52 protein-coding genes, 2 tRNA genes and 2 rRNA genes (1 of these 56 cut by a window edge) are annotated in these 51,979 nt (G+C 56.6%); 36 read left to right on the top strand and 20 right to left on the bottom strand.

The annotated features are described in order from the left end of the window. The 3 genes from F3I44_RS16090 to F3I44_RS16080 form a co-directional block, all read left to right on the top strand. Positions 1-350: ribosomal RNA gene (locus F3I44_RS16090) — 23S ribosomal RNA — on the top strand; the annotation flags it as partial. 99 nt (positions 351-449) lie between these two features. After that, positions 450-565: ribosomal RNA gene (rrf, locus tag F3I44_RS16085) — 5S ribosomal RNA — on the top strand. An 87-nt stretch (positions 566-652) separates the two neighbouring features. Further along, positions 653-729 (top strand) — tRNA-Asp (locus F3I44_RS16080). A 144-nt stretch (positions 730-873) separates the two neighbouring features. Here the strand turns inward: F3I44_RS16080 and yafC are convergent. Continuing rightward, positions 874-1,776, bottom strand: a complete 903-nt coding sequence (gene yafC, locus F3I44_RS16075; protein ID WP_150012948.1) for a DNA-binding transcriptional regulator YafC — start codon at positions 1,774-1,776, stop codon at positions 874-876. Between the two features lie 261 nt (positions 1,777-2,037). Between yafC and F3I44_RS16070 the strand changes: the two genes are divergently transcribed. Further along, a complete protein-coding gene (locus F3I44_RS16070; protein WP_033732016.1) occupies positions 2,038-2,829 on the top strand; it encodes an endonuclease/exonuclease/phosphatase family protein in 792 nt (263 codons plus the stop codon). Between the two features lie 96 nt (positions 2,830-2,925). Here F3I44_RS16070 and mltD read toward each other — a convergent pair whose 3' ends face one another. Together mltD and gloB are read right to left on the bottom strand one after the other, a co-directional pair. Next, positions 2,926-4,302 (bottom strand): murein transglycosylase D, encoded by a 1,377-nt coding sequence (mltD, locus tag F3I44_RS16065; protein WP_013356866.1) that lies wholly within the window; start codon positions 4,300-4,302, stop codon positions 2,926-2,928. Between the two features lie 71 nt (positions 4,303-4,373). Continuing rightward, entirely contained in the window at positions 4,374-5,129 is a 756-nt protein-coding gene (gene gloB / locus F3I44_RS16060; protein WP_150013179.1) for a hydroxyacylglutathione hydrolase, read from the bottom strand. A gap of 42 nt (positions 5,130-5,171) precedes the next feature. Here gloB and F3I44_RS16055 point away from each other — a divergent pair, with 42 nt between their 5' ends. Beyond that, a complete protein-coding gene (locus F3I44_RS16055) occupies positions 5,172-5,909 on the top strand; it encodes a class I SAM-dependent methyltransferase (RefSeq protein WP_150012952.1) in 738 nt (245 codons plus the stop codon). On the opposite strand, the gene rnhA is transcribed toward F3I44_RS16055, so the two are convergent. After that, complete coding sequence (gene rnhA, locus F3I44_RS16050) at positions 5,891-6,358, bottom strand: ribonuclease HI (RefSeq protein ID WP_150012954.1); 468 nt, start codon at positions 6,356-6,358, stop codon at positions 5,891-5,893. The genes F3I44_RS16055 and rnhA overlap by 19 nt on opposite strands. A gap of 51 nt (positions 6,359-6,409) precedes the next feature. Between rnhA and dnaQ the strand changes: the two genes are divergently transcribed. Together dnaQ and F3I44_RS16040 are read left to right on the top strand one after the other, a co-directional pair. Next, positions 6,410-7,141 (top strand): DNA polymerase III subunit epsilon, encoded by a 732-nt coding sequence (gene dnaQ, locus F3I44_RS16045; RefSeq protein WP_150012956.1) that lies wholly within the window; start codon positions 6,410-6,412, stop codon positions 7,139-7,141. 134 nt (positions 7,142-7,275) lie between these two features. After that, positions 7,276-7,352 (top strand) — tRNA-Asp (locus tag F3I44_RS16040). Positions 7,353-7,401: 49 nt separating this feature from the next. Here the strand turns inward: F3I44_RS16040 and F3I44_RS16035 are convergent. After that, positions 7,402-8,910, bottom strand: coding sequence for an NCS1 family nucleobase:cation symporter-1 (locus F3I44_RS16035; protein ID WP_150019484.1), 1,509 nt, complete (start codon positions 8,908-8,910; stop codon positions 7,402-7,404). 144 nt (positions 8,911-9,054) lie between these two features. On the opposite strand from F3I44_RS16035, the gene F3I44_RS16030 reads away from it, so the two are divergent. The 3 genes from F3I44_RS16030 to puuE are packed head-to-tail and all read left to right on the top strand — an operon-like array spanning position 9,055 to position 11,493. Further along, positions 9,055-9,777, top strand: a complete 723-nt coding sequence (locus tag F3I44_RS16030) for a GntR family transcriptional regulator (RefSeq protein ID WP_150019483.1) — start codon at positions 9,055-9,057, stop codon at positions 9,775-9,777. Then, the gene (hpxA, locus tag F3I44_RS16025) at positions 9,774-10,505 is read left to right on the top strand and encodes an allantoin racemase (RefSeq protein ID WP_150012962.1); all 732 of its coding nucleotides are present in this window, start codon (positions 9,774-9,776) and stop codon (positions 10,503-10,505) included. The genes F3I44_RS16030 and hpxA overlap by 4 nt, the downstream gene beginning before the upstream one ends. A gap of 34 nt (positions 10,506-10,539) precedes the next feature. After that, positions 10,540-11,493: an allantoinase PuuE gene (gene puuE, locus F3I44_RS16020; RefSeq protein WP_150012964.1), complete on the top strand. Its 954-nt coding sequence runs from the start codon at positions 10,540-10,542 to the stop codon at positions 11,491-11,493. A gap of 51 nt (positions 11,494-11,544) precedes the next feature. Here puuE and hpxZ read toward each other — a convergent pair whose 3' ends face one another. The 4 genes from hpxZ to F3I44_RS16000 are packed head-to-tail and all read right to left on the bottom strand — an operon-like array spanning position 11,545 to position 15,100. Then, positions 11,545-11,925, bottom strand: coding sequence for an oxalurate catabolism protein HpxZ (hpxZ, locus tag F3I44_RS16015; RefSeq protein ID WP_150012966.1), 381 nt, complete (start codon positions 11,923-11,925; stop codon positions 11,545-11,547). Continuing rightward, entirely contained in the window at positions 11,925-13,322 is a 1,398-nt protein-coding gene (locus F3I44_RS16010) for an AtzE family amidohydrolase (protein ID WP_150012968.1), read from the bottom strand. The genes hpxZ and F3I44_RS16010 overlap by 1 nt, the downstream gene beginning before the upstream one ends. Then, a complete protein-coding gene (gene hpxX, locus F3I44_RS16005; protein WP_150012970.1) occupies positions 13,319-13,501 on the bottom strand; it encodes an oxalurate catabolism protein HpxX in 183 nt (60 codons plus the stop codon). The genes F3I44_RS16010 and hpxX overlap by 4 nt, the downstream gene beginning before the upstream one ends. A 12-nt stretch (positions 13,502-13,513) precedes the next feature. Next, positions 13,514-15,100: a gamma-glutamyltransferase family protein gene (locus tag F3I44_RS16000; RefSeq protein WP_150012972.1), complete on the bottom strand. Its 1,587-nt coding sequence runs from the start codon at positions 15,098-15,100 to the stop codon at positions 13,514-13,516. Positions 15,101-15,238: 138 nt separating this feature from the next. On the opposite strand from F3I44_RS16000, the gene hpxU reads away from it, so the two are divergent. The 9 genes from hpxU to uraH all read left to right on the top strand — a co-directional run bounded on the left by hpxU (position 15,239) and on the right by uraH (position 22,438). Then, positions 15,239-16,078 carry a MurR/RpiR family transcriptional regulator HpxU gene (gene hpxU, locus F3I44_RS15995; RefSeq protein WP_150012974.1) on the top strand — a complete coding sequence of 280 codons (840 nt, stop codon included), beginning with the start codon at positions 15,239-15,241 and terminating at the stop codon, positions 16,076-16,078. A 191-nt stretch (positions 16,079-16,269) separates the two neighbouring features. Then, entirely contained in the window at positions 16,270-17,055 is a 786-nt protein-coding gene (locus F3I44_RS15990) for a transporter substrate-binding domain-containing protein (protein WP_150012976.1), read from the top strand. A 10-nt stretch (positions 17,056-17,065) separates the two neighbouring features. Next, on the top strand, positions 17,066-17,734 hold the full coding sequence (locus tag F3I44_RS15985; RefSeq protein ID WP_150012978.1) for an amino acid ABC transporter permease: 669 nt from the start codon (positions 17,066-17,068) through the stop codon (positions 17,732-17,734). Further along, complete coding sequence (locus F3I44_RS15980) at positions 17,734-18,390, top strand: amino acid ABC transporter permease (protein ID WP_190285956.1); 657 nt, start codon at positions 17,734-17,736, stop codon at positions 18,388-18,390. Before F3I44_RS15985 ends, F3I44_RS15980 begins: the two co-directional genes overlap by 1 nt. Then, complete coding sequence (locus F3I44_RS15975; RefSeq protein WP_061061686.1) at positions 18,371-19,102, top strand: amino acid ABC transporter ATP-binding protein; 732 nt, start codon at positions 18,371-18,373, stop codon at positions 19,100-19,102. Before F3I44_RS15980 ends, F3I44_RS15975 begins: the two co-directional genes overlap by 20 nt. A gap of 21 nt (positions 19,103-19,123) precedes the next feature. Next, positions 19,124-20,359 carry an alanine--glyoxylate aminotransferase family protein gene (locus F3I44_RS15970; protein WP_150012980.1) on the top strand — a complete coding sequence of 412 codons (1,236 nt, stop codon included), beginning with the start codon at positions 19,124-19,126 and terminating at the stop codon, positions 20,357-20,359. After that, positions 20,356-21,609 carry an allantoate amidohydrolase gene (hpxK, locus tag F3I44_RS15965; RefSeq protein ID WP_150012982.1) on the top strand — a complete coding sequence of 418 codons (1,254 nt, stop codon included), beginning with the start codon at positions 20,356-20,358 and terminating at the stop codon, positions 21,607-21,609. The genes F3I44_RS15970 and hpxK overlap by 4 nt, the downstream gene beginning before the upstream one ends. Positions 21,610-21,611: 2 nt before the next feature. Beyond that, positions 21,612-22,106: a 2-oxo-4-hydroxy-4-carboxy-5-ureidoimidazoline decarboxylase gene (uraD, locus tag F3I44_RS15960; RefSeq protein ID WP_150012984.1), complete on the top strand. Its 495-nt coding sequence runs from the start codon at positions 21,612-21,614 to the stop codon at positions 22,104-22,106. Beyond that, positions 22,103-22,438: a hydroxyisourate hydrolase gene (gene uraH, locus F3I44_RS15955; protein ID WP_010671151.1), complete on the top strand. Its 336-nt coding sequence runs from the start codon at positions 22,103-22,105 to the stop codon at positions 22,436-22,438. Before uraD ends, uraH begins: the two co-directional genes overlap by 4 nt. A gap of 9 nt (positions 22,439-22,447) precedes the next feature. Here the strand turns inward: uraH and F3I44_RS15950 are convergent, their stop codons facing one another. Continuing rightward, positions 22,448-23,215, bottom strand: a complete 768-nt coding sequence (locus tag F3I44_RS15950) for an amidohydrolase (RefSeq protein ID WP_150012986.1) — start codon at positions 23,213-23,215, stop codon at positions 22,448-22,450. After that, positions 23,203-24,363, bottom strand: coding sequence for a pyridoxal phosphate-dependent aminotransferase (locus F3I44_RS15945; RefSeq protein ID WP_150012988.1), 1,161 nt, complete (start codon positions 24,361-24,363; stop codon positions 23,203-23,205). Before F3I44_RS15945 ends, F3I44_RS15950 begins: the two co-directional genes overlap by 13 nt. Before the next feature lie 296 nt (positions 24,364-24,659). Here F3I44_RS15945 and F3I44_RS15940 point away from each other — a divergent pair, with 296 nt between their 5' ends. The 3 genes from F3I44_RS15940 to F3I44_RS15930 are packed head-to-tail and all read left to right on the top strand — an operon-like array spanning position 24,660 to position 26,498. Further along, complete coding sequence (locus F3I44_RS15940; RefSeq protein ID WP_150012990.1) at positions 24,660-25,274, top strand: methylthioribulose 1-phosphate dehydratase; 615 nt, start codon at positions 24,660-24,662, stop codon at positions 25,272-25,274. After that, positions 25,271-25,954: an acireductone synthase gene (mtnC, locus tag F3I44_RS15935; RefSeq protein WP_150012992.1), complete on the top strand. Its 684-nt coding sequence runs from the start codon at positions 25,271-25,273 to the stop codon at positions 25,952-25,954. The genes F3I44_RS15940 and mtnC overlap by 4 nt, the downstream gene beginning before the upstream one ends. Before the next feature lies 1 nt (position 25,955). Further along, positions 25,956-26,498: an acireductone dioxygenase gene (locus F3I44_RS15930; RefSeq protein WP_150012994.1), complete on the top strand. Its 543-nt coding sequence runs from the start codon at positions 25,956-25,958 to the stop codon at positions 26,496-26,498. A 54-nt stretch (positions 26,499-26,552) separates the two neighbouring features. On the opposite strand, the gene mtnA is transcribed toward F3I44_RS15930, so the two are convergent. Next, positions 26,553-27,575: an S-methyl-5-thioribose-1-phosphate isomerase gene (mtnA, locus tag F3I44_RS15925; protein ID WP_150012996.1), complete on the bottom strand. Its 1,023-nt coding sequence runs from the start codon at positions 27,573-27,575 to the stop codon at positions 26,553-26,555. Positions 27,576-27,696: 121 nt separating this feature from the next. Here mtnA and mtnK point away from each other — a divergent pair, with 121 nt between their 5' ends. Continuing rightward, entirely contained in the window at positions 27,697-28,896 is a 1,200-nt protein-coding gene (mtnK, locus tag F3I44_RS15920; protein ID WP_150012998.1) for an S-methyl-5-thioribose kinase, read from the top strand. Positions 28,897-29,292: 396 nt separating this feature from the next. Here mtnK and fadE read toward each other — a convergent pair whose 3' ends face one another. Next, on the bottom strand, positions 29,293-31,743 hold the full coding sequence (gene fadE / locus F3I44_RS15915; RefSeq protein WP_150013000.1) for an acyl-CoA dehydrogenase FadE: 2,451 nt from the start codon (positions 31,741-31,743) through the stop codon (positions 29,293-29,295). A 253-nt stretch (positions 31,744-31,996) separates the two neighbouring features. Between fadE and lpcA the strand changes: the two genes are divergently transcribed. Together lpcA and F3I44_RS15905 are read left to right on the top strand one after the other, a co-directional pair. After that, positions 31,997-32,575, top strand: coding sequence for a D-sedoheptulose 7-phosphate isomerase (gene lpcA, locus F3I44_RS15910; protein WP_013356896.1), 579 nt, complete (start codon positions 31,997-31,999; stop codon positions 32,573-32,575). 51 nt (positions 32,576-32,626) lie between these two features. After that, positions 32,627-33,394, top strand: coding sequence for a class II glutamine amidotransferase (locus tag F3I44_RS15905; RefSeq protein WP_013356897.1), 768 nt, complete (start codon positions 32,627-32,629; stop codon positions 33,392-33,394). Here F3I44_RS15905 and dpaA read toward each other — a convergent pair. Next, the gene (gene dpaA / locus F3I44_RS15900) at positions 33,365-34,111 is read right to left on the bottom strand and encodes a peptidoglycan meso-diaminopimelic acid protein amidase (RefSeq protein WP_150013002.1); all 747 of its coding nucleotides are present in this window, start codon (positions 34,109-34,111) and stop codon (positions 33,365-33,367) included. The two genes, F3I44_RS15905 and dpaA, sit on opposite strands and share 30 nt — an antisense overlap. 244 nt (positions 34,112-34,355) lie before the next feature. Between dpaA and dinB the strand changes: the two genes are divergently transcribed. After that, positions 34,356-35,411, top strand: a complete 1,056-nt coding sequence (gene dinB / locus F3I44_RS15895; RefSeq protein ID WP_150013004.1) for a DNA polymerase IV — start codon at positions 34,356-34,358, stop codon at positions 35,409-35,411. A 34-nt stretch (positions 35,412-35,445) separates the two neighbouring features. On the opposite strand, the gene F3I44_RS15890 is transcribed toward dinB, so the two are convergent. From F3I44_RS15890 to pepD, 4 genes are all read right to left on the bottom strand, one after another. Then, entirely contained in the window at positions 35,446-36,513 is a 1,068-nt protein-coding gene (locus F3I44_RS15890; protein ID WP_150019482.1) for a sugar ABC transporter substrate-binding protein, read from the bottom strand. Positions 36,514-36,538: 25 nt separating this feature from the next. After that, positions 36,539-37,540 (bottom strand): ABC transporter permease, encoded by a 1,002-nt coding sequence (locus tag F3I44_RS15885; RefSeq protein WP_150013008.1) that lies wholly within the window; start codon positions 37,538-37,540, stop codon positions 36,539-36,541. Continuing rightward, positions 37,537-39,042 carry a sugar ABC transporter ATP-binding protein gene (locus F3I44_RS15880; protein ID WP_150013010.1) on the bottom strand — a complete coding sequence of 502 codons (1,506 nt, stop codon included), beginning with the start codon at positions 39,040-39,042 and terminating at the stop codon, positions 37,537-37,539. The genes F3I44_RS15885 and F3I44_RS15880 overlap by 4 nt, the downstream gene beginning before the upstream one ends. A gap of 261 nt (positions 39,043-39,303) precedes the next feature. Next, on the bottom strand, positions 39,304-40,761 hold the full coding sequence (pepD, locus tag F3I44_RS15875) for a beta-Ala-His dipeptidase (protein ID WP_150013012.1): 1,458 nt from the start codon (positions 40,759-40,761) through the stop codon (positions 39,304-39,306). A 254-nt stretch (positions 40,762-41,015) separates the two neighbouring features. Between pepD and gpt the strand changes: the two genes are divergently transcribed. From gpt to F3I44_RS15850, 5 genes are all read left to right on the top strand, one after another. Continuing rightward, entirely contained in the window at positions 41,016-41,474 is a 459-nt protein-coding gene (gpt, locus tag F3I44_RS15870) for a xanthine phosphoribosyltransferase (protein WP_150013014.1), read from the top strand. A gap of 115 nt (positions 41,475-41,589) precedes the next feature. Continuing rightward, a complete protein-coding gene (gene frsA, locus F3I44_RS15865) occupies positions 41,590-42,837 on the top strand; it encodes an esterase FrsA (protein WP_150013016.1) in 1,248 nt (415 codons plus the stop codon). A 131-nt stretch (positions 42,838-42,968) separates the two neighbouring features. Then, the gene (gene crl, locus F3I44_RS15860) at positions 42,969-43,370 is read left to right on the top strand and encodes a sigma factor-binding protein Crl (protein ID WP_150013018.1); all 402 of its coding nucleotides are present in this window, start codon (positions 42,969-42,971) and stop codon (positions 43,368-43,370) included. Between the two features lie 707 nt (positions 43,371-44,077). Continuing rightward, complete coding sequence (locus tag F3I44_RS15855) at positions 44,078-44,791, top strand: zeta toxin family protein (protein WP_223811683.1); 714 nt, start codon at positions 44,078-44,080, stop codon at positions 44,789-44,791. A 26-nt stretch (positions 44,792-44,817) separates the two neighbouring features. Beyond that, entirely contained in the window at positions 44,818-45,603 is a 786-nt protein-coding gene (locus F3I44_RS15850; RefSeq protein ID WP_150019481.1) for a hypothetical protein, read from the top strand. A gap of 246 nt (positions 45,604-45,849) precedes the next feature. Here the strand turns inward: F3I44_RS15850 and F3I44_RS15845 are convergent, their stop codons facing one another. Both F3I44_RS15845 and ompC read right to left on the bottom strand, forming a co-directional pair. Continuing rightward, a complete protein-coding gene (locus tag F3I44_RS15845; RefSeq protein ID WP_150019480.1) occupies positions 45,850-46,083 on the bottom strand; it encodes a hypothetical protein in 234 nt (77 codons plus the stop codon). 164 nt (positions 46,084-46,247) lie between these two features. Then, positions 46,248-47,360, bottom strand: a complete 1,113-nt coding sequence (gene ompC, locus F3I44_RS15840) for a porin OmpC (protein WP_150013021.1) — start codon at positions 47,358-47,360, stop codon at positions 46,248-46,250. Between the two features lie 238 nt (positions 47,361-47,598). Between ompC and proB the strand changes: the two genes are divergently transcribed. The 5 genes from proB to F3I44_RS15815 form a co-directional block, all read left to right on the top strand. Further along, a complete protein-coding gene (proB, locus tag F3I44_RS15835) occupies positions 47,599-48,702 on the top strand; it encodes a glutamate 5-kinase (protein WP_150013023.1) in 1,104 nt (367 codons plus the stop codon). Between the two features lie 10 nt (positions 48,703-48,712). After that, positions 48,713-49,966: a glutamate-5-semialdehyde dehydrogenase gene (proA, locus tag F3I44_RS15830; RefSeq protein WP_150013025.1), complete on the top strand. Its 1,254-nt coding sequence runs from the start codon at positions 48,713-48,715 to the stop codon at positions 49,964-49,966. A gap of 360 nt (positions 49,967-50,326) precedes the next feature. Further along, a complete protein-coding gene (locus F3I44_RS15825; protein ID WP_150013027.1) occupies positions 50,327-51,058 on the top strand; it encodes a S24 family peptidase in 732 nt (243 codons plus the stop codon). A 423-nt stretch (positions 51,059-51,481) separates the two neighbouring features. Further along, the gene (locus F3I44_RS24280; RefSeq protein ID WP_150013029.1) at positions 51,482-51,760 is read left to right on the top strand and encodes a hypothetical protein; all 279 of its coding nucleotides are present in this window, start codon (positions 51,482-51,484) and stop codon (positions 51,758-51,760) included. Positions 51,761-51,964: 204 nt separating this feature from the next. Beyond that, positions 51,965-51,979, top strand: the beginning of a protein-coding gene (locus F3I44_RS15815; protein WP_013356911.1) for a glycoside hydrolase family protein. The gene runs 453 nt beyond the window's last position; 15 of the gene's 468 nt are visible here — the first part of the coding sequence; its start codon is at positions 51,965-51,967; the stop codon falls past the right edge of the window.

The following is a 51,979-nucleotide window of genomic DNA, read 5'->3' as shown; positions in this document are numbered from 1 at the left end:
TCGCCGTTTAAAGTGGTACGCGAGCTGGGTTTAGAACGTCGTGAGACAGTTCGGTCCCTATCTGCCGTGGGCGCTGGAGAATTGAGGGGGGTTGCTCCTAGTACGAGAGGACCGGAGTGAACGCACCACTGGTGTTCGGGTTGTCATGCCAATGGCACTGCCCGGTAGCTAAGTGCGGAAAAGATAAGTGCTGAAAGCATCTAAGCACGAAACTTGCCCCGAGATGAGTTCTCCCTGACCCCTTGAGGGTCCTGAAGGGACGTTGAAGACGACGACGTTGATAGGCCGGGTGTGTAAGCGCAGCGATGCGTTGAGCTAACCGGTACTAATGACCCGTGAGGCTTAACCTTACAACGCCAGAGGCGTTTTTGAGAGACAGATTTTCAGCTTATTCCGGATAAAGCATCTGCGGGAGCGAAGATTTTTTTCGTTCCGTGCACCAAGATTTGCCTGGCGGCTTTAGCGCGGTGGTCCCACCTGACCCCATGCCGAACTCAGAAGTGAAACGCCGTAGCGCCGATGGTAGTGTGGGGCCTCCCCATGCGAGAGTAGGGAACTGCCAGGCATCAAATTTGTTCCTTTTCCTCTGACAGGGAAAATAACGGGAACAGACGGTTATCAGCCGGTTGCTGATAAGCGTGAAAGAATCGGTGGAGCGGTAGTTCAGTTGGTTAGAATACCTGCCTGTCACGCAGGGGGTCGCGGGTTCGAGCCCCGTCCGTTCCGCCACTTAATTGGAAAGCCCTGACTTAACGGTCAGGGCTTTTTCCATTTCAGCAAATTCATGGCGGATAAAATATCCGCGCTGATTATCTTCGATCTCCAGGATCAGACGGTAGCAACAGACCCCGAGAAGGCCTGCTCTTATAGACCTCACGTACGCCACGGCTGCTCAGCTGTCCACTCACTGAGAAAATCGATAAAAGCCCGCACACGCTGGCTTACGCCGATATCGCTGTAGTAGACCGCATTGAAGGGCATCTCGACCGGCAGACGCTGATCGGCCAGTACTTCCACCAGTGATCCTTCCGCGACCTCACGATCAATCATATAGTCCGACAGACACGCAATCCCATTGCCGGTAAGACAGAGCTGCTTAATTGTCTCTCCGCTATTCGAAGAGATAGCCCAGTCAATGTCATAGAGTTCGCCGCTTTCACGTGCAATGGGCCAGCGATTGAGCCTCGGGGATTCTTCGAAGCCAAGACAATGATGGTTATCCAGATCGGTCACCTTTTGTGGTACCCCATGCTCACGGAGATAGGCAGGAGAGGCGACAACCTTGCGAAAACTGTTGAACAGCAATCTGGCGCGTAGTGTTGAGTCCGTGAGATTGCCGGCACGAATCGCAATATCCACTTTCCGTTCAATCAGATTGATAAAACTCTCTGAGGAGATCAACGAAAGAGTCACCCCGGGATAGCGCTGGCGAAAGGGCTTAACCATTGGCATCAGCAAATGCAGAATAACCGGTGTCGCGGCATCAACGCGCAGTAACCCTTTAGGCTCCTGTAGGCTTTCCATTAAATCGCTTTCTGCGGTAGTCATCTCCTGCAAAAAACGCTGAACATGGCGGAAATAGCGTTCGCCTTCCTGCGTCAGTGCCAGCTGTCGCGTGGTTCGGGTTAGCAGAGCAATGCCCAGCTTGTTTTCCAGTTTTTTTATGGTTCTGCTAACGGCAGAATTCGCCATCTGCAACTGCTCAGCAGCGCGGCTGAAACTTCCACTCTCTACTACACTGACAAACACTTTGAGTTCGTCAGAAGATGCCTTCATTCTTCCTCCCTGTCATGTCGTAGATATTTAGCTATTTTATGAACGATTATACTGGCCTAACCCGTACAGGCGTCCTCAATGATGACACCGTTGATGTGGTTAGGTTCTGCCTCGTTTAGCTTAGCGAGCTTAAAGTAACTCCTTTATTCTGGAAAAGCGTGATGAATTCTGACATTCACCTGCATCCATTGAAACGCCGGTCTAGAATCCCTATAACAGACAGGTGTTAACTGTATTTTGAATTATCAGCCAGGCGGGAAAGTGCGCAAAAAAACTTATGCAATGCGATATGTAGCAGGACAACCAGTGGAGCAGATCTTTCCACCTGGCGCGATGCTCCATCTCGGCCAGGCACTGCCACCCGGCGCACCGTTGCCCGCGCATCCAAATCTTAAAGTTCTGGTATGGAATATCTTCAAGCAACAGCGTGCAGACTGGATGTCAGTGCTGGAAGGATTTGGTAAGGATGCGCATCTGGTGTTACTGCAGGAAGCGCAGACCACACCTGAACTGGTGCAGTTTGCCACCAGTAATTATCTGGCTGCCGATCAGGTGCCTGCCTTTGTGCTGCCTCAGCATCCCTCTGGCGTGATGACCCTCGCCTCTGCCCATCCTGTCTATTGTTGCCCCTTACGCGAGCGTGAGCCTCTGCTGAGGCTGTCAAAATCAGCGCTGGTTACGGCCTATCCTCTGCCAGCGGGAGAAATGCTGATGGTGGTTAACATCCATGCGGTTAACTTCAGTCTGGGTGTGGACGTCTACAGTAAACAGCTGGGGCCTATCGGCGAGCAGATCATGCATCATCAGGGACCGGTAATCATGGCAGGGGATTTCAATGCCTGGAGCCGTCAGCGCATCAATGCGCTCTACCGGTTTGCACAGCGGATGAAGCTGGAAGAGGTGATGTTTACGGCCGATCACCGCCGCAAAGCATTTGGTCGCCCGCTGGATTTCGTCTTCTATCGCGATCTCAGAGTGAGCGAGGCATCCGTACTGGTGACGCGCGCTTCCGATCATAACCCCTTACTGGTGGAGTTCAGTTCAGGCGGCTAATCCTGCGCCGGGCCGGGGAGGTATGTTGGTGTGAGGCCTGAATAGCGGCAGATGAATAAATGAAAAAGGCTGACAAATGTCAGCCTTTTCAACGTATCAGGTATCCGGTGTTGCGTTATTATTCACAAACAGCGTTAAGTTATCGCCGGGTTGAATATCTTTCGCACTGTCCAGCACACTGTTCCAGCGCATCACGTCTTTGATATTGACGCCGTGATGACGGGCAATACTGTCAAGAGAATCACCCTTACGAACACGGTAGGTGATGCTGTTGCCGTTATCAGCCAGTCGGGTACCGTTCGAACCGATGGTCAGTGTCTGACCCGGTCGGATATCAGCACCGCGCAGGTTGTTTTCCTGCTTCAGTGTCGAGACGCTAACGCCAAGTTTAGCGGCGATACCAGAAAGCGTATCACCCCGTCGCACTTTGTACCCGCCACTCGCGCTGGCTTTCGCAAGCTGCACAGGCTGTACCGCTGCGATGTCACCTGAGGCCAGTGAGTTACGCAATTTCGCGACGTTCGACTTTGGCACCATAATATAGTGCGGGCCGTTTGGCGCTGTTGCACCGCCTTTGTAGCCGGTATTGAAGCTCTTCAGTTTCGTGAGCGACATACCTGCCATTTCGGCAGCCTGCGTCAGCTGTATCTGCTGACCCACTTCCACTCGTGCCAGAGCACGACTTTCATTGGGTGTCGGCAGTTTGATACCGTAACGCTTGTTATTTTTAAGCAGTTCACTCAGCGCTAACATTTTAGGCACATACACGGTCGTTTCGCGTGGCAGCGATAAATGCCAGAAGTCAGTCGGCTTACCGCGCGCCTTATTCTGTTTAATCGCTTTGAGCACCCGTCCTTCACCACTGTTGTAGGCAGCGATGGTCAGTAACCAGTCACCGTCAAACATGGTATTAAGACGCTGCATCATATCCAGCGCAACTTTCGTGGATGCGACAACATCACGTCGCCCATCGTAATACTGGTTTTGTTTTAAACCATAGTTTCGACCTGTAGCTGCAACAATCTGCCAGATACCAGCGGCATTGGCGGATGAGGTTGCGCGAGGGTCAAAAGCGCTCTCCACTATGGGTAGCAGTACCAGTTCCATCGGCATTTTACGTTTCTGTATCTGCTCGACTATCCAGTACATGTACGGCTCTGCCCGTAATGTTACATCGTGGAGATAGCTCTTATTTTTTAAAAATTTACTTTTTTGTTCGCGGATTGCCGGGTTTTCCGGAATCCCCATCTTCAACTCGTCACTAATGAAACTCCAGAGATCTGCGTCTGCTGCGAGGCCAGTTCCATCTTCCTGCCATCGCGGCGACAAAAACTCGTCTCCGTACTTTCCATTTTCACCTTGACCAGCTGAAGACAGACTCTGTGCATGCTGTTCGGGGATATTGGCATCGTTCCTGGACGCCTGACATCCTACCAGCAAGACTGAGGCGAGTAAGATCGCTTTAGCCTTCATGTGTGTGTCAATAGTTCGCTTAAAAGACGAGCAACTATACGTGACGACTTTTCACAACACAACCCGAAAAATCAAAAAACGTCTTTCTTCTCGCGTAGAACGGCAAATGTCCGCCATACTGGTTCATCAGTAATATTAACGTTTAATGCCCTTTTCAAATCAATGTCTTGCGTACGAAGAAATAAATTTATTGACCGTTCGTGCGCCAGTTTTGTTGGCAAAGTAATGCCATTTTCGGCGCGTAAGTCCTTAATTTTCTGGTATTCGGCTGTTATTTGCGGGTCATGGGGCAGAATAGCCGCAGCAAACTTCAGATTGGATAAAGTATATTCATGTGCGCAACAGACTAACGTCTCACCCGGGAGCTGGTTAAGCTTTTGAAAGGAATCATACATCTGCTCTGGGGTGCCTTCGAAAAGGCGTCCGCAGCCGCCTGAAAAGAGAGTGTCGCCACAGAAAAGATAAGGTGAGCTGTAATATGAGATATGTCCTAAAGTGTGACCAGGTGTATGGATCACTTCAAAGGTCAGGCCCAGTACGGTGACTTTATCCCCTTCGCTGACTATCGTTCTGGCCCCTTTCGCTTCGGTTTCCTGAGGACCGTAAACCTCCAGGTGAGGAAAATGTTCACATAATGTTTTCACGCCGCCCGTATGGTCGTTATGGTGGTGAGTCAACAGAATGGCGACTGGCTGCCAGCCGTTTGACGCCATTTTTTCTAACACTGGCTGAGCTTCGCCGGGGTCGACGATCAGGCAGTTACCCTCATCATCATTCAGCGTCCAGATGTAATTGTCCTGCAACGCAGGAATACTGGTAAGATTCATCATCACCTCTCGCAGGTCGTAGGAAAAGGAAGAGCGTAAAGCATGAAGCCCGCTAAATCACGCCAGGTTCTGAACGCACCGCTGTCCTGGCGCAATATGCCGTGGGGAGATTATTTCCGCGACGCGCTAACGCAGCAGCTTCAGCCCTACCTCGGAAAGCTTTATGGCTTTCATATGCTTAAGCTTGGCAACCTCAGCGCAGAAATCAACACTGAAAACTGTGCTATTTCACATCAGGTCAATGTGGGCAGTGAAGGCGAGCTGTTACAGGTGCGGGCTGATCCGATGCAGTTGCCGTTTGAGTCGAAGTCGATTGATGCCTGTCTGCTGGCCCATACGCTCGCCTGGAGTCAGGATCCTCACCGGGTTTTACGCGAAGTGGACAGGGTGTTAATCGATGATGGCTGGATGATCATCAGCGGCTTCAATCCTTTCAGCCTGCTTGGTGTGAGTAAAATGGTACCGGGATTAACCCGTAAAGCCCCCTGGAGCGGGCGGATGTTCAGCCAGATGCGATTGCTCGACTGGCTGGGACTACTGAATTATGAGGTGGTCTACCGCACCCGATTTCAGGTGCTGCCATGGCATCAGCAGGGCGGGAAATTGATCAGCGCCCACTTACCGGCGCTGGGATGTCTGAATATTGTAGTGGCGCGCAAGCGAACCTTCCCGCTGCTGCCGACCCGGGCAAAGAAGAGCCTGAGCACCAGCAAGATCCGCCAGACGGTCAATGCCACGCGTCAGTTTCGCAAGGCAGAGGATCAGGACTCGGCTTTATAACCGATATCCTCAAAGGCAGGATTTTCCGCCGCGCTGCGGGCCAGCACGTCGCAGCGCTCGTTTTCCGGGTGTCCGGCATGCCCTTTAACCCACTCCCACTGAATCTTATGGGTGCTGAGGGCTAAGTCGAGACGCTGCCAGAGATCGACATTCTTCACCGGCTTTTTATCGGCGGTTTTCCAGCCACGCTTTTTCCAGTTGTGGATCCAGCTGGTAATGCCCTGACGCACATACTGACTGTCGGTGCTGAGCACCACATCGCACGGCTGGGTCAGCGCTTCAAGCGAGACAATCGCCGCCATCAGCTCCATCCGGTTGTTAGTGGTAAGGCGATAGCCCGCGCTGAAGGTTTTCTCATGCTGACCGTAGCGTAAAATCGCCCCGTAACCGCCGGGACCGGGATTTCCAAGACAGGATCCATCGGTGAATATCTCTACCTGTTTGCGCATCTCTGGTAGACTTCCTCTCAAAAGCGCCAAGTCTGACATAAAACGGGTCTTATGAGCACTGTAAATAACCGCCAGATCGTTCTCGATACTGAAACCACCGGCATGAATGTGATCGGGGTACATTATGAGGGGCACCGCATCATTGAGATTGGTGCGGTGGAGGTGATTAACCGTCGCCTGACCGGTAACAATTTCCATATGTATCTCAAGCCCGATCGGCTGGTCGATCCCGAAGCCTTTGGCGTACACGGTATTGCCGATGAGTTCCTGGCCGACAAGCCCGCCTTCAGCGAAATAGCCGATGAGTTTCTCGACTACATTCGCGGTGCCGAATTAGTCATTCATAACGCGCCGTTTGATATCGGCTTTATGGACTATGAATTTTCAAAGCTGAACCGTGGCATTGAGAAAACTGAAACCTTCTGCAAAATTACCGACAGCCTGGCACTGGCGCGTCGTATGTTCCCCGGCAAGCGTAACAGCCTGGATGCGCTCTGCTCACGTTACGAAATAGACAACACCAAACGAACCCTGCACGGCGCACTGCTCGATGCCGAAATTCTGGCAGACGTGTTCCTGACTATGACCGGCGGGCAGACCTCACTCTCCTTTTTATCGGAGAGTGAAAGCGCCCGTCAGGCGCAGGGAGAGAGCATTCAGCGCATCGTGCGTCCCGCTTCTGCACTACGTGTGGTGACGGCCAGCGAAGAAGAGGTTGTTGCTCATGAGTCCCGTCTGGATCTGGTGATGAAAAAAGGCGGCAGCTGCCTGTGGCGCGGCTGAAGGGCCTGTTTTTGTGGATAAAATCAGCGCCAAGCTGAAAAAAACAGCAAACGATTCATTCACCTGGAAAAAGCGTTGACGCCGTAACGGCCTGCCATTACTATGCGCCTCGTTCCCGACGGGGAACAAAGCGCGGAGCGGTAGTTCAGTTGGTTAGAATACCTGCCTGTCACGCAGGGGGTCGCGGGTTCGAGCCCCGTCCGTTCCGCCAATCTCTTTAAAAAAGCCGATTCAGAAATGAATCGGCTTTTTGCTGTCTGCTATTCAGCGGCGGCTTGCTTCTTCTGCGCCATTCCCTCGCTATGCCAGCAGGTCACATCCTCCGCCTCACGATCTTCACGGGCGATAAAGCGATAGCAGCCTGCCGCCAGACCGGCACCAATAAACCAGCTGAAGTTCGCCACCTGATGCAGGGAAGGGATAAAGCTAATCACCAGGCAAATTGCCACCGACGGCAGCAGCGCGCCAATCGCTTTGGGGTTAAAGCCACCGCGATACCAGTAACGGCCTGCTGGCGTATCGTTAAACAGATCGTCGACCGAGATGCGTCCACGTTTGATCAGATAGAAATCGGTCAGCAGAATCCCGAACAGCGGCCCGATAAAGGAGCCCAGCACATCCAGCGTGTAATGAATCAGCTCAGGCGACTGGAACAGGTTCCACGGCGTTAACAGCACGGAACCCACGGCGGCGATCATGCCACCGGTGCGGAAGCTGATTTTCTGCGGTGAACAGTTGGAGAAGTCAAAAGCAGGTGAAACGAAGTTCGCCACGATATTGATGCCGATGGTGGCAGTAATCATGGTCAGCAGGCCAATCGCCACGGCCAGATCGTTGCCGACCATGCTCACGGTTTCGATGGGATCGGTAATCATTTTGCCAAACAGCGACTGCGTACCTGACACAATTACCACCGTCACCACAGAGAACAGCAGGAAGTTGAACGGCAGGCCCCAGCGGTTGCCACGACGGATCTCTGACATGCTTTTGCCGTAGCGAGAGAAATCACCAAAATTCAGTAGCGGCCCGGAGAAGTAGGAGACCACCAGCGCCGTGGCCGTAATCATCTGCCACGTCTGCTCGCCTGCGGTCAGTGATTTGCTGGCAAGGGTAAAGGAGATCCCATCGAAGCCGGTCTTGTATACAATCCAGCCCGCCAGAGCCACCATCACCACATAGACCGCCGGACCTGCAACGTCGATAAAACGTTTAATCGCGTTCATGCCGTGCCAGAACACCATCGCCTGCAGTAACCACATCACCCCGAAGCAGCACCAGCCCAGCAGCGACAGGCCCAGCCAGTGCGGCACGGTCATTGACGTCAGCGACGGCGCGAACTTCAGCAGCACCAGCATCAGGGCATTCGCCGCCAGATAAGTCTGGATGCCATACCACGCGAACGCGATCAGCCCGCGGATTACTGCCGGAATATTGGCACCAAACACGCCAAACGCCTGACGGCAAATCACCGCATAAGGTACGCCTGCCATCTGGCTCGGTTTCGCCACCAGATTCGCACAGAGCTGCACGATGCAGATCCCGGCCAGCAGGCAGAGCAGCACCTGCCAGCTGGCTAATCCCAGCGTGAAGAAGCTGGCGGCCACCACATAGCCGCCCATGCTGTGAACATCGGACATCCAGAAAGAGAAAATGTTGTACCACGACCAGTTCTGATCGCGTGTCGGTACCAGGTCGTCGTTACAGAGCCGTGGGCTGTAACGGGCACTGGCTTCAGAGGCCGTGCTGACCACCGTTGATTGATTTGGCATGAAACCTGCTCCTTTACCCGAGAGTGAAATGAATAATCTGGTAAAACGGTATTGCAGGATTCAGGCCAGAACTCTTTTCTTGTATACAATTTTTAATTTTCACGTATACGATATGTGGCACACAGTGAGTGACCGGAGCAGGTAATGACGAGTAAAACAGGCCAGCGAGACGCCACCAGGCTGCAGGATAAGGATGAAGGGATCTACCAGGCGTTGATGAATGCCATTGTTGAGCACCAGCTGCCGCCGGGCAGCAAATTACCGGAAGAGGCCCTTTCCGGAGTCTTTGGCGTGAGCCGCACCGGCATCCGCAAAGTGCTGCAGCGCCTCGCGGCGGTGCAGATGGTGACGCTGACGCCCAAACGTGGTGCGCAGGTGGCGACACCCGGAGTTGAAGAGGCGCGGGACATCTTTTCTACCCGCAGTTTAATGGAGTGCGCCAATCTGCCCGCGGTAGTGGCGCATCTGCAGCCGCCTCATCTGGTGGCGCTGGAGCAGCTCATCGCGCAGGAGAACCAGGCGCTTGCGGATCAGGATGGTCCGGCAGCGATCCGGCTCTCTGCGGCATTTCATATCCAGCTGCAGGCGATCTCTGGCAATCAGGTGCTTACCGGCATGGTGACCAGCCTGACGCAGCGCTCGTCGCTGGTGATTGCCGCTTATGGCGCGCCGTGGCAGCGCGGCTGCCGCTGTGACGATCACGCGAATCTGCTGAAGTTACTGCGCGCACGTGCGCTGGAGCCGCTGACCCACGCGCTACAGCATCACTTTGAGCACGTTGTCTCCAGCCTGCACTTTGAGCGCAGCGGGGAAACGCTGCCCGATTTCTCCCGACTGTTTGCCACAGGCTCTGGAGCTGCCTTATGAGCCTGATTCAGGTGATTAACCCTAACACCAGCCTGGCGATGACCGAAACCATCGGTCAGGCCGCCCGTGCGGTCGCTGCACCGGGCACCGAAATTCTGGCCGTTTCGCCATCGCAGGGCGTGCCTTCCATTGAAGGACACTTTGATGAAGCAATCGCCGCCATCGGCGTGCTGGAGCAGATCAGGCTCGGCAGGGAGCAGGGCGTCAGCGGCCACGTCATTGCCTGCTTTGGCGATCCGGGTCTGCTGGCGGCACGCGAGCTGGCCAGCGGACCCGTGATCGGCATTGCGGAAGCGGCGATGCATACCGCCACGCTGCTGGCGACGCGTTTCTCCATTGTCACCACGCTGCCGCGCACGCTGGTGATTGCGCGTCATCTGCTGCAGCAGTATGGCTTTACGCATCACTGTGCAGCATTGCACGCCATCGATCTGCCGGTTCTGGCGCTGGAAGATGGCAGCGGCCTGGCGCAGGAGAAAGTGCGGGAACGCTGTATTCAGGCGAAACGGGAAGATGGCAGCGGGGCAATTGTGCTGGGCTGTGGCGGAATGGCGACGCTGGCCGCCTCGCTGACCCAGGAGCTGGGCCTGCCGGTGATCGATGGTGTCAGTGCGGCGGTAAAAATGGTGGAGTCGCTGGTGGCGCTTGGCTTTGGCACCAGTAAACATGGCGATCTGGCCTGGCCTTTGCAGAAACCGCTCTCAGGTGCGTTTCAGCATCTAAACTAACGGAACTTTCCAGACAGAAGACAGGAAGCGAGTAATGACTGACGCTGCAGAGAAGAAAGAGTACAGCTTTAACAAAAACTATCCGCGCGATTTGATCGGTTATGGCGCTCATCCGCCGCACGCCGCCTGGCCCAATAACGCCCGTGTGGCGGTGCAGTTTGTTCTGAACTATGAAGAGGGCGCAGAAAACAGCGTGCTGCACGGCGATGCCGGCTCCGAGCAGTTCCTCTCCGACATCATCGGTGCCGCCAGCTATGCCGACCGTCATATGTCGATGGAGTCACTCTATGAGTACGGATCACGCGCCGGTTTCTGGCGCATTCACAATGAGTTTCAAAAGCGCGGTCTGCCGCTAACCGTGTTTGGTGTGGCGATGGCGCTGGCGCGTCACCCGGAAGTCGTCGAGGCGATTAAACAGGCAGACTATGATGTGGTCAGTCACGGCTGGCGCTGGATCCACTATCAGGGCGTGGATGCGAAAACTGAACGTCAGCATATGCAGCAGGCGGTGGATGTGCTGACTGATCTGTTTGGGAAAGCCCCAACCGGCTGGTATACCGGACGTGACAGTCCGAACACGCGCCGGCTGGTGGTGGAGCAGGGCGGCTTCAGCTACGACAGCGACTACTACGGCGACGACCTGCCGTTCTGGACCCAGGTTACCTGTCAGGATGGCACGGTTAAGCCGCACCTGATTATTCCCTACACCCTGGAGTGCAATGACATGCGCTTTGCCTCGCCGCAGGGATTTAACACCGCCGAGCAGTTCTTCACCTACCTGCGCGACAGTTTCGATGTGCTGTATGAAGAGGGAGAGACCGCGCCGAAGATGATGTCGATCGGGATGCACTGTCGTCTGCTGGGGCGTCCGGGCAAATTCCGTGCGCTACAGAACTTTCTCGACCACATTCAGCAGCATAACGACGTCTGGATCTGTACCCGCCAGCAGATCGCCGATCACTGGATCACGACGCATCCGGCACCGTAAGCCGGTTACGGTGCGTCGCCTCGCTCAGGCCAGGCGACGCACCTGAGATAATCAGCTCATCAGACTGACCTGCGCCGCCACGATGCACCAGCCGTGGGGCATGCGCACCCAGGTCTGCTGCTGACGGCCGATTTTATCACTGCCGGCACGGGTAAATTCGGTGCTGCAGACCGCATAATCCTCACCGAAGGTGGTAATCACGGTGTTGCGCAGCGTCCGGTTCAGCCCGGCTGAAGGGCGGGCAGCACGGAAGGCGCGAATCTCATCGATGCCATATAAATTTTCACCCGCCCCGAGGCGCACGGTGCGCGGGTCGTGCCAGAACAGGGCATCCAGTTCGTCCACATCATTGCTGACCAGCGCCTGCTCGTAGCGATAAAACTGCGCCGTCACCTCGCTGAGCACCTGCGGTAAATTAATCTCTCTGTTCATCAGGCTCCTGCCATATTCATTTGCGGTATCGTAATGCCCTGTTGTTCCAGTGACCAGGCGGCACGTAACACTGCCTCTTCGTTAAACGGACGGGCGATAAGCTGTAAGCCAATCGGCAGGCCGCTCCGGGTCGCCAGTGGCACGGTACAGACCGGCAAGCCCAGGAAGGAGATGGGCTGCGTCAGCATCCCCATGCTCGCTTTGGCGGGCAGCGATTCACCCTGAATCGACAGCGTCTGCTGGCCGATCGTGATCGCGCTGCAGGGGGTTGCCGGGGCGATCAGTACATCGAAATGATCAAACAGCGGTAACACCTGCTGCTGGAAGTGGCGACGGAAGCGCTGCGCCTGCACATACCAGGCGCCTGGCATCATGGCACCCGCCAGCAGACGCTCGCGTGAGTTTGGTTCAAACTGCTCCGGCATCTGACGCAAGGCAGGCAGATAGTGGTTGCCGCCCTCTGCGGCGGTCATGATAAACGCTGCTGAGCGGGCCAGCTCAGCGTCCGGCATCAGCACCTCTTCCTGGGCCTCCAGCGCGGCTGCGACCACCGCGACTGCAGCGCGGGCGTCATCATCGCACCAGTGGGAAAAAAAGCCGCCCAGCACGGCGCAGCGTAATCCTTCGCTGCCTTGTGACAGCCCCGGCAGCGTCGCGGCCACCGTACGATCGGCCTGAAACGCATCGGCGGGGTCTGCGCCCTGCAGCAGGTCATAAACCAGCGCCAGGTCTTCCACCCGCCGGGCCAGCGGCCCGATATGGTCAAGGCTGGCGACAAACGGATGGCTGCCGCTGCGTGACAGACGGCCAAAGGTGGGCTTAAGGCCAAAAATACCGCACAGCGACGCGGGCACCCGAATCGAACCGTTGGTGTCGGTACCGAGCGAAAAGTGAACCAGCCCGGCGGCCACGGCGGCGGCCGAACCGCCTGACGAGCCGCCCGCCACGCGGCTGAGATCGCGCGGATTGTGGGTCGCACCATAGTGGCTGTTCTCGGTGGTAAAACCGTAAGCATAGGCATCCATGTTCAGCATACCCGACAGCAGCGCACCGGCGTGACGCAGTTTATCAACGGCGAACGCGTCTGACTGTGCTGCAGGGCGATCGCGGAACAGGCTGGCACCGGCCAGCGTGCTGTGACCCGCCACATCAAACAGATTTTTCACCGCATAAGGAATGCCCGCCAGCGGTGGCAGCGTTTCGCCGCGCTGCCGCTGTGCATCAATCGCGCGGGCCTCTTTTAACATGCGCGGCCCGGTGACTTCCGTCCAGGCATTCAACGCCGGGTTGTGCTGCTCAACCGCCTGCAGCGTGTGCTTCGCCACCTCCAGTGCGCTAATCTCACCCTGCTGGATCGCCCGTTGCAGCGTCTGAATTGAAACATCACCTAATCTCATGCCTGATATACTCCTGCGACTTCCAGCCGGTCATCCAGCGGAAACGCCATCAGCGGCGCAGCCATTTCCGCAATGCGTGAAAGCTGGATCAGCAGCTCAGCGCGGCGGGCCTCATCCAGTTCCAGTTGCAGGATCTGCTCCATATGGCCGATATAACGGGTCCACTCTTGTTGATTCATGATTCGCTCCTGTTAAAAACCGGCGGCGCTGCCGTTACTGCGTGGGTCGCTTGCGCCCTCAAACATGCCGTTACTGTGGCGCACAATCGCGCCCGCATGACCTACGGATTCGCTGAAGTCCGGCAGCCGTTCTACCTCATGTCCCCACTCACGTAACTGCGCGACGGTTTCAGCGGAAAAGCGGCCTTCCAGTTTTAGCGAGTCTGACGATTGCCCCCAGGTCCGGCCCAGCAGCCAGCGCGGCGCACTGACCGCCTGCTGTAACGGCAGGCCCTGAATCACATGGCGGGTGAAAATTGCCGCCTGGGTCTGCGGCTGCCCATCTCCGCCCATCGCGCCATACACCATTGTCCGGCCATCTTTCAGCCGCGCGGCGGCAGGATTGAGGGTATGAAACGGCTGCTTACCGGGCGCGAGCGCCAGCAGATGGTCAGGGTCGAGGCTGAACGCAGCGCCCCGGTTCTGCCAGGTGATGCCCGTGCCGGGCAGCACCACACCGCTGCCAAACTCGTGGTAAATGCTCTGAATAAAGGAAACAGCCAGGCCGCTGCTGTCCATCACGCCCATCCAGACTGTATCGCCCGGTCCGCGTCCGTTGCCCCAGGCGGCGGCCTCGCCATCGGCGATCTGGCTGGCGAGCGTATCAAGATGATCGCTATCCAGCAGCGCCTGCACATCTTCGGTAACGTGACGCGGATCGGTGATGTGTTTGTCGCGCAGCGCAAAGGCTTTTTTGGTGGCTTCCACGATGCGGTGCACCGTCTGCGCGTCGTCAGCCTCCGTCATCTCCAGCCGATCGGTGATGCCGAGGATTGCCAGCGACACCATCCCCTGCGTCGGCGGAGCGATATTCCAGATGTCGCCTTCGCTGTGGGCGAGATGCAAGGGTGTCGTGCGTCGTGCGCGATGCTGTTGCAGATCGGCCAGCGTCACCGGCATGCCCAGCGTCGCCATCTCGTCGGCCATATGGTGAGCCAGCGGGCCGCGATAAAAGCTGTCGAGTCCCGCTTCGGTGAGCTGGCTCAGGGTGTTCGCCAGCGCGGGCTGGGTAAAACGGCTGCCCGGCTGCGGCACATCGCCGTCGGGCATAAAATGGGCACGAAAGCCGGGCTGATGCTGCAGCTCACTCAGGAAGTTCGTGGTCGCGGCGGTCTGTGAGGCGGTTACCGGAATCCCGTCGGCGGCGTAGCGAATCGCATCCCGCAGCAGACGGGCCAGCGGCAGCGGCGGGGTGCCCATCTCTGCAGAGAGCGTCAGCGCCTCCTGCCAGCCGCTGACCGTACCGGCCACGGTCAGCGCCGCTTTCGGCCCGCGATGTGGGATTGTCGGGTGATCGGCGTAAAAATCGCGGTGAGCCAGGGAACCGGCGGCACCGCTGGCGTCGATAGCAACAGGGTCGCCGCCGGGCGGCAGAATCAGCCAGAAGCCATCGCCGCCCAGCCCGTTCATGTGCGGATAGACCACAGCGATAGTCGCGGCCGCGGCCACCATCGCTTCAATGGCATTACCGCCATCACGTAGCACCGCGAGCGCACTTTCACTCGCCAGATGGTGTGGCGTCACCGCCATCCCCTGCGGGGCCATATTGCTTTGAATCATCTTTTTCTCGTTCTTTGGGTGACAGAACCCATAACAAAGCAAGAGCTGTTCCAGTTTTCATGCTCAGCTGACAATGCGTCGGTTAACCTGGCGTAAATTGTGCTAGCTTCTGCTGAAACAAAAGTTACAGGACGCCCTATGAAACAGCTTGATGAACGACTCAGAAGTCACTATCCCCAGCTCTCTCCACAGGAGCAGCGCATCGCCGACTTCGTGTTTGACCATTTCGATGACCTGATAAGTTACAACAGCGCCGAACTGGCGCGTCTTAGTGGCGTGTCGAAAGCCACGGTCAGTCGACTGTTCAAGCGTCTCGGCTATGAGAAGTACAAGGATATGCGTGATGAGCTTCGCATCCTGCGCCAGAGCGGTATGCCGCTGACCGATAACCGGGATGCGGTGCAGGGCAACACGCTGCTGGCGCGCCACTACAAGCAGGAGATGGCAAACCTGACGCAGTGGGTAAACAGCCTGGATGCGCGGCACTTTAACGAGGTGATTCAGCAGCTGGCGCAGGCTAAACGTGTCTTTATCATCGGCATGCGCAACGCCTATCCGGTGGCGCTGCATCTGCGACAGCAGCTGGTGCAGGCGCGTTCGCAGGTGCATATCCTCCCGCAGCCGGGCCAGACGCTGGCTGAGGAGCTGGTGGATATTACGCCGGACGACATGGTGATCGTGATGGCGTTTCGCCGTCGTCCCCGCATCATCCGCCCGCTGATGCAGCAGCTGCAGGCTGCCGGTATCCCGCTGCTGGCGCTGTGTGAGCCGCAGGCGCAGACGGTGATTGCGCTCGCACGCTGGCAGCTCTGTACGCCGCTGGATAGCGTCTCCGCCTTCGACAGCTACAGTGCTGCCATGAGTCTGGTTAACCTGATCGCTAATGCGCTGCTGCATGAAATGCTGGCACAGGGACGCCAGCGGATTCATCAGATCGCCGACCTTTACCAGCAGTTTGACGAACTGGAGCACCGTTAACAGGCACCGTTTTGGTGCTTTGCCCCATTTCAGAACATCCCCTTCATGGCGTAGTCGTCCCGATTACGCCCGATTTCTGCTGAACTCTCTGCCGTTTAACCCTTTTTCTGTTGCCGTCCGTATTGGCACATTAGTTGCAGATTCCATGTCAAAGAATCTTTTGTTTCACGTTAATCTCACCGGGGTGCATAATGAAAAAAGTTTTGATGGCGGTTGCGACAGCGGCATTACTGATGGCTCAGGCGGGTAGCGCGCTGGCCGATCAACTGCAGGATATCCAGAAGCGCGGCGTCATCCGCGTCGCCGTGCCGCAGGACTTCCCGCCGTTTGGTTCGGTCGGCACGGACCTGCAGCCGCAGGGGTATGACATCGACACGGCAAAATATCTGGCGAAGCAGATGAAACTTAAGTTGCAGCTGGTGCCGGTCAGCAGCGCCAACCGCGTGCCTTATCTGCAAACCGACAAGGTCGATCTGGTTATCTCCAGCATGGGTAAAAACGCCGAGCGTGAGAAAGTGATCGACTTCACCCGCGCCTATGCGCCGTTCTTCCTGGGCGTCTTCGGTCCGAAGGGCGATGAGATCAAAGCAGCGTCGGCTCTGAGCGGCAAGTCGATTGGCGTCACGCGCGGTGCGGTAGAAGATATGGTGCTGAGCGAAGTGGCTCCGAAAGATGCGCAGGTGAAACGCTACGAAGATAACAACACCACGTTGTCTGCTTATCTCTCAGGTCAGGTGCAGTATGTCGCGACTGGTAACCTGGTCGTCGCTGCGATTGCGCGCCAGAATCCGGCTAAAGCGCCCGTCGCGCAGTTCATGCTGAAAGATTCACCCTGCTATATCGGCCTGAAGAAAGATGAGCCTGCGCTGAAAGCGAAAGTGAATGCGCTGATTGAGCAAGGCATTAAGGACGGCACGCTGAATAAACTCTCTGAACAGTGGCTGAAAGCACCGCTGCCTGCGAACCTCGGCGCCTGAGGACGGATTCATGACCGGGCAACTTAACTTTCCCGCCCTGTGGCCTTACTGGCCGGAGCTGCTCTCCGGTCTGTGGGTCACCATCCAGCTGACGGTGCTGGCGACAACCGGTGGTGTGGCGCTCGGCATTGCGGGTGCCGCGCTGCGCAGCGGCAAACCGAGCTGGATGAGCCACCTGTGGGGCATCTATGTCGAGCTGATCCGCAATACGCCGTTTGTGGTGCAACTGTTCTTTATCGTTTTCGGTCTGCCTGCACTGGGGCTAAAACTCACTGCGGGTGAGGCGGCGCTGCTGGCAATGCTGATCAACCTCGGTGCCTACAGCACCGAGATTATCCGCGCCGGGATTCAGGTGACACCGAAAGGACAGTGGGAAGCAGGCCGGGTGCTGGGATTAACCCGCAGCCAGACGTTTCTACGGGTCGTGCTGCCGCCCGCACTGCAGCGCATTTATCCGGCGCTGGTGAGTCAGTGCATCATCGTGATGCTGGGCTCATCGGTGGTGTCGCAGGTCTCCTATGAAGAGCTGACTTTCGCCGCCAACCTGATCCAGTCGCGCACCTTCTTAAGTTTTGAGGTCTATCTGGTGACCACGCTGATCTACCTGGCGTTGTCGATAGCGATGCGCCATCTGCTGCTGGCGATTGGCCGTAAATGGTTTGGAGTGCAGGCATCATGATGACGACCTTTACCGACTGGGACATCCTGCGCAACCTGCTGCTGGCGGCGCGCTGGACCCTGTTACTGTCGCTGGTGGCCTTTGTCGGCGGGACGCTGGTGACGCTGCCGCTGCTGTTTCTGCGGCTGCTGCAGCGTAAGTGGCTGACGCGCCTGATACGCGGTTACACCGCGCTGTTTCAGGGCACGCCGCTGCTGATGCAGCTGTTCCTGGCGTTTTTCGGCGTTGGTCTGTTCGGCATTGATGTCGCCCCCTGGACCGCTGCCTCGCTGGCGCTGACCTTCTACACCAGCGCCTTTCTGGTGGACATCTGGTACGGCAGCATCCGCGCCCTGCCGAAAGGGCAGTGGGAAGCGTCGCGCTGCCTCGGCCTGACCTTTGGTCAGACGCTGTGGCGGGTGGTGGCACCGCAGGCTATCCGCATCGGTATCGCCCCGACGGTGGGATTCGCCGTGCAGGTGATCAAGGGCACCGCGCTGGCGTCGATTATCGGATTCATCGAGCTGACCAAGGCGGGCACCATTCTCAACAACGTCACCTATCAGCCGTTTAAAGTCTTTGGGCTGGTGGCGCTGGGCTACTTCCTGATGTGTTATCCGCTGTCTCGCTACAGCCAGTATCTGGAGAAAAAATTCAATGCCGCTCATCACCATTAATCAGGTGCAAAAATATTACGGCGACAACCATGTGTTGAAAGGCGTGGATCTGGATATCGACATGGGCGAGGTGATCTCGATCATCGGTCGCAGCGGATCGGGTAAAAGCACGCTGCTGCGCTGCATGAACGGGCTGGAAGGCTATCAGGAGGGCAGCATCAAGCTCGGCGGGATGACCATCACCGATCGCGATTCGCAGGCGCGTGAAATCAGCCGCTCGGTCGGGATGGTGTTTCAGAGCTTCAACTTGTTCCCGCACATGACGGCGCTGGAGAACGTCATGCTGGCACCGCGCCGCGTGCTGAAGAAAAGCGAGGCCGAGTGCCGGGCGCTGGCTGCGCAGATGCTGGAGAAGGTCGGGCTGGGCGAACGCCTTAACTACTATCCTGCCAGCCTCTCCGGCGGTCAGCAGCAGCGCGTGGCGATCGCCCGTGCGCTGGCGATGACGCCGAAAGTTTTACTCTGTGATGAGATCACCTCCGCGCTCGATCCTGAACTGGTGGGCGAAGTGCTCAAGGTTCTGGAACAGCTGGCGGCAGAGGGCATGACGCTGATCCTTGTCACCCATGAAATGAACTTCGCCCGCGACGTGGGCGATCGTGTGGTCTTTATGCATCAGGGGCGCGTCTGGGAGCAGGGCGACAGTAAAACGCTGTTCGCCCAGCCGCAGACGCCGGAGCTGAAGCAGTTTATTTCTTCGGTTCGTCTCTGAGTTTTAGAAAAGGAAATGATGATGGATATAACACAATTCCCGCAACTCAATCCGCCACAGCGTCTGCTGATGGGACCGGGGCCGATCAACGCCGATCCCCGCGTGCTGCGCGCCATGTCGAGTCAGCTGCTGGGCCAGTACGATCCTGCGATGACCCACTACATGAACGAAGTGATGGCGCTCTATCGCGGCGTGTTCCGCACTGAAAACCGCTGGACGCTGCTGATCGATGGCACGTCACGTGCCGGTATCGAAGCGATTCTGCTGTCGTCTATTCGCCCTGGCGACAAAGTGCTGGTACCGGTATTTGGCCGTTTCGGTCATCTGCTGTGCGAAATTGCCCGCCGCTGTCGTGCGGACGTTCACACCATTGAAGTGCCATGGGGCGAAGTCTTTACCCCGGACCAGATTGAAGATGCGATCAAAAAAGTGCGACCGCGCCTGCTGCTGACCGTGCAGGGCGACACCTCGACCACCATGCTGCAACCGCTTGAGCAGTTGGGCGCAATCTGCAAACAGTATGGCGTGCTGTTCTACACCGATGCGACTGCCTCGCTGGCGGGTAACGCGCTGGAAACGGACGCCTGGGGCCTGGATGCCGTGTCGGCGGGGATGCAGAAATGCCTGGGCGGTCCATCGGGCACATCTCCGGTCACCCTGAGCGTAGAGATGGAAGCCGTGATCCGCAAACGCAAATGCGTAGAGCAGGGGATCCGCACCGAAGCGCATCAGGATGGCGAAGAGGAGATGATCTACTCCAACTATTTTGACCTCGGCATGATCATGGATTACTGGGGCCCGGAGCGGCTCAACCATCACACCGAAGCGACCAGTGCGCTGTTTGGCGCGCGCGAGTGCGCCCGTCTGATCCTGCAGGAGGGGCTGGATAACGGCATCGCCCGTCACAAGCTGCACGGTGAAGCGATGCTGAAAGGCATTCAGGGGATGGGGCTGGAGACCTTCGGCGACCTGAAAAACAAAATGAACAACGTGCTGGGTGTGATGATACCTACAGGCGTGAATGGCGATCAGGTGCGCAAGCTGATGCTGGAAGATTTTGGCATTGAGATTGGCACCTCGTTTGGTCCGCTGCATGGCAAGGTGTGGCGCATCGGCACCATGGGCTACAACGCGCGTAAAGATTGCGTGATGCAGACCCTGTCGGCGCTGGAAACGGTGCTGACCTACGTTGGCTATCGCACGCCGCAGGGTGCCGCCGCGCAGGCCGCGTGGGATCACTACGGGAGCCACGCATGATGATGAGCGCCAGCGAAGCCCAGGTCGCGGCACAGCGCGTGATGGCGCGCTGCGATACGCTGGCCGCGATCAGCGAAACGGCTGAGGGGCTGACCCGCGTCTACCTCTCGCCAGAACATCTGCGCGCTAACGCCTGCGTTGGTGAGTGGATGCAGGCGGCAGGAATGCAGGTGTGGCAGGATGCGGTCGGCAATATCTGTGGGCGCTACGAGGCAGCAGAAGCGGGTGCGCCTGCGTTGCTGCTCGGCTCGCATCTCGACACGGTGCGCAACGCCGGGCGCTATGATGGGATGCTGGGCGTGCTCAGCGCCATTGAAACCGTGCAGTGGCTTAACGAACATCAGTGCCGCCTGCCGCTGGCGATTGAGGTGATTGGCTTCGGCGACGAAGAGGGTACCCGTTTTGGCATTACGCTGCTCGGCAGTCGGGGTATTACCGGCAGCTGGCCGCAAAGCTGGGTGACCCATCCTGACGGCAACGGTATCACCGTGGCGCAGGCGATGGCGGATGTGGGTCTCGACAGCAATCATGTCCAGGCGGCTGCACGGCGGGTTGAAGATATCGTCGGGTATCTTGAGCTGCACATTGAGCAGGGTCCCTGCCTGGAGCAGGAAGATCTGGCGCTGGGCGTAGTGACGGCGATTAACGGTGCGCGCCGCCTCAACTGCCGTTTCAGTGGTGAAGCGGGCCATGCGGGCACCGTGCCGATGACCCATCGTAAAGATGCGCTGGCGGCGGCGGCCGAGTGGATGGTATTTATTGAGCAGACCACCCGTGAGCAGGACCCGCAGCTGGTCGCCACCGTCGGCACGATTAACTGTGCGCCGGGTGCGGTGAATGTCATCCCCGGCGAGCTGTCGCTGTCGCTGGACGTGCGTGGTCCGCTGGACACGCCGCTGGAGACGCTGCTCTCCAGCCTGTTAACCCAGGCAGAGGCGATTGCGCTTCGCCGTGGACTTCGCTTCGAGTCTAACGAATATTATCGCATCGGTGCCACTGCCTGTGACTCTGCGCTGCAACAGGCGCTGAGCCATGCGGTGGAAACGGTGCAGGGTCGCAGCCTGTCGCTGCCGAGCGGTGCCGGACACGACGCTATCGCCATCGCTGAGCGCTGGCCGGTAGGCATGCTATTTGTGCGTAACCATCGCGGCATCAGCCACCATCCGGCGGAGTCTGTAGCGGTGGAAGATGTGGCACCTGCGCTGCAGGCCTATTTGCAGGCGGTCTCGCTGATTGCCGGACGGAGCTGAACATGGAATTAGCCACATTTAATCAGCTTACCGCTGACGAAGCGCAGGCGGCCATCCGGCACTGTGTGGCGATCCCGCCCTGGCAGCAGGCGCTGGTGGCGGCCCGGCCTTTTGCCAGCACCGAGGCGCTACTGGCCACTGCCGATGCGCTGGCGCGTCAGTGGCAGCAGTCTGAACTGGCGGCCGCACTGTCGGCGCATCCGCGCATCGGTGAACGCGCGAAGGGCGCGGATAAAGAGTCTGCGTTGTCGCGCGGCGAACAGTCCGCGATGCAGCAGGCCGATCACGCTCTGCAACAGGCGATGCAGCAGGGCAATCAGGCGTATGAAGCGCGTTTTGGCCGGGTGTTTCTGATACGCGCCAAAGGGCGCAGCGGCGAGCAGATGCTGGCAGAGTTGCAGCGTCGGTTGCAGAATGACGATAGTGCCGAGCAGCAGGAAGCGCTGGATCAGCTGCGTGAAATTACCCTGTTACGCCTTAAGGAGACGATGCAATGAGTACCGTGACCACCCATATTCTCGACACGGCGCTGGGTAAACCGGCCAGCGGTGTGGCAATTTCACTGGAGCAGAACAGCCCTGAAGGCTGGTTTCCGATTTCACAGGGTGAAACGGACAGTGACGGGCGTCTGAAAGATCTGACGCCGGAGCCGCTGACGCCGGGGCACTACCGCCTGACCGCTGAGATCGGCGACTATTTTGCTGCCGCCGGTCGGGATGCGCTCTACGTCAGCGCACAGATCGATTTTATGATTGCCGAGGCGGGCAGCCACTTCCATCTGCCGTTTCTGATTTCACCCTGGTCGTGGTCAACCTATCGCGGCAGTTGAGCCTGCCGTTTACAGCGAAAAGCGATCCGCATCCTGCCAGGCGGGGAAGCGTTCGCGGTAAGCGTGAAGCGCCTCCAGCGACAGTTCGGCATCCAGCCGGGCGCGCTGATGCGGCTCGGCCGCGCTGAGGATCTCGCCCTGCGGCGAAACAATCTGGCTGTCGCCGCTGTAGTGATGCTGATTGCCGTCACTGCCCACGCGGTTACAGCCTGCCACATAAGTCTGATTTTCAATCGCCCGCGCTAACAGCAGCGCCTGCCAGTGCAGCGCGCGCGGCGCTGGCCAGTTGGCGACATAGAGCGCCAGATCGTAATCGTTGCGGTTGCGCGAGAAAACCGGGAAGCGCAGGTCGTAACAGATTTGCGGCAGAATGCGCCAGCCGCGCCACTCAAAGACCTGACGCTGCTCACCAGGCAGATAGTGATGATGCTCATCTGCCATGCGGAACAGGTGACGCTTATCATACTGGTGCAGCGTGCCGTCCGGCTCGACCAGCAGGAAGCGGTTTACCGCACCGTGTTCTGTCTGGATCGCTGCGCTGCCGCCGACCAGGGCATCCAAACGACGGGCATGGTGATGCAGCCACTCAATCACCTGCGACTCTGGCAGCGAACTTTTCGCTGCTTCCATTGCAAAGCCAGTGGTAAACATCTCTGGCAGGACAATCAGATCGCGTCCGGTGAGTCCGGCCAGCTGCGCATCAAAATGGCGCAGATTGGCTTCGCCATCCATCCAGCTCAGCGTCTCCTGCAGTAGCGTGATTCTCAAAGCTGACATAAGCGCTCCGCGGCGGCATCTAATGTCGCCGGCTGTTTGGCAAAACAGAGGCGAATCAGTTTATAGGGGAAAGCATCGGCGCAGAACACCGACAGGGGAATCGCGGCGACGCCCACTTCGCGGGTCAGCCACTGGCAGAAACTGACATCATCCAGATCGGAGAGGGCGCTGTAATCGACCAGCAAAAAGTAGGTGCCTTCGCAGGGAAGCACCTTAAAGCGGCTGTTGCTCAGCGCCGTTGCCAGCCGATCGCGGCGATCGCGATAGAAGGCTGGCAGCTCAAGATAGTGTTCCGGATGCTCACGCAGCATATCGGCGATCGCCAGCTGCGCCGGAGTATTTACCGAGAAGGTCAGGTACTGATGCACTTTGCGCAGTTCAGCGCTGATCGCCGCCGGGGCAATGCAATAGCCCACTTTCCAGCCGGTCATGTGAAAGGTTTTGCCAAACGACGACACCGCAATGGCACGCTGGCGCAGTTCAGGATGGGCCAGCACGCTGGCGTGGCCCGCCTCATCGAAGCAGATGTGCTCATACACTTCGTCGCTCAGCACGTAGACCGGCCGCGCAGCAATTGCCTGCCACAGCGCGGCGAAATCCTGCTGCTGCCAGACGGTGGCCGAAGGATTGTGCGGCGTATTCAGGATCACCAGCCGGGTCTTGTCACTCAGCAGTTCAGCAAATGCCTGCCAGTCCACCCGGAAGGCAGGCGGCTGCAGTGTAATGCGTTTCATCACGCCGCCCGAGAGCGTGACCGCAGGGGCATAGCTGTCGTAGCTGGGATCAAAGCAGATCACCTCATCGCCCGGCCGCACCAGCGCGGTAATCGCCGCATAGAGCGCTTCGGTCGCGCCCGCCGTCACCGTAATTTCCGTTTCCACATCAGGACGATAGTCATAAAGCCGCGCGGTTTTCTCTGCAATTGCCTCACGCAACGGCAGCGCACCGGTCATCGGCGCATACTGGTTCGCGCCCTGGCTGACGTGATACGCCAGTCGCTGCTGCAGATAGTCCGGCCCGCTGAAATCGGGAAAGCCCTGGGAGAGATTGATGGCGTTGTGCTGCTGCGCCAGCGCACTCATCTGGCTGAAAATGGTGGTGCCGAGCAAAGGAAGTTTACTCTCGGGGATGAGGTTGTGCTGCGTCATGGTGTCAGGCCTTAAGCGCGAAGATTGATGCGGTGTCACCCGGTGTTTGTGCCACTATAAACAGGATGGTAGTATTTGGCAATCAAGACGCTTAGACGGCTAAATGCGTCATGCTCCACATCTCTTCTGCGTTGGCCGCGTTTGCTTACCCCGGTCACTTACTCATGTAAGCTCCCGGGGATGCGCGCTCTTGCCGCCTTGCTGAGATGCGGATCATTTCGCAGTTACATGCGTCATGCTCCGCGCGTTGGCTACGCGTACTTACCCGGAATCTCATTTCACCGCAAGGAACCTTTATGTCGCAGAGTCTTCCGTTAGATCAGCTGGTCGCCGCCTGTCACTGGATTGGGGCAAAAGGCTGGGCACCCGCCACCGGCGGGAACATGTCCGTGCGCCGCGATGAACATGTCTGCCTGCTGAGTGAATCGGGCAAAGATAAAGGCACGCTGACGCGGGATGACTTTATTGAGGTCGATATCGCCACCAGCCAGTCGCTCTCAGGCCGTAAGCCATCGGCAGAAACCGGACTCCACACGATGATCTATCGCCTCTTTCCGGAGGCGGGCGCGGTGCTGCACACCCACACGGTGAATTCCACCGTGCTGTCGCGGGTGGAGCAGGGCGCGGCGCTGCTGCTGCACGGCTATGAGATGCAAAAATCGTTGAGCGGCCAGCACACCCATCTCGATACGCTGGCGATCCCCGTGTTCGACAACAGCCAGGACATTGCGGCCCTGGCGTCAGAAATTGAAGATTACGCCGGCCGCTTTCCGCTGCATTACGGCTTTCTGCTGCGCGGCCACGGCTTAACCTGCTGGGGCCGGGATGTCAGCGAAGCCCGCCGTCATCTGGAAGGTCTGGAATTTTTATTCGAATGTGAACGTCAACGTCGCCTGCTGGAGAAAGCATGATTCGCGCCATTGTTACTGATATCGAAGGCACTACCAGCGATATTCGCTTTGTACATAACATCCTGTTTCCCTATGCCCGCCAGCACTTGCCGGACTTCGTGCGTGACAATGCGCAGCAGCCCGATGTGGCGGCGGCGCTGCAGTCGGTGCGTGAAGAGGCCGGTCAGCCGCAGGCCGATCTTGCCGGGGCGACAGATATTCTATTGGGCTTTATGGACCAGGATCGCAAATCCACCGGCCTGAAAGCGCTGCAGGGGATGATCTGGCGCGATGGCTACGTGAACGGCAGTTTTACCGGCCATCTCTATCCCGATGTCCTGCCTGCGCTGACCCGCTGGAAGGCGCAGGGCATTGAACTCTATGTATATTCCTCCGGCTCGGTTGCGGCGCAGAAATTGTTATTTGGCTACAGCGATGAAGGTGATATTACTGGCCTGTTCAGCGGCTATTTTGATACCCACGTTGGTGCCAAACGCGAAGTCGCGGCTTATCGCACTATCGCCGCTGAAATTGGCCAGCCAGCGGAACAGCTGCTGTTTCTTTCCGATATTCATCAGGAGCTGGATGCCGCCGCAGAAGCGGGCTGGCAGACGTTGCAATTACTGCGTGGCGAGGCGGACAGCGAGAGCCGCCATCGTCAGGTGACGGATTTTTTCCAGATTAACCCGGAGTCGATTTAGCATGAGCGCACTGACGATTTTTACCGACCGCGAAGCCAGCCAGCCGGTGTGGCACAGCACCGACGCAGAAGCGATTCGTGACCGCCTGAACGCCAGAGGTGTCCGTTTTGAGCGCTGGGAGGCCGATCGCGATTTGGGTGAAAACCCGGATCCGGAAACGGTGATCAACGCCTACCAGCATGCGATCGATCGCCTGGTGGCGGAGAAGGGCTATCAGAGCTGGGACGTAATCAGCATGCGTGCCGACAATCCGCAGAAAACCGTGCTGCGTGAGAAGTTTCTCAATGAGCATACGCACGGCGAAGATGAGGTGCGTTTCTTTGTCGAGGGTGCCGGGCTGTTCTGTCTGCATCTGGATGGCGAGATCCTGCAGATCCTGTGCGAAAAAAATGATCTGATCTCGGTGCCCGCGGGCACGCCGCACTGGTTTGATATGGGATCGTCACCGCACTTCACGGCGATCCGCATTTTCGATAATCAGGAAGGCTGGGTGGCGAATTTCACCGGCGACAAGATCGCGGATGCCTATCCGCGTCTGGCGTAATCGGTCAGCCAATGTGCGAGGCGTTTACCGCTATGGCAGACGCCTCGCAGACCGTTACTGCGGCTGGAAGATGCCGTTCTGTACCTGGTCAGGCATGACCACGCCGGTGTCCAGAACCCAGCCGCTAATCAGGGCGGCGGGCGTGACATCGAACGCCGGGTTATAAACCTTCGCCGCTTCGGGTGCCCACTGCACGTTGCCAAAACTGCCGGCCACGCCCGTCACTTCGCTGGCGGCGCGCTGCTCAATGGGAATCGCTGCGCCGTCAGGACAGCTGCGATCCAGCGTGGTATGCGGGGCGGCCACGTAAAACGGAAGCTGATGATAATGGGCCAGCACCGCCAGGCTGTAGGTGCCAATCTTATTGGCAACATCGCCGTTGGCGGCAATGCGGTCAGCGCCGACCCACACCGCATCCACCTCGCCACGGGCCATCAGGCTGGCGGCCATGGAATCGGTGATCAGCGTGTAAGGAACCGCCAGTTCGCCCAGCTCCCAGGCGGTTAACCGGCCACCCTGTAACAGCGGGCGGGTTTCATCCACCCAGACATTTTTAACCAGCCCCTGCTGATGGGCGCGGGCAATAACACCCAGCGCGGTGCCGACGCCAGCGGTGGCCAGCCCGCCGGTATTGCAGTGGGTCAGCAACTGACTGTTGGCTTTCACCAGCGTGCAGCCTGCGTCAGCAATGGCATCACACAGTTGCTTATCCTCCTGCACCAGCCGCCAGGCTTCTTCAACCAGCGCGGGGGCAAAGCCTGGCTGTGCCAGCGCCACTTTCATCCGATCCAGGTTGTTCATCAGATTGACCGCAGTAGGACGGGCGGCACGCAGGGTCTCCAGCGCCTGCGCCAGTTCAGCGCGCGTCAGTCCCTGTTCAGCCAGCAGCGCCAGCAGCAGTGAGGCGGAGAGACCGATCAGCGGCGCACCGCGCACCCGCAGCGCGTGGATATGTTCAATCAGCTGAGGCACGCTGTGTGCGGGCAGCCAGTTCTTCTGCTGCGGCAGCGCCTGCTGATCCAGAATCCAGAGCTGATTGTCACGAACCTGTAAACTGGTGGTTTGAAGTGTCTGCATTGTGGGTGAAATCCATGTTGCGTTAATGATGCGTATTGTGCCAACATGCTGAACGGATGTATAGACGTCTGAACGGCTTATTACACCTGAGTGACCCCCTTCGAATGATGAGGAACAGGCAATGTCGCAATACCGTACCTTTACTGCTGCTGATGCTGTGGACTATGCCCGACAATTTGGCGGCGTGGACAATCCTGCCGCGCTCTGCAGCGCAGAAGAGATTGGTGATGGCAACCTTAACCTGGTGTTTAAGATTTATGACGATCAGGGCAACAGTCGCGTTATTGTCAAGCAGGCACTGCCCTATGTGCGTTGCGTGGGGGAGTCCTGGCCGCTGACACTGGATCGGGCTCGGCTGGAAGCGCAGACCCTGGTCGAGCACTACAAATATTGTCCGCAGCATACGGTGAAGATCACCCATTATGATGCGGAGCTGGCGGTGATGGTGATGGAAGATCTCTCCAGCCATCGCATCTGGCGCGGCGAGCTGGTGAAAGGTGTGTATTACCCGCAAGCGGCGCAGCAGTTAGGCGACTACCTCGCACAGACCCTGTTTCATACCTCCGATTTCGTTCTGCATCCGCATCAGAAAAAAGCGGAAGTGGCGCGTTTCATTAATCCGGAAATGTGTGAAATCACCGAAGATCTTTTCTTCAACGATCCCTACACCGATCATGAGCGTAACAGCTACCCTGATGCGCTTGAACCGCTGGTCGCCAGCCTGCGCGATGATGATGCGCTGCGCATTGCCGTCGGCGGGCTGAAGCATCGCTTTTTTGCGCATGCCGAAGCGCTGCTGCATGGCGATATTCATAGCGGCTCGATTTTCGTGGCTGACGGCAGCCTGAAGGCAATTGATGCGGAGTTCGGTTACTTTGGCCCGATTGGTTTTGATGTCGGAACGGCGATTGGCAACCTGCTGATTAACTACTGCGCGCTGCCGGGGCTGCTGCCTCCGCGTGAGGCGGCCGATGCACGCGAGCAGCGCCTTAGCGATGTTCACTCTCTCTGGACGACCTTTGCGTCAGGCTTCCTGGCGCTGGCAGCTGAGAAAACCCGCGATGAGGCGCTGGCTTATCCAGGCTATTCGCAAGCGTTTGTGCGTAAAGTGTGGGCCGATACTATCGGTTACTGCGGCACGGAACTGATTCGCCGCACGGTGGGGATGTCTCACGTGGCGGATATGAAGCAGATTGCCGATCCGGCGATGCGTACCGACTGTATTCGTAATGCGATTAACCTGGGACGCACGCTGATTCTGGCCGCCGATCACGTAGAAGATGTGGATGCGCTGATTGCCCGCATCCGTCAGGCAGGATAAAAAAAGGCCGACGTGATGTCGGCTTTCAGGTAAATCAAAGGCTGGCTGTAAGAGTGTGCCCGCGCCGGAAATAGGGTCAGATCGGAAAGTCGCTAAAGCCATCCCTGGCTCGCTTGGCCCGCGCAATTACGCACCTCATCCCTGAGGTGCGCCCGTAAACGGGCCAACGCTTTGCGTTGTTCAAAAACGCTCCCGGCGTTTTTGTCCGTGGCGCGGGACGCTTTCCTCTTCTGACCCTGTTCCCTGCGCCTTAAGCTAATCTGTTGCGGTCAGATTCACCTGGATTTGTCATGGTCAGCTCTCTTTGGCCAACGAGGCGTCGACCTCTGAAAACAGTGCTGACTCCCATCGCTTTAAATTCGGTACCCGATGCCGACATCACATCGGCACTGAATCCTACGCCGCCTCACTCGCCCGTGATGCAGGCTGAGGCGCTTTCTCCGGCACCGGCACCGCCAGTGCTTCCGGCTCAAACTCATCAACGTTAATCGACCGCAGACGACTGGCTTCAGCACGCTGCAACACTTCAGCCTCTTTAGCATCAATCCAGCCCTGCTCCAGCGCGCGCTTCGCCAGCGCATCCAGCCGGGTAAAAGAGAGGTGCTGTTTTGTCTGTTTGCACAACCTGTCATGGATCACTTCTGCCGCCATGACATCCTGTAACGCCTGTTCCAGCTGACCGGCAGGGTTGTGTTTACTCGGTGTCAGGTACATGCCACGGCCCAGACGGCTGCGGGTGGCTGACGGCTGTTGCAGCATTTTGGCCAGCTGATGATCCAGGCGATCAGATGGCGCAGGGCAGTGATGACCGCCTGCAAAAATGGTCATTCGCAATGCGCCCGCCACCAGACGGTTCGGGAAGTTGCGCAGCAGATCGTCCATAGCCACTTCCGCCTGATGCAGCGCATCCTGTACGCCCCAGTGGACCAGCGACAGATCGGCTTCGTTGCGGCCTTCATCGTCATAGCGTTTCAGCGTCGCGGAGGCGAGATAGAGCTGGCTCAGCACATCGCCCAGACGCGCCGAAATACGTTCGCGACGTTTCAGGCTGCCGCCCAGCACCGCCATTGACACATCAGAGAGCAACGCCAGGTTGGCACTGATGCGGTTCAGGTGCTGGTAATAACGGCGGGTGCCATCGCGGGTCGGACTGGCGCTGGTGCGCCCGGCGGTTAAGCCCAGCCACAGACTGCGCATAGTGCTGCTGCCCACATAACCGATATGGCTGAACAGCGCCCCATCAAACGCATTAACATCATTGCTGGCCGCTGCCGCCATCTCCTGCAGCACATAAGGATGGCAGCGAATCGCGCCCTGTCCGAAGATAATCATGCTGCGGGTCAGAATGTTCGCACCTTCTACCGTGATAGCGATCGGTGCGCCCTGATAGGCACGGGCCAGGAAGTTGCAGTTGCCGAGCATGATGCCTTTACCGCCCGCAATATCCATGGCGTCGATAATGGCGCGCTGGCCACGATGGGTGCAGTGATATTTCACAATTGCCGACAGCACCGCGGGTTTTTCACCCTGCATAATCCCGGCCGTAATCAGCGTAGCCGCCGCATCCATCACATAAGCGTTACCGGCAATGCGCGCCAGCGGCTCTTCAATCCCTTCCATCTTACCGATTGAGACCCGGAACTGACGGCGGATATGGGCATATGCGCCTGTCGCCAGCGCTACCGTTTTCAGGCTGCCGGTTGAGTTCGATGGCAGCGTAATGCCGCGTCCCACTGACAGACACTCCACCAGCATCCGCCAGCCCTGACCGGCCATTTCCGGGCCGCCGATAATATAGTCAATCGGCACAAAGATGTTGTTGCCACGCGTCGGCCCGTTCTGGAACGGCACGTTAAGCGGGAAGTGGCGATGGCCAATTTCCACGCCGGGCGTATTCGTTGGGATTAATGCACAGGTAATGCCAGGATTCTCATTGTCGCTGAGCAGATGATCCGGGTCGGAGAGCTTAAAGGCCAGGCCCAGTACGGTGGCGATCGGTGCCAGCGTAATGTAGCGCTTGTTCCAGGTCAGCCGCATGCCCAGCACCTGCTGACCCTTCCATTCGCCCATGCAGACGACACCGGTATCGGGGATCGCACCGGCATCTGAACCCGCTTCCGGGCTGGTCAGCGCAAAGCAGGGGATCTCATCGCCGCGTGCCAGCCGCGGTAAATAGTGATTTTTCTGCTCTTCGGTGCCGTAGTGCTGCAGCAGTTCGCCCGGACCCAGTGAGTTAGGTACACCCACGGTAATCGCCAGAATCCCGGAGACGCCCGACAGTTTTTGCAATACGCAGGCCTGTGCATAAGCGGAGAAATCGAGGCCGCCATACTCCTTCTTAATGATCATCGCGAAGAAACGATGCTCTTTCAGATAAGCCCAGAGTTCCGGCGGCATATCGGCCAGCTCATGGGTGATCTGGAAATCGTTAGCCATGCGGCACGCTTCTTCGACCGGGCCATCCAGAAAAGCCTGCTCTTCGGCGGTCAGGCGCGGCTGCGGATAGTTGTGCAGCTTCTGCCAGTCCGGTTTGCCCTGGAACAGATCGCCTTCCCACCAGGTGGTGCCCGCCTCGATCGCTTCTTTCTCGGTGCGCGACATCGGCGGCATCACCTTCTGGAAGCGCTGAAAGATCGGCGCTGAAAACAGGCTGCGACGTAATGATGGCAGGTTAAACGGCAGCAGGACGATCGCCAGCGGCAGCAGCAGCCACGGCGTCCAGAGATGAGCAACAGCCATCGCCGCAGTCCACAGCAACAGGATGGTGCTGCTGAGCCGTAACGACAGGCGGTGATAGAACAGAGCGCCAATCAGCGCCAGCGTGGCAAATATTGAAACAATTATCATGATAAACCGCTCCAGGAAGTAAGAGGTCTGACCTGTTGTGTAGAGAGGTTTAGAGTAGTTGGAGGGATTTATCAATTTGTTTACATCGCAATTACAACATGCCTCACAAAAACCGTTTTTAGCCCATTTTTGCATCAACTGTGGCAATGATAATCGACGTCTCTGCCCGACCGGACATGGGATGACGCTTTGCGCTGACCGGCCATTCCGTTAAACTTGCTGCGATTAACCTCTCCTAAAAAAGGACATCCCTATGTACCAGGACATCATCCGCTCTGAGCTTAATGAAGCTGCTGATACGCTGACTAAATTCCTCAGCGATGACGCCAATATTCATGCGATCCAACGTGCTGCGGTGCTGCTGGCTGACAGCTTTAAGGCGGGCGGCAAGGTGCTTTCCTGCGGTAACGGCGGTTCACATTGTGATGCGATGCACTTCGCCGAAGAGCTGACCGGTCGCTACCGTGAAAATCGTCCTGGCTATCCGGCGATTGCCATCTCAGATGTCAGCCATCTCTCCTGCGTCAGTAATGACTTTGGTTATGACTATGTCTTTTCGCGCTATGTGGAAGCGGTAGGGCGACCAGGCGATGTGTTGCTGGGCCTCTCAACCTCCGGCAACTCTGCCAATATTATTAAAGCGATTGAAGCTGCGCGTGCGCAGGGGATGAAAGTGATCACCCTGACCGGTAAAGATGGCGGTAAGATGGCAGGCAGTGCCGATATTGAGATCCGCGTGCCACACTTCGGTTATGCCGATCGCATTCAGGAGATCCACATAAAAGTGATCCACATCCTGATGCTGCTGATCGAAAAAGAGATGGTGAAGTAAGTGTGCGGGCCTCCTGACAGACGGGAGGCCGCTTAATCAGAGGTGGTGGCTATGTGCGAATTGCTCGGGATGAGCGCCAATGTTCCCACGGATATCTGTTTCAGCTTTACCGGACTGGTTCAGCGTGGCGGTGGAACCGGGCCTCACAAAGATGGCTGGGGCATTACCTTTTACGAAGATAAAGGTTGTCGTACGTTTAAAGATCCGCTGCCGAGCTTTAACTCGCCGATTGCGCGTCTGGTGCAGGAGTATCCGATTAAATCGCATTCGGTGGTGGCGCATATCCGCCAGGCGAATCGGGGTCAGGTGTCGCTGGAAAACACCCATCCATTTACCCGCGAGCTGTGGGGGCGAAACTGGACCTATGCGCACAACGGTCAGCTTAAGGGTTATCGTCAGCTGGAGACGGGTACATTCCGGCCTGTGGGCGAAACGGACAGCGAGAAGGCGTTCTGCTGGATCCTGCATCAGCTGGCGACGCGCTATCCACGCACGCCGGGCAACTGGCCGGCGGTGTTCCGCTTCATTGGCGAGCTGGCCGGTTCGTTACGGCAGAAGGGCGTATTTAACATGCTGCTGTCAGATGGTCGGTATCTGATGGCTTTCTGCTCCACCAACCTGTTCTGGATCACCCGCCGGGCACCGTTTGGCCGGGCGCAGTTACTGGATCAGGATGTGGAAGTTGATTTCCAGCAGCACACCACGCCGCATGACGTGGTGACGGTGATTGCTACGCAGCCACTGACGGCCAATGAAACCTGGCAGCGGATTGCGCCAGGTGAATGGGCATTATTCTGCCTTGGAGAGCGCCAGGAATGAACGGGAAGCGGCTTCGGGACTGGCTAAAACCGGTGCCGGGCTGCTGTTCATCACATATTTCCCGCTGGCGACATTGACCATCGGCGGCTGGTGATACTTCGCAAAATAAGCGTATCCCGGCTGCAGCTGCTGCCAGAAGCTGGCATAGGTGGAGTAGCGGTGACGCTGCATGTTGCTGTCGGTCATGCGGAACGGATAGATGCTGATGCTGACATCCTGCTGGCCATTACGCAGCGCCGCGTTCACATAAGTAAAAATCTCATCCATATAGGCGTTCGTCATGGCGTAGCAGCCAATTGACTTACAGTCGCCATGAATCATCAGGTAGTTGCCGCTATATCCCTGATTACGATCGTACTGATTCGGGAAGCCAATGTTAATCGCGCGATAAAAGCGGCTATCCGGCTTCAGCTGATTCAGCTTCACGTTGTAAAAACCTTCCGGGCTTTTGAAATCGCCTTCACGCCGTTTCGGGCCGAGGCCGCCAGAAAAGTTACAGATGCGATAGGTATCCAGCAGGCGGAATTCGTTACCGATTTTGCCGTAGAGTTCGAGTGTGCGTTCTTCCTTGAAGATCTGGATATAGACCGGGGTACCGAGTAACTGTTTCTTTAATTCTTTGCTGACCGGTGCCGCTGACTGAACGGGTTCGGGTGTCATTGCCATGCTGAGGGCTGGCAGTAAAATCATCGCAAACAGGAGTGCGATTTTGCCCATGCTGTGTATACCTTGAGGTGAAGAGAACATGACGCAAATAGTGCGTCTTTGTTTGCATTATCGGAACTGTCCGCTACCGCAGCGAAACATTAAACATTGTCTGTTTTTTTAGCAAGACACCGACAGCCAGATTCGCGATTTACTGAAAGATATTCGGCCACAAATTTGTAAACTTTAATTGTGGGCACGACAAATATTGCAGTTACTCCTGCCAACTGTATACTTATCCAGTGCCGGAGGGGGTATGCGTAAAATCATTCATGTCGATATGGACTGCTTCTATGCCGCGGTGGAGATGCGTGATAATCCCCAGCTGCGCGATATCCCGATCGCCATTGGTGGCAGCCGTGAACGTCGTGGCGTGATCAGCACCGCCAACTATCCGGCCCGCAAATTTGGCGTGCGCAGTGCGATGCCAACCGGCATGGCTCTCAAGTTATGCCCGCATCTGCGCCTGCTGCCAGGCCGTTTTGACGCCTACAAAGAAGCCTCCGCGCAGATTCGCGACATCTTTACCCGCTACACCCCGCTGATTGAACCGCTCTCCCTCGATGAAGCCTATCTGGATGTCACCGACAGCCCGCACTGTCACGGCTCCGCCACGCTGATGGCACAGGAAATCCGTGCGACCATCTTCCGTGAAACCAGACTGACCGCGTCAGCGGGTATCGCGCCGATTAAATTCCTGGCGAAGATTGCCTCGGACCTGAATAAGCCGGACGGACAGTATGTAATTACCCCGCCGGAGATGGCCGGTTTTCTGCTGTCCCTGCCGCTGGCGAAAATTCCAGGCGTCGGCAAGGTGTCGGCCAAAAAGCTGGAGGAGATGGGGCTGGTCACCTGTGGCGACGTGCAGAAGGCCGATTTAGCGCTGCTGCTGAAGCGCTTTGGTAAGTTTGGCCGGGTGCTGTGGGAGCGCAGCCACGGCATTGATGACCGTGAGGTGATCGTGGAGCGCGAGCGTAAATCGCTGGGGGTGGAGCGCACGCTGGCGGAAGATATCAGCGACTGGGACGCCTGTCTGGAGATTATCGACTTTCTCTATGCTGAACTGGATCGCCGGTTGACGCAGATTCGACCTGACAAACAGGTGGCGCGGCAGGGCGTGAAACTGAAGTTCAGTGATTTTCAGCAGACGACCCAGGAGCATATCTGGCCGGTGCTGAATAAAGAGGACATGATTGCCATCGCCCGGAAAACCTGGGATGAGCGTCGCGCCGGGCGTGGTGTGCGGCTGGTGGGACTGCACGTGACGATGGTGGATCCCCAGCTGGAACGTCAGCTCCTGCTGGGTTTATAAGTCAGCCTCACCCTCCGGCAGGGCTGACGCCAGATTACTTCTTATATTTCGCGGCCAGGTTCGCAAACCACGGTGCGACGAAATCCTCATTGCTGCCCCAGCCCGGAATGATTTTGTTCAGCGAGGCGACGTTCACCGCGCCAGGCTGGCTGTTAAGCTGCTGCTGAGAGATTGACGCCGCTTTAAACTGATACGTCGCTGGTGTCTCTTCACCGGCAATCTTCTTCGCCACCAGACGCATATTCACCGCGCCGATGGTTTTAGGATCGACCGCGACCGTCTGCACCCACGGGCTGTTTTTCTCGCGCATCAGCTGCAAATCCTGGTTCGAGACGTCAATGCTATAGAGCTTGATCTCGGTTCGGCCATTCTCCTGCAGCGCTTTGTAAGCGCCCTGGCTGAACGCATCCCAGGCTCCCCAGATGGCGTCGATTTTGCCTTTCGGGTATTTCGCCAGAATCGCACCAATCTTGTTGGCGGTATCGCCCTGAACATCCGTCGACACAGCGCCAATCGACTCCAGCTGATGAATGCCCGGATTCTCTTTGAGCAGTTTTTCATACACCACCTGACGGCGCTCCATCGGCGGGAAACCGGCGACCCACAGCTTGACGATGTTCGCTTTGCCATTGAAATCGTGGATTAGCTGACCCAGCGACAGCTGTGCCAGTGAAGCGTCATCCTGCGCGGTGACAGTGACGCCCGGAATCGGGTTATCCACCGGCGTATCAAATACCGACAGTTTGATACCTGCATCGGCAATGCGCTTCACCAGTCCGCTTGCGTAGGGCGCTTTACCGTGCGACAGCACGATGCCGTCATATTTCTGGCTGATCGCCTGATTCACAAAATCCTGAAAGCGCGCATCGTCGCCGTTGCTGAGAAAGGTGCTGACCTTAAAGCCCAGCTGGCGACCCTGCTGAATGGCACCGGCAACAAACTGGGTGGTGTTGTCATCGGAGCCGAGGTTACGGATCACCGCAATGCGAATCGGGCCATTATGGCTGGCGATTGCCGCAGGCACCGGGGTAACGGTGTCCGCGAAGGCGGCGCTGGCGTTCAGCAGGCTCAGAGCCAGCAGCGAGAGTGTTATTTTTTGCATTGTTATCAACTCCGGAAAACGCGCCTCAGCGGCGCTGGATATAGGTGATCGCCAGTGCTAACGCCAGCACCAGCCCTTTAATAATGTCCATGGCGTAGTAGGGCACAGAGAGCATGACCAGGCCGTTCTGCAGCACACCGAGGATGACCGCGCCGACCAGCGTGCCCAGCGCGTTGGGCTTGCCGGAGCCGGCCAGCGAGAAGCCAATCCACGCCGCCGCGACCGCATCCATCAGATAGCCGCTACCGGCGTTGACCTGCGATGAACCGATACGCGAGGCGAGCAGGATGCCGCCCAGACCGGCGAGCAGTGAGGCGATCACATAAGCCAGTACCCGGTAGCGGGTGGTACGGATGCCGGAGAGGCGCGCCGCTTCCGGATTACCGCCCAGCGCATACATTCGGCGACCATGTTTGGTCAGGGACAGCGCCAGCTGTGCGGCGACGGTCACCACCAGCATGACGATCACAATGGTCGGTACCTGACCCAGCAGGCCAAATGCGGCCGGAATGGTCCCTTCCGCCATATCACCGCTCGGCAGCACCATATTCTCGGTGATCGACCCGCCAAAGCTGTAGGTCATCGCCACACCCTGAATCACGAAGAGTGTCGCCAGCGTCGCCAGCATGTCGGGGATGCGCAGGATCACAATCAGGAAGGCGTTGAACAGCCCGACCAGCGTGCAGAGCGCCAGGGTGATCAGGATGGCAGTGGTCGTGCCAAAGCCATACCAGACAAACAGCGAAATCACTAACGCATTGGCAAGCGAGGCGGTCGAGCCGACCGACAGATCAAAGCCGCCCACCGTCAGGGAGATGGACACGCCGATCGCAATCACCGTCACAATCGCGATCGAACGCAGAATGTTGATGATGTTATTGGGTTCAAGGAAGCTGTCGGAAGCCAGCCCAAAGGCGGCGATCAGGATCACCACCGTAAGCAGCATGCCCCATTTATAGAGAAAGTCGAACAACTGGTGACGCCATGGCGCGGCCGTCAGGTTCAGGCTGGTTTCTTTGCTGCTCACGCAGGGGTTCCTCCGGTGGAATAGAGCAAAAGCGTCTCTTCAGTGACGTCGCATGCGGCCAGTTCGGCCACAATACGTCCATCCCAGAGCACGCAAATCCGGTCGCATAAGCCGACCAGTTCAGAAAATTCCCCCGACGCGTAGATGATGCCTTTCCCTTCGCGCGCCAGGTTGTCGATCAGGGTGAACAGCTCGGTTTTAGCTTTGATATCGACGCCTTTGGTCGGCTCATCGAAAATCAGCACGTCAGCGTTGTTGCGCAGCCATTTGCCAATGGCCACCTTCTGCTGGTTACCGCCAGAGAGACGCCGCAGTGTCTGTGCCGGGCCAGTGGTGCGCACCTGCAACTGTCGGATAACCTGCTCAGCCCAGCGCCACGCCTGACGATGCCCGAACAGGCTCCAGCGCGAAAAGCTGTCGTCCGCGCTGACGCTGAGGTTCATCGCGACCGACTCATCAATAAAGATCCCCTCTTTGCGCCGCTCTTCCGGCACCAGCGCCATGCGGCGACTGACGGAGTCATGCGGCGAGCGGGGCTGCCACGGCTGACCATGCAGTTCCCCGCGACTGACGCGGCTTTTGCTGGCACCAAACAGTGCTTTGCAGAGTTCGGTCTTGCCCGCACCGGCCAGACCGGCGATGCCCAGAATTTCGCCTTTGTGCAGCCTTAGCGAGATATCCTGCAGCCGCTGCGCATCGTGAAGGCCTTCTACCGCCAGCAGCAGCGGCTGCGCCTGTTTTTCGCGGCGAGGTGGGAAGATATCGGTCAACTGATGACCCAGCATCTTCTCGACGATCTGCTCACCGCTCAGCGCTGCCATCGGGCCGGTTTCAATCAGGCGGCCATCACGTAGTACCGTCAGCTGGTCGCAGATGGCTTTCAGTTCATGAATGCGGTGAGAGATAAACACTATGCCGATCCCACTGGCCTGCAGACGACTGACCACAGCAAACAGCCGCTCGCTTTCGTGCTGATCCAGCGGGGCGGTGGGTTCATCCAGAATCAGGAAGCGGCAGTGATGCGACAGTGCCCGCGCCAGCAGGATTTGCTGTTTCTCCGCCAGGGTGCAGCGCTCCACCAGTCGGTTGACGTCCAGTGCCACGTCGAGCTGCGTCAGCAGCGCCCGCGCCTGACGGCGAATCTCGCTCCAGCGATAGCGGTGACCGGGTTCTGCCAGCCTATCCAGCAGAATGTTTTCCGCCACGCTGAGTTGCGGCACCAGGGCCACATCCACTTCCTGCTGAACCAGATGGATACCCAGCTGTTTTGCATCACGCGGCGTGCGGATGGAGACCGGCTCACCATCCAGCAGGATCTCGCCACTGTAGTGGCTGTGCGCGCCGGACAGGATCGCCATCAACGTTGACTTCCCAGCGCCGTTCGCGCCGGTCAGCGCATGGACCGAATGGCCGTCACTGCGGAAATCCACCGACGATAGCGCGGCAAACCCGCCAAAAGCGATGGAGATGTTACGCATCTCAAGGCGGTTTAACCCTGGCATGTCATTACTCTCCTGAAGAAACAGTGGCCGCATTTTTTCCTGAACCTTCAGGCGCGGCAACAGCCGAAAGCGCATAAGCTAGCACAAAATCTTATTAGCCATCCAGACATCTGGACATAATGGCGGCTGTGACCAGCGAAGCGCGGTAACGTGGCGGAATTGCGGGGTAAAGCGCGGAAAAGGCAGCGGATTATGCTGGAGGTCCGTGACAGGCATAAAAAAACCAGGCCGGAGCCTGGTTGACTTTTTTTTGTGACAGAATTACTTTTCTGGCACTACATTCAGCAGAGTGGTCAGTAGTTTCCAGTAAAGACCAACGCTTTCGATGTGAACCTGCTCATCCGGCGAGTGCGGCCCGGTGATGGTCGGCCCAATCGACACCATATCCATATCCGGATAAGGCTTTTTGAACAGACCACACTCCAGACCGGCGTGAATCACCTGAATGTTCGGGGTTTTATCAAACAGCGCGATATAGGTCTGACGGGTCAGCGCCATGATGGCGGAGTCTGCATCCGGCTGCCAGCCCGGGTAGCCGCCTTTCGCTTTGGTCTGCGCGCCCGCCAGCTGGCCCAGCGAGGTCAGCATCTGCACCACATAATCGCGGCCGGTGTCGATCAGCGAACGGATCAGGCAGTTGATCTCTGCGTGATCGTTTTCCATCGTCACCACACCGATATTCAGTGAGGTTTCGACCACGCCTTTCGCCACGTCTGAATTGCGGATCACGCCGTTTGGCGTGCTGTTCAACAGGTTCAGGAAGCGATCGCGGCTGTCAGTGCTCAGGGCATCACCCTGGTGTGCCAGTGGCTCAGTAACCAGTGCAATGTTCGGCTCTTTAACGCCATGCTCATTTTTGATGGCACTCAGGAAGTGCGCCGCTGCGGATTTCAGCGCATCCGCTTTATGGCTCTCGACGGCTACGGTCGCAAAGGCTTCACGCGGAATGGCGTTGCGCAGCGTACCGCCGGTGAAGGTCAGCAGACGCAGATCAAGTTCAGCCGCGTGGGCCGCCAGGAAGCGCGCCAGCAGCTTGTTGGCGTTGCCGAGGCCCATATGAATATCAGCGCCGGAGTGACCGCCACGCAGTCCTTTCAGCGTCAGCTTCAGGGTCTGGAACTCAGCAGGCACGGTTTCACGGGTCAGCGGCAGGGTAGAGACGAAGTCTATACCGCCTGCACAACCCATGTAGATCTCACCTTCTTCTTCGGAGTCGGTGTTGATCAGGATTTCAGCCTGCAGCCAGTTGGGTTGCAGACCGAAAGCGCCATCCATGCCGGTCTCTTCGGTCATTGTCAGCAGCACTTCCAGCGGGCCATGTGTCAGGCTGTTGTCAGCCAGCACCGCCAGCGCAGAAGCCATACCGATGCCGTTGTCCGCGCCCAGCGTGGTGCCGCGCGCTTTTACCCACTCGCCGTCAATCCACGGCTGAATCGGGTCTTTGGTGAAGTCATGAACGGTGTCGTTATTTTTCTGCGGTACCATATCCAGATGCGCCTGCAGCGCAACCGGGGTACGGTTTTCCATGCCTGCGGTGGCGGGCTTACGAATCAGGATGTTGCCGACCTGATCGCGCTCACACCAGAAGCCCTGCTCTTTAGCCCAGCCGGTGATGTAGTTCGCCAGCGCTTCTTCATGAAAAGAGGGATGGGGAATCGAGCAGATCTTAGCGAAAATATCCCACAGTGGCTGTGGAGAGAGTTGAGACAATTCAGACACGACAGGTCTCCTGTGTCAGTGTACCGGCGAGGCCGGACATCGCGAGTTTCCAGTGAAAAATCGCCGTCAGAGAATCTGACGAGCCAGGCCTGAGAATATCACTGTTTTTTACCGGGTGCGCTCTCAGACGCGCTAAAAAGCCGCAACCAGTGTGCGGGTGCTGGTTTTTAATGCGTCAACTCCTTATAATCTCGCGCAACCTTTTCCCCGTTGCACATTTTTACGCCACCTCGGTTGGCTGGGATTTCTATTCTATGAGCGAAAAATACGTCGTTACCTGGGACATGCTTCAGATTCATGCCCGTAAACTGGCCCAGCGCCTGCTGCCTGTTGAGCAGTGGACAGGCATTATCGCGGTGAGCCGCGGCGGTCTGGTACCGGCTTCGCTGCTGGCACGTGAACTGGGTATCCGCTACGTTGATACCGTCTGCATCTCCAGCTATGACCACGATCATCAGCGCGAAATGAAAGTGCTGAAGCGCGCAGAAGGCGACGGTGAAGGCTTTATCGTGATCGATGACCTTGTGGACACCGGCGGCACCGCTCAGGCGATCCGCGAGATGTACCCGAAAGCGCGTTTCTGCACCATTTTCGCGAAACCAGCCGGCAGTTCGCTGGTTGATGACTACATTGTTGATATTCCGCAGGATACCTGGATTGAGCAGCCGTGGGATATGGGCGTGGTCTACATCCCGCCGATTGTAAAAAACTGATTGATATACATCAGATAACGCCCGGTTTTCCGGGCGTTGTACTTTCTGAGCCTCGCACCCCGAATTGCCGTACAGTACACTTAGCCATTGCCGTTTTGTTGCAGGAGAAGTGAGTATGTCGAGCAAAAATCTCAGCGAGGAGCTGTTCAAGCCGCGCTTTAAGCATCCTGAAACCTCTTCCCTGGTTCGCCGTCAGCATCACGCTACCCCGGATGTCCACTCAGCCCTGGATGGCGACAGCCAGCGTGGCTGGTATCGCATGCTTAATAAGCTGATGTGGACATGGCGCGGCCTGACGCCGCAGGAGATCAGTGAAGTGCTGGCGCGTATCGCCATCAGCAACGTTGAACATACCGATGAGACGCTGCTCGATACGGTGATCGGTTTCCGCGGCGGCAACTGGCATTTCGAATGGTGCAGACAGGCGGGCATCTGGCAGCAGAAAGCGCTGGAGGCGACCGATGACAGCGAGGCGGGCGACTACTGGCTGCACGCAGCGCACCTCTATAGCGTTGCCGCTTACCCCTATATCAAAGGCGATGAGCTGGCTGACCAGGCACAGACGCTGGCCAACCGCGCCTATGAAGAGGCTACGCAGCGGCTGCCAGGCGAACTGAAATCCCTGACGTTTGCCATCACGGGTGGCAGTCCGGTCAGCGGCTTTCTGCACATACCGCCGGATGTCGAAGCGCCTTATCCCACTGTGCTGTTCTGCGGCGCGCTCGACTCGTTACAGAGCGATCATTACCGCCTGTTCCATGACTATCTCGCCCCGCGCGGTATTGCGATGCTGACCATTGATGTGCCGTCCGTGGGTAACTCAGTGAAATGGACGCTGAATCAGGACACCAGTTTTCTGCATCAGCAGGTGTTACGCGATCTGAAAAATGTGCCCTGGGTTGACCACACCCGCGTGGCGGCGTTTGGTTATCGCTTTGGCGCGAACGTGGCCGTGCGGCTGGCCTATCTGGAATCGCAGCGACTGCGCGGCGTCGCCTGTCTTGGCCCGATTGTGCATGCGCTGCTGACGCAGCCGGCGTTGCAGGATGAGATCCCGGATATGTACATGGATATGCTGGCGAGCCGGCTGGGTATGGCGACCGCCTCTGACGGTGCGCTGCGCACCGAACTCAATCGCTATTCACTGAAAACTCAGGGATTGCTGGGCCGCCGGACGCCGACGCCGATGCTGTCGGGTTACTGGCAGAACGATCTTTTCAGTCCGGAAGAGGAGAGCAAGCTGATCGCTAACTCGTCGTCAGATGGCAAAGCGTTACTGATTCCGGTGAAACCGATGATGGCCAGTTTCGACAAGGCGCTGAATGAGATTTGCGACTGGCTGGAGAAGCGTTTGAAAAGGTAACTGGCAAAATTTACAGTATTTGCTACAACTAGTAGCGGAATTCTTCCGGGCTGCCCTATAAAGGCTTATGACGTAATCAGGCCGCCCGGAAATCAAGGCTGTATAGCGGTCAAAACCTATGGAGAATCAGCATGACGTTACCAAGTGGTCATCCCCGCAGTCGCCTGCTTAAGCGTTTTACCGAGCTTGGGCCCTATATTCGCGATGGGAAATGTGGTGAAACCCGCTTCTTCTTCGACTGCCTGGCTGCCTGCGTCAATGTGAAACCGGCACCGGAACTGCGTGAGTTCTGGGGCTGGTGGATGGAGCTGGATGCGCAGGCTGACCACTTTACCTATGTCTACCATATCGGTCTGTTCGATAAAGAAGGTGACTGGTCGGTGGCAACCATCAAAGGTAAAGAGAACACAGCGCGCGTGGAAGAGACCTTACGGAATTTCCATACCCGCCTGAAGGCGATGCTGAAGGAGTTAGATCTGGACCTTATACCGGCCAGTGATTTCGATGAGAAACCGGTGAAACTGAGCGCCTGATAGGGTGTTTCAGAGGAAAAGGGCGAGTGGAAACACTCGCCTTTTTTGATCGAAGTCTGGCTGGTTTGCTGTGAAAGCGAGTTTTCAGACGGATCCCGGTCAAAGTGGAAGGATGTTAACGTCAGTTTCTGACCATTAGTGCCGCGCAATTACGCACCTCATCTCTGAAATGGGCTCGTAGCCGCGCCAGCGCTCCTGGCGTTTATTTCGGGCGGCGGGATGTTTTACCTCGTCCTCCCTTCGCAATAAGCTTATGCATTACTGCAAGGTTCTCTTTGATAGGGTGTTGCCAGTACCCTCCAGGCTCCCATTGCGGACGCTTTTTTGCGCCAGATTTTTACCGGAAAATAAATGTGCATTTGGCTTAAGTCCGCAGGTAAAATTCGGTGGAATTATCAGATGTGAAAAAATGCTTTGTAATCAGGCTGATAATTTTAGGGTGTTCCCCGCGTGAGCGGGGATAAACCGATCGTGCAGAGTCATTGAGAATTAATTGCCATGACTGTCACGTTACTTTTTGCGAAAAAACTGGGTTGTACGCGACCTGAAAGGCAATACACTGGGCACCAATCCCATGCTAAACGTACTGCTTAAAAGCATCATTTAAGCCAGATTAAACCGACCGAAGCGAATTGATAATTTAAGGCTATTGATTGATTTCAAATGTTTGCCGATATTAGGCTATACGCGCGATACGGATAAATAATATGGATATGACGGATAAAGCTGTATTAGAGCCGATTGGCCTACAGGTGAAAGATGCAGTTAAGGAGATTCTTTTCCAGCATCTCACAAAGGATAAGACCGCCGTTGCTAATCGCTCAGTTCTGTTTATGGCTGGCTCACCTGCCGCTGGCAAAACTGAATTCATAAACAATGTGTTATTCGAAGGAAAGCAAACCAACTTTGTCAGAATAGATGCCGATGATTTTCGCTGGTGGTTCCCTTATTACAATGAAAAAAATTCAGTGTGCTTCCAAAAGCCAGCATCGAAAATGGTTGATTACATCTATCCGGCAGCCCTTGCTGGAGGGTATCAGATCATTATGGATTCGACCTTTGCGAGCAAAGGTATTGCCGAACAGAATTTCGATATGGCTATTCAATTCGGCTACAAAATACTCCTAAATTACGTTTATTTCGATCCGGCTGACGCCTGGATTTACGCACAGAAAAGAACCCGACTGGTTCCTTTGGATGTGCTGAAGCGAAACTTCATTAATGGCCGTGAAGTCATAAAGCATGTCCTTGATAAATATGCAGGCCAGTTTACTTTAAACGTTATTCACCGACAGCGAGATCCTCTCTCTGCAAGTGGCTTCAACGTCAGGTATGTACCTGATGTTACAAAATCTACATGGGAAGACTCCCATCACTGCCCATACAGCTGCGTTGAAGATCTGGCTCACATAGGCGTATAATTAATAGCCAGACGTTAGGAGTTTATATGTCATTTGAATCTGAAGCCCTTGCTCACGACGAATTGTCGCTTCTGGACCTTTTTGGCCCGGACGCATCGCCGCACGCGCAGAACATCGTACAGGCGGCTGCGGAACGCTCAATGGACGAGATGGCTGAAGTAATCAATGCGGGCAACACTGCTGCACTTGCGGCCAGTGCCGCTACCACTCTTGCGGCCGAACTCGATGCCATTACGGCCAAATCAGGTGCCATTATTGAACCTGTTGCACCATCAGAATATGGTGATAGGAAAGATATCTATTACAGCATTCCAGGCTTGGATGATGTCGGTTTAAAAGCACCCGATAGAGTGTCCCCTACCGCCGAAAGCAAGGAAGGAATTAAAGATGCCTGGGCAGCTCTTCGTGAGAGTACAGGCGCTAACCATTTAAGGGAAAATGCTGATGAGCAGATGCGTATGCTCATCACTCATTATTTTTCTTTACCTCTCCCAACACAGATTGCATGGGCACGTTTTCCTGATGTTTTAGCGTCTGAAGGACTAAGAAAAGGCTTTGGAACCGCTGCTGGTGTCGGGCTGATTGCGCGTGACGAAGCATTAAAAGAGTCACTGGTTCATCAACTGACTGAACAGCTGAATGCAGCCATAGCGCGAGGCGTTGACCTTTCTAAGGTTAGCGTAGTGCTAAATGCTCCGAACCCTGAATCTCAGCGTATTGAGCCTGTGTGCATCTTTGCTGATGCTGCGGCTCATGTGCCTCGACCTCTTATCGTAACGCGGCCTCGAAAAGCGGCTACCAAAAAGTACTAACATACGGCTCCTGCAGGGGCCGTTTTTAATGATGCCATCCGCACGCTCAAGCACGGAATATCGTTAGTCTGTTCATGGCATGCGTTAGTCTATTCATGGTAAGCAGATTTTGTGACTGCTATAACGTGCAAAATTCCAGCTAAAGCCGGCCACTTACCATGAATAGACGAACATTCCCCATGAATCACCTAACGAGAGGCGGCAGCTACCAGTCTTTGCCTAACGTTCACCATGAATCACCTAACGTTATTCACCCGGCAGTAACTCAGGGCGGCGGGAATGGATCAGAAAGTAAACGCCTCCATCCTTTTTGACTTCCGAATATGTCAGATAGCCTATCTTCTCCAGGTCTTTCATCGCGTTGCGAACCGCTAAGTTTTGGGCGCTAATACTGGAAGTCAGGTTTAGACGCTCGAGCAGGCGCTCAAGGATGTTCCCCGCGCCAGCGGGGATAAACCGGGTGGCAATACTTGGGCGCATTTCTCGTCGATGTTTTCCCCGCGTGAGCGGGGATAAACCGCTGTCTGCTTAGACTGCTTTGAGGTGCTATGTTGTTCCCCGCACGAGCGGGGAAGAGCCAGGCTTTGTCAGCACGCTATGACTGAAGCCCGGCTCTCCCCATGCTGTGCGGCATCAGCCTGAAATCAGAACTGGTAAGTCACACCCATCGCCACAATGTCGTCGTTGTTAATCGACAGCGCGTTGTCATCATCCAGCTGGTTGATTTTGTAATCCACGAAGGCGGACATATTTTTGTTGAAGTAGTAGGTTGCACCCACATCGATATACTTCACCAGATCCGCATCGCCGATACCGTTTTCGATATCCTTGCCCTTAGTCTGTACGTAGCCGATTGACGGACGCAGGCCGAAATCAAACTGATACTGCGCCACCAGCTCGATGTTCTGCGCTTTGTTGGCTGCGCCCGCGACGGCAGCGCCGGTATTACGGTTGGTACCGCTGATTGGCGTCATGTTGCGGGTATCGGTGTAAATCGCCGCCAGGTAAACGCTGTTGGCATCGTACTTCACGCCTGCGCCCCAGGAATCTGCACGGTCACCGCCGCCATAGGCGCGCGCCTGCTGCTGGTTGGTGCGGTCAGATGAGGTGATGGCACCCATCAGGCTCACGCCGCTATCACCCAGCGCGTAGCCCAGTGAAGCACCATAGCCGTCGCCGTTCTGGCGGTTAATATCGGTGCGGCTATTGGCGCTGGTGGCGTCGTTTTTGCCCTGATACTGCAGCGCAAATTTCAGGCCATCGACCAGACCAAAGAAGTTGTTATTGCGGTAAGTCGCGACGCCGGTGGCGCGCTGGGTCATAAAGTTATCAGACCGTGCCGTGCCATCACCACCGAATTCCGGGAACACGTCTGTCCAGGCTTCAACGTCATACAGCACGCCATAGTTACGGCCATAATCCACCGAACCATACTGCGAGAATTTCAGGCCAGCAAAACCAAGGCGGGTTTTGTTGCCGTTATTAGCATCGCTGCCTTCAGAGTTATTAACGTTGTACTGATATTCCCACTGACCGTAACCGGTCATCAGGTCATTAATCTGCGTCTGGCCTTTAAAGCCGATACGGGTATAAGACTTGTCGCCGTCTGCGCTGGCATTATCGCTGATGTAATGCTCAGCTTTAACTTTGCCGTATAAATCCAGTTTATTGCCGTCTTTGTTATAGATTTCGGCAGCGTGCGCGGCAGAAGCCAGCGTCAGCGTGGAGACGATCATGGCCAGTGTGCTTTTCTTCATTTGCTATCAATCCCAATGTGAACGCCGTAAAAAAACGAAAGTTTTTGTAAAACACCGACTTTTTACCCGTACGTGATGAACTTTTTATGACACTTTTCCGGATTTCTTGTTAATGCTGAACTTTTGGTCTACCGCCTTGTCCGCGTAAATTCGTGCTTTTACCCCACTGCCTGTTGGCTTCCGTATCGACTCCTGTTAAAACGTCCTTTCGTAAAAATTTTTCACTACGGCAGGAAATATGAGTGGCAGTCAGACCTTAGTGGTCAAGTTGGGTACCAGCGTTCTTACCGGCGGATCTCGCCGGTTAAATCGGGCGCACATGGTGGAACTGGTTCGTCAGTGCGCGCAGCAGCACGCAGCCGGCCACCGCATTGTGATCGTTACGTCTGGCGCGATGGCCGCCGGACGCGAACATCTGGGCTACCCCGAACTGCCACCCACCATCGCCTCAAAGCAGCTGCTGGCTGCGGTGGGGCAGAGCCGTCTGATTCAGCTGTGGGAACAGTTATTCTCTATCTACGGCATCCATATCGGTCAGATGCTGCTGACCCGTGCTGACATGGAAGATCGCGAACGTTTCCTTAATGCCCGCGACACGCTGCGCGCGTTGCTGGATAACCACATTGTGCCGGTGATTAACGAGAACGATGCGGTTGCGACTGCCGAAATCAAAGTGGGCGACAACGACAATCTTTCGGCGCTGGCAGCCATGCTCGGCGGTGCCGACAAGCTGCTACTGTTGACCGATCAGCAGGGACTGTTCACTGCCGATCCGCGTAACAATCCAGAGGCTGAGTTGATCAGCGATGTCCATGTGATCGATGATGCATTACGTGCGCTTGCGGGCGACAGCGTATCCGGCCTGGGCACCGGCGGCATGTCGACCAAGCTTCAGGCGGCGGATGTTGCCTGCCGCGCCGGAATAGACGTGATTATCGCCTCGGGCAGTCGCAGCGGTGTGATCAGCGATGTGATTGACGGCAGGCCGGTTGGCACGCGCTTTCATGCGCAGCAATCGCCGCTGGAAAACCGTAAACGCTGGATCTTCGGTGCGCCACCGGCAGGCGAGCTCACCGTCGATGACGGTGCGCTGGCGGCCATCATTGAACGCGGCAGTTCTCTGCTGCCCAAGGGCATTCGCGCTATCCAGGGAAATTTCTCGCGCGGTGAAGTGATCCGCATCCGCAGCCTGCAAGGCCGGGATATTGCTCACGGTGTTTCTCGCTACAACAGCGACGCGATGCGCATGATTGCCGGTCATCACAGCCAGCAGATCAGCGAAATTCTGGGATATGAATATGGCCCGGTGGCCGTTCACCGCGATGACATGATCGTCAGTTAAGGAGCGGACAATGCTTGAAGAGATGGGAAAAGCGGCGCGTGCCGCAGCGTACACCGTTGCCGATCTGTCGACGGCTGAGAAGAATCGGGTTCTGATGACCATTGCCGACCGCCTTGAGGCGGAAAGCGCAGATATTCTGGCAGCCAATGAGCTGGATTTAGCCGATGCGCGTCAGAACGGCATGAGTGCCGCCCTGTTAGATCGGCTGACACTCAATCCGCAACGCCTCAGCAGCATTGCCAGTGATGTGCGCCAGGTGTGTCAGCTGGCCGATCCGGTGGGACAGTTAATCGACGGTGGTCAGCTCGACAGTGGCCTGCGCATTGAACGCCGTCGCGTGCCGCTGGGTGTGGTTGCCGTGATTTATGAGGCGCGTCCCAACGTTACCGTTGACGTTGCCAGTCTGTGCCTGAAAACCGGTAACGCCGCCATACTGCGCGGTGGCAAAGAGACCTGGCGCACCAATGCGGCCACGGTGCGGGTTATTCAGAACGCGCTGCAGCAGCATGGTCTGCCGACGGCTATCGTGCAGGCGATTGAAAATCCGGATCGCGAGCTGGTGAATCAGTTGCTGAAGCTGGATCGTTACGTCGATATGCTCATCCCGCGTGGCGGAGCCGGGCTGCACAAGCTGTGCCGGGAAAACTCCACCATTCCGGTAATTACCGGCGGCATCGGCGTCTGTCACATCTACATTGATGAGACGATGGAGATTGAACCGGCTCTTGATCTGATCGTTAACGCCAAAAAACAGCGTCCCAGCGCCTGTAACTCGCTGGAGACGCTGCTGGTGGAGCAGACCATGGCTGAGCGTTTCCTGCCTCTTTTCAGCGCGCGTATGGCGCAGGAAGGCATCACGCTGCATGCGGACAGCAACGTACTGGCGCAGCTGCAGCAGGGCCCGGCGGCGGTCAGACAGGTCAATCCACAGCAGTACAATGATGAATGGCTGTCGCTGGATCTTAACGTCAAATTAGTGGCGGATATGGATGAGGCGATCGATCACATCCGCACGCACGGCACGCAGCACTCGGATGCCATCCTGACCCGCGACATTCGCAACGCCACGCGTTTTGTCCGTCAGGTCGACTCTTCTGCGGTCTATGTTAACGCCAGCACCCGCTTCACCGATGGTGGGCAGTTTGGTCTGGGTGCGGAAGTGGCGGTCAGTACCCAAAAATTGCATGCACGCGGGCCAATGGGATTAGAGGCGCTGACCACCTATAAATGGATTGCCTGGGGTGACGACACGCTCCGGTCATAGCAACAATAATTTTTAACAAAACGGGAGTCTTTCAGAGACTCCCGTTTTTTTTAGGCCGGCTTTCCGGGCCAGCGAAAGATAGAGTTTTTTGCCCGTCAGGTTAATTTTCATTCCGATTCCGTCACCATTACCCGTTATGCTGGCTGAATTTCACGCAATTTCTTACGGAACATTCCTGAAAGCCGGGGCTGTATGCGGCCTGAGGCGATATTTTTTGTTCAGCTACAGGCCGAAGCGGATAATGATAATCAGGAATGCTTGATAAAGCGGTTAGGTAGTAAACGAGCGGTAATATAAAATGAACTGGTAGCAATAATGAAAATAACATCCAGTATCTCTTCTATGGCTGATTATTAACTAATGGTTAAAAAAGAAAGTACAAGACAAGCTTTCACCACCAGGCTGATAGCGGCCTGTGAGAGTGCCGGCATTGTCGGACATGGACGAAACAAACAGGTTGCCAGAGCCCTGCAGCAGCAAGGCTGTAAGATTTCAACACCAGGAGTGTGGAAGTGGTTTAATGCGCAATCAGTGCCTGATGGTGGCAATTTACTGGCGCTCAGCCAGCTGCTGGGAGTCAGGGTAGAGTGGCTGCAATACGGTATGGAACAACCCGCTGACCCGGTAGCGCTGAGCACGTTCACCGGCCATAAAAATGTGTTCCGGGTGGATAGCCTCGATATCGGGCAGCGAAGCGCTGCGGGTCTGCCCGCGCGTGATGAGTTTGTGGAGACCATCCAGGCGATCGAATATGGTCTGGATGAGGCACGGGTGCTATTCAACGGGCGTCCGGCGGAGAACATCCGGTTAATTGCCATCAATAGCGACTCTATGGCTGACACCTTTGCACCGCGCGATCAGCTGTTTGTGGATATCAGCGTGCGGATGTTCGACGGTGATGGCATCTATATTTTTACCCTCGATGAGCAACTCTATCTCAAGCGTCTGCAGCTGCAGCATAAGAAAATTGCTGTAATTTCAGATAATAAACGCTATGAAACCTGGTATCTTAATCATGATGATGTTACCAGTCTGAAGGTCCTGGCAAAAGTGATCATGAGTCAGGCGCGTCACTATCAAATCCTCGGCTAAGGCCGCTTTTGCTGCCTTTCTCAGACGGGCTGCAAAAAAATAATCGGCATAAATTCATAAATTTAACCAGCAGTAAATAAAAAATTAACCAACAGTGTTTGATAAAGCATAAGAACCTGTTAATAATTTGGATATGGATGAACGAAGCAGTTCTTTCACGGATGAGCCGCTCTTAAACAATTGAGGCGCTGCACAAGCGCGAATCATACCACCCAAAAGTCAGTGAACTTTGGGATGGGGTGGATGCGCAAAATGCAGCGTCGTCAGATGCCGTTTATTTCCCCCTCGCTTACTTTCCACCTGGCTGCTAACGCAGCCGGGCGGCGAGCGTGCGAGCGCGATACACGTCATTCGGGCCCGTTCGGATCACCGAAAGCTCGCGCCTGCCACCCCATCGCCAAAGACTCATTCACAGGAGGAGTTATGGCGATAATTCACTATGGCAAAAGCGTTTTTGTGGGCAACGCACGTACTCGTCGCCATCGGCGGCGCCAACCTCTCAGCAGCCTGACTCAGAGCATTGACCAGGCCCTGAACTTCCCAACTGAACCCCCTGTCCTGAGACGTGCAGAGCAAATCTGCCAGCGTCAGGTCACCCCGCGCGTTGATCGCGCAATCACCGCACCCCGCGTCACCAGTCAGGAAACACCCAGTTTCGACAATTGCTGTCTCCCGCATGTTCACCTCTACGCCGTGAGCTGAAGCGCGAAGAAAGCGTGCATTTTCGTTCCGGCTAACTCTTCGTTATCTCCAGCTTTCACTGGACGCAATTTGCTGAATTACTGTTCAGTTTTGCTGCAGGGTGAGTCAGGCCTCCTGCCGCGCCTGAACGGGTAATGATCAGCGGGCGTTATGTATTTCTTTTCACAATGGTGAATTGCTTTAACCCGTCATTAAGGAGTTGTTATGAGCCAGATAATT

Origin of the sequence: Pantoea sp. F_5 (assembly GCF_008631595.1) — a bacterium.
In the GTDB taxonomy this organism is placed as follows: Bacteria; Pseudomonadota; Gammaproteobacteria; order Enterobacterales; family Enterobacteriaceae; genus Pantoea; species Pantoea gossypiicola.
The sequence above is the reverse complement of the archived record's forward strand: the minus strand, read 5'-3'. Positions and strand labels throughout refer to the sequence as shown.

Bases quoted from the DNA above. Each gene is read 5' to 3' on its own strand.
- yafC (WP_150012948.1), bottom strand. From the start codon at position 1,776: ATGAAGGCATCTTCTGACGAACTCAAAGTGTTTGTCAGTGTAGTAGAG.
- mltD (WP_013356866.1), bottom strand. From the start codon at position 4,302: ATGAAGGCTAAAGCGATCTTACTCGCCTCAGTCTTGCTGGTAGGATGT.
- gloB (WP_150013179.1), bottom strand. From the start codon at position 5,129: ATGAATCTTACCAGTATTCCTGCGTTGCAGGACAATTACATCTGGACG.
- F3I44_RS16055 (WP_150012952.1), top strand. From the start codon at position 5,172: ATGAAGCCCGCTAAATCACGCCAGGTTCTGAACGCACCGCTGTCCTGG.
- rnhA (WP_150012954.1), bottom strand. From the start codon at position 6,358: ATGCGCAAACAGGTAGAGATATTCACCGATGGATCCTGTCTTGGAAAT.
- dnaQ (WP_150012956.1), top strand. From the start codon at position 6,410: ATGAGCACTGTAAATAACCGCCAGATCGTTCTCGATACTGAAACCACC.
- F3I44_RS16035 (WP_150019484.1), bottom strand. From the start codon at position 8,910: ATGCCAAATCAATCAACGGTGGTCAGCACGGCCTCTGAAGCCAGTGCC.
- F3I44_RS16030 (WP_150019483.1), top strand. From the start codon at position 9,055: ATGACGAGTAAAACAGGCCAGCGAGACGCCACCAGGCTGCAGGATAAG.
- hpxA (WP_150012962.1), top strand. From the start codon at position 9,774: ATGAGCCTGATTCAGGTGATTAACCCTAACACCAGCCTGGCGATGACC.
- puuE (WP_150012964.1), top strand. From the start codon at position 10,540: ATGACTGACGCTGCAGAGAAGAAAGAGTACAGCTTTAACAAAAACTAT.
- hpxZ (WP_150012966.1), bottom strand. From the start codon at position 11,925: ATGAACAGAGAGATTAATTTACCGCAGGTGCTCAGCGAGGTGACGGCG.
- F3I44_RS16010 (WP_150012968.1), bottom strand. From the start codon at position 13,322: ATGAGATTAGGTGATGTTTCAATTCAGACGCTGCAACGGGCGATCCAG.
- hpxX (WP_150012970.1), bottom strand. From the start codon at position 13,501: ATGAATCAACAAGAGTGGACCCGTTATATCGGCCATATGGAGCAGATC.
- F3I44_RS16000 (WP_150012972.1), bottom strand. From the start codon at position 15,100: ATGATTCAAAGCAATATGGCCCCGCAGGGGATGGCGGTGACGCCACAC.
- hpxU (WP_150012974.1), top strand. From the start codon at position 15,239: ATGAAACAGCTTGATGAACGACTCAGAAGTCACTATCCCCAGCTCTCT.
- F3I44_RS15990 (WP_150012976.1), top strand. From the start codon at position 16,270: ATGAAAAAAGTTTTGATGGCGGTTGCGACAGCGGCATTACTGATGGCT.
- F3I44_RS15985 (WP_150012978.1), top strand. From the start codon at position 17,066: ATGACCGGGCAACTTAACTTTCCCGCCCTGTGGCCTTACTGGCCGGAG.
- F3I44_RS15980 (WP_190285956.1), top strand. From the start codon at position 17,734: ATGACGACCTTTACCGACTGGGACATCCTGCGCAACCTGCTGCTGGCG.
- F3I44_RS15975 (WP_061061686.1), top strand. From the start codon at position 18,371: ATGCCGCTCATCACCATTAATCAGGTGCAAAAATATTACGGCGACAAC.
- F3I44_RS15970 (WP_150012980.1), top strand. From the start codon at position 19,124: ATGGATATAACACAATTCCCGCAACTCAATCCGCCACAGCGTCTGCTG.
- hpxK (WP_150012982.1), top strand. From the start codon at position 20,356: ATGATGATGAGCGCCAGCGAAGCCCAGGTCGCGGCACAGCGCGTGATG.
- uraD (WP_150012984.1), top strand. From the start codon at position 21,612: ATGGAATTAGCCACATTTAATCAGCTTACCGCTGACGAAGCGCAGGCG.
- uraH (WP_010671151.1), top strand. From the start codon at position 22,103: ATGAGTACCGTGACCACCCATATTCTCGACACGGCGCTGGGTAAACCG.
- F3I44_RS15950 (WP_150012986.1), bottom strand. From the start codon at position 23,215: ATGTCAGCTTTGAGAATCACGCTACTGCAGGAGACGCTGAGCTGGATG.
- F3I44_RS15945 (WP_150012988.1), bottom strand. From the start codon at position 24,363: ATGACGCAGCACAACCTCATCCCCGAGAGTAAACTTCCTTTGCTCGGC.
- F3I44_RS15940 (WP_150012990.1), top strand. From the start codon at position 24,660: ATGTCGCAGAGTCTTCCGTTAGATCAGCTGGTCGCCGCCTGTCACTGG.
- mtnC (WP_150012992.1), top strand. From the start codon at position 25,271: ATGATTCGCGCCATTGTTACTGATATCGAAGGCACTACCAGCGATATT.
- F3I44_RS15930 (WP_150012994.1), top strand. From the start codon at position 25,956: ATGAGCGCACTGACGATTTTTACCGACCGCGAAGCCAGCCAGCCGGTG.
- mtnA (WP_150012996.1), bottom strand. From the start codon at position 27,575: ATGCAGACACTTCAAACCACCAGTTTACAGGTTCGTGACAATCAGCTC.
- mtnK (WP_150012998.1), top strand. From the start codon at position 27,697: ATGTCGCAATACCGTACCTTTACTGCTGCTGATGCTGTGGACTATGCC.
- fadE (WP_150013000.1), bottom strand. From the start codon at position 31,743: ATGATAATTGTTTCAATATTTGCCACGCTGGCGCTGATTGGCGCTCTG.
- lpcA (WP_013356896.1), top strand. From the start codon at position 31,997: ATGTACCAGGACATCATCCGCTCTGAGCTTAATGAAGCTGCTGATACG.
- F3I44_RS15905 (WP_013356897.1), top strand. From the start codon at position 32,627: ATGTGCGAATTGCTCGGGATGAGCGCCAATGTTCCCACGGATATCTGT.
- dpaA (WP_150013002.1), bottom strand. From the start codon at position 34,111: ATGGGCAAAATCGCACTCCTGTTTGCGATGATTTTACTGCCAGCCCTC.
- dinB (WP_150013004.1), top strand. From the start codon at position 34,356: ATGCGTAAAATCATTCATGTCGATATGGACTGCTTCTATGCCGCGGTG.
- F3I44_RS15890 (WP_150019482.1), bottom strand. From the start codon at position 36,513: ATGCAAAAAATAACACTCTCGCTGCTGGCTCTGAGCCTGCTGAACGCC.
- F3I44_RS15880 (WP_150013010.1), bottom strand. From the start codon at position 39,042: ATGCCAGGGTTAAACCGCCTTGAGATGCGTAACATCTCCATCGCTTTT.
- gpt (WP_150013014.1), top strand. From the start codon at position 41,016: ATGAGCGAAAAATACGTCGTTACCTGGGACATGCTTCAGATTCATGCC.
- frsA (WP_150013016.1), top strand. From the start codon at position 41,590: ATGTCGAGCAAAAATCTCAGCGAGGAGCTGTTCAAGCCGCGCTTTAAG.
- crl (WP_150013018.1), top strand. From the start codon at position 42,969: ATGACGTTACCAAGTGGTCATCCCCGCAGTCGCCTGCTTAAGCGTTTT.
- F3I44_RS15855 (WP_223811683.1), top strand. From the start codon at position 44,078: ATGGATATGACGGATAAAGCTGTATTAGAGCCGATTGGCCTACAGGTG.
- F3I44_RS15850 (WP_150019481.1), top strand. From the start codon at position 44,818: ATGTCATTTGAATCTGAAGCCCTTGCTCACGACGAATTGTCGCTTCTG.
- F3I44_RS15845 (WP_150019480.1), bottom strand. From the start codon at position 46,083: ATGCGCCCAAGTATTGCCACCCGGTTTATCCCCGCTGGCGCGGGGAAC.
- ompC (WP_150013021.1), bottom strand. From the start codon at position 47,360: ATGAAGAAAAGCACACTGGCCATGATCGTCTCCACGCTGACGCTGGCT.
- proB (WP_150013023.1), top strand. From the start codon at position 47,599: ATGAGTGGCAGTCAGACCTTAGTGGTCAAGTTGGGTACCAGCGTTCTT.
- proA (WP_150013025.1), top strand. From the start codon at position 48,713: ATGCTTGAAGAGATGGGAAAAGCGGCGCGTGCCGCAGCGTACACCGTT.
- F3I44_RS15825 (WP_150013027.1), top strand. From the start codon at position 50,327: ATGGTTAAAAAAGAAAGTACAAGACAAGCTTTCACCACCAGGCTGATA.
- F3I44_RS24280 (WP_150013029.1), top strand. From the start codon at position 51,482: ATGGCGATAATTCACTATGGCAAAAGCGTTTTTGTGGGCAACGCACGT.